The 57,671-nt window shown below is 55.0% G+C and carries 47 protein-coding genes and 1 riboswitch (2 of these 48 running past the window's edge); of the genes, 31 read left to right on the top strand and 16 right to left on the bottom strand.

Going from position 1 to position 57,671, the window contains the following annotated elements:
* The 11 genes from KJS28_RS07260 to KJS28_RS07210 form a co-directional block, all read right to left on the bottom strand.
* Nucleotides 1-174, bottom strand: partial view of a hypothetical protein gene (locus KJS28_RS07260; protein ID WP_022177423.1) — the 5' portion only. Its footprint begins 60 nt before the window's first position; the window shows 174 of its 234 coding nt (coding positions 1-174); its start codon is at nt 172-174; its stop codon lies off the left edge, out of view.
* Nucleotides 175-211: 37 nt separating this feature from the next.
* A complete protein-coding gene (locus KJS28_RS07255) occupies nt 212-1,216 on the bottom strand; it encodes a zinc-binding metallopeptidase family protein (protein ID WP_212819513.1) in 1,005 nt (334 codons plus the stop codon).
* Nucleotides 1,213-2,523 carry a hypothetical protein gene (locus KJS28_RS07250; RefSeq protein WP_213540419.1) on the bottom strand — a complete coding sequence of 437 codons (1,311 nt, stop codon included), beginning with the start codon at nt 2,521-2,523 and terminating at the stop codon, nt 1,213-1,215. The genes KJS28_RS07255 and KJS28_RS07250 overlap by 4 nt, the downstream gene beginning before the upstream one ends.
* Before the next feature lie 49 nt (nt 2,524-2,572).
* Entirely contained in the window at nt 2,573-2,746 is a 174-nt protein-coding gene (locus tag KJS28_RS07245; RefSeq protein WP_212819509.1) for a DpnD/PcfM family protein, read from the bottom strand.
* Nucleotides 2,747-2,815: 69 nt separating this feature from the next.
* Nucleotides 2,816-4,831 (bottom strand): NAD-dependent DNA ligase LigA, encoded by a 2,016-nt coding sequence (ligA, locus tag KJS28_RS07240; RefSeq protein WP_213540418.1) that lies wholly within the window; start codon nt 4,829-4,831, stop codon nt 2,816-2,818.
* 19 nt (nt 4,832-4,850) lie between these two features.
* Complete coding sequence (locus tag KJS28_RS07235; RefSeq protein WP_212819505.1) at nt 4,851-6,863, bottom strand: PcfJ domain-containing protein; 2,013 nt, start codon at nt 6,861-6,863, stop codon at nt 4,851-4,853.
* Nucleotides 6,860-7,615, bottom strand: coding sequence for a PcfK-like family protein (locus KJS28_RS07230; protein ID WP_212819503.1), 756 nt, complete (start codon nt 7,613-7,615; stop codon nt 6,860-6,862). Before KJS28_RS07230 ends, KJS28_RS07235 begins: the two co-directional genes overlap by 4 nt.
* Before the next feature lie 88 nt (nt 7,616-7,703).
* Entirely contained in the window at nt 7,704-9,380 is a 1,677-nt protein-coding gene (locus KJS28_RS07225) for a YodL domain-containing protein (protein WP_213540417.1), read from the bottom strand.
* A 36-nt stretch (nt 9,381-9,416) separates the two neighbouring features.
* Nucleotides 9,417-10,322 (bottom strand): hypothetical protein, encoded by a 906-nt coding sequence (locus KJS28_RS07220; protein WP_212819499.1) that lies wholly within the window; start codon nt 10,320-10,322, stop codon nt 9,417-9,419.
* Between the two features lie 65 nt (nt 10,323-10,387).
* Nucleotides 10,388-12,634, bottom strand: coding sequence for an SF1B family DNA helicase RecD2 (gene recD2, locus KJS28_RS07215; RefSeq protein ID WP_212819497.1), 2,247 nt, complete (start codon nt 12,632-12,634; stop codon nt 10,388-10,390).
* 67 nt (nt 12,635-12,701) lie between these two features.
* A complete protein-coding gene (locus KJS28_RS07210) occupies nt 12,702-13,757 on the bottom strand; it encodes a YqaJ viral recombinase family nuclease (protein ID WP_212819495.1) in 1,056 nt (351 codons plus the stop codon).
* Between the two features lie 922 nt (nt 13,758-14,679).
* Here KJS28_RS07210 and KJS28_RS07205 point away from each other — a divergent pair.
* Together KJS28_RS07205 and KJS28_RS07200 are read left to right on the top strand one after the other, a co-directional pair.
* Nucleotides 14,680-14,880, top strand: a complete 201-nt coding sequence (locus KJS28_RS07205) for a helix-turn-helix transcriptional regulator (protein ID WP_021858306.1) — start codon at nt 14,680-14,682, stop codon at nt 14,878-14,880.
* A gap of 57 nt (nt 14,881-14,937) precedes the next feature.
* On the top strand, nt 14,938-15,996 hold the full coding sequence (locus tag KJS28_RS07200; protein ID WP_212819493.1) for a site-specific integrase: 1,059 nt from the start codon (nt 14,938-14,940) through the stop codon (nt 15,994-15,996).
* A gap of 95 nt (nt 15,997-16,091) precedes the next feature.
* On the opposite strand, the gene guaA is transcribed toward KJS28_RS07200, so the two are convergent.
* From guaA to KJS28_RS07185, 3 genes are all read right to left on the bottom strand, one after another.
* On the bottom strand, nt 16,092-17,624 hold the full coding sequence (gene guaA / locus KJS28_RS07195) for a glutamine-hydrolyzing GMP synthase (RefSeq protein ID WP_213540416.1): 1,533 nt from the start codon (nt 17,622-17,624) through the stop codon (nt 16,092-16,094).
* Nucleotides 17,621-18,205, bottom strand: coding sequence for a xanthine phosphoribosyltransferase (locus KJS28_RS07190; RefSeq protein WP_213540415.1), 585 nt, complete (start codon nt 18,203-18,205; stop codon nt 17,621-17,623). The genes guaA and KJS28_RS07190 overlap by 4 nt, the downstream gene beginning before the upstream one ends.
* A gap of 124 nt (nt 18,206-18,329) precedes the next feature.
* Nucleotides 18,330-19,253, bottom strand: a complete 924-nt coding sequence (locus KJS28_RS07185; protein ID WP_213540414.1) for a LysR family transcriptional regulator — start codon at nt 19,251-19,253, stop codon at nt 18,330-18,332.
* Nucleotides 19,254-19,418: 165 nt separating this feature from the next.
* Here KJS28_RS07185 and KJS28_RS07180 point away from each other — a divergent pair, with 165 nt between their 5' ends.
* Both KJS28_RS07180 and KJS28_RS07175 read left to right on the top strand, forming a co-directional pair.
* Nucleotides 19,419-19,685 (top strand): hypothetical protein, encoded by a 267-nt coding sequence (locus KJS28_RS07180; protein WP_228298352.1) that lies wholly within the window; start codon nt 19,419-19,421, stop codon nt 19,683-19,685.
* A gap of 75 nt (nt 19,686-19,760) precedes the next feature.
* The gene (locus KJS28_RS07175; RefSeq protein WP_021858312.1) at nt 19,761-20,324 is read left to right on the top strand and encodes a phosphate propanoyltransferase; all 564 of its coding nucleotides are present in this window, start codon (nt 19,761-19,763) and stop codon (nt 20,322-20,324) included.
* Nucleotides 20,325-20,393: 69 nt separating this feature from the next.
* Here KJS28_RS07175 and KJS28_RS07170 read toward each other — a convergent pair whose 3' ends face one another.
* On the bottom strand, nt 20,394-20,816 hold the full coding sequence (locus tag KJS28_RS07170; protein ID WP_213540412.1) for a MarR family winged helix-turn-helix transcriptional regulator: 423 nt from the start codon (nt 20,814-20,816) through the stop codon (nt 20,394-20,396).
* 12 nt (nt 20,817-20,828) lie between these two features.
* Nucleotides 20,829-22,160 carry an MATE family efflux transporter gene (locus KJS28_RS07165; RefSeq protein WP_213540411.1) on the bottom strand — a complete coding sequence of 444 codons (1,332 nt, stop codon included), beginning with the start codon at nt 22,158-22,160 and terminating at the stop codon, nt 20,829-20,831.
* A 156-nt stretch (nt 22,161-22,316) separates the two neighbouring features.
* Nucleotides 22,317-22,523, top strand: a riboswitch (cobalamin riboswitch).
* A gap of 105 nt (nt 22,524-22,628) precedes the next feature.
* On the opposite strand from KJS28_RS07165, the gene KJS28_RS07160 reads away from it, so the two are divergent.
* The 27 genes from KJS28_RS07160 to KJS28_RS07030 form a co-directional block, all read left to right on the top strand.
* Entirely contained in the window at nt 22,629-24,518 is a 1,890-nt protein-coding gene (locus tag KJS28_RS07160) for a hypothetical protein (protein ID WP_213540410.1), read from the top strand.
* Entirely contained in the window at nt 24,508-25,884 is a 1,377-nt protein-coding gene (locus KJS28_RS07155) for a prenyltransferase/squalene oxidase repeat-containing protein (protein WP_213540409.1), read from the top strand. Before KJS28_RS07160 ends, KJS28_RS07155 begins: the two co-directional genes overlap by 11 nt.
* On the top strand, nt 25,872-26,810 hold the full coding sequence (locus KJS28_RS07150) for an AAA family ATPase (RefSeq protein WP_213540408.1): 939 nt from the start codon (nt 25,872-25,874) through the stop codon (nt 26,808-26,810). The genes KJS28_RS07155 and KJS28_RS07150 overlap by 13 nt, the downstream gene beginning before the upstream one ends.
* A complete protein-coding gene (locus tag KJS28_RS07145) occupies nt 26,807-27,871 on the top strand; it encodes a DUF58 domain-containing protein (RefSeq protein ID WP_213540407.1) in 1,065 nt (354 codons plus the stop codon). The genes KJS28_RS07150 and KJS28_RS07145 overlap by 4 nt, the downstream gene beginning before the upstream one ends.
* A 9-nt stretch (nt 27,872-27,880) precedes the next feature.
* Nucleotides 27,881-30,121, top strand: a complete 2,241-nt coding sequence (locus KJS28_RS07140) for a transglutaminase-like domain-containing protein (protein WP_213540406.1) — start codon at nt 27,881-27,883, stop codon at nt 30,119-30,121.
* Between the two features lie 30 nt (nt 30,122-30,151).
* Complete coding sequence (locus KJS28_RS07135) at nt 30,152-37,318, top strand: cadherin-like beta sandwich domain-containing protein (RefSeq protein WP_213540405.1); 7,167 nt, start codon at nt 30,152-30,154, stop codon at nt 37,316-37,318.
* A gap of 153 nt (nt 37,319-37,471) precedes the next feature.
* Nucleotides 37,472-38,305, top strand: coding sequence for a pyridoxamine kinase (locus KJS28_RS07130; protein WP_213540404.1), 834 nt, complete (start codon nt 37,472-37,474; stop codon nt 38,303-38,305).
* 18 nt (nt 38,306-38,323) lie between these two features.
* Nucleotides 38,324-38,800 (top strand): pyridoxamine 5'-phosphate oxidase family protein, encoded by a 477-nt coding sequence (locus KJS28_RS07125; protein ID WP_213540403.1) that lies wholly within the window; start codon nt 38,324-38,326, stop codon nt 38,798-38,800.
* A gap of 433 nt (nt 38,801-39,233) precedes the next feature.
* A complete protein-coding gene (locus tag KJS28_RS07120; RefSeq protein ID WP_015523942.1) occupies nt 39,234-39,476 on the top strand; it encodes a hypothetical protein in 243 nt (80 codons plus the stop codon).
* Between the two features lie 102 nt (nt 39,477-39,578).
* Nucleotides 39,579-40,403, top strand: coding sequence for a ParA family protein (locus KJS28_RS07115; protein ID WP_213540402.1), 825 nt, complete (start codon nt 39,579-39,581; stop codon nt 40,401-40,403).
* Entirely contained in the window at nt 40,360-41,301 is a 942-nt protein-coding gene (locus tag KJS28_RS07110; protein WP_430472445.1) for a ParB/RepB/Spo0J family partition protein, read from the top strand. Before KJS28_RS07115 ends, KJS28_RS07110 begins: the two co-directional genes overlap by 44 nt.
* 201 nt (nt 41,302-41,502) lie before the next feature.
* Nucleotides 41,503-42,135: a hypothetical protein gene (locus KJS28_RS07105; protein WP_213540401.1), complete on the top strand. Its 633-nt coding sequence runs from the start codon at nt 41,503-41,505 to the stop codon at nt 42,133-42,135.
* Nucleotides 42,136-42,202: 67 nt separating this feature from the next.
* Complete coding sequence (locus KJS28_RS07100) at nt 42,203-46,444, top strand: SpaA isopeptide-forming pilin-related protein (protein WP_213540400.1); 4,242 nt, start codon at nt 42,203-42,205, stop codon at nt 46,442-46,444.
* A 154-nt stretch (nt 46,445-46,598) separates the two neighbouring features.
* On the top strand, nt 46,599-46,934 hold the full coding sequence (locus KJS28_RS07095) for a hypothetical protein (protein WP_213540399.1): 336 nt from the start codon (nt 46,599-46,601) through the stop codon (nt 46,932-46,934).
* Nucleotides 46,931-47,476 carry a hypothetical protein gene (locus tag KJS28_RS07090; protein ID WP_213540398.1) on the top strand — a complete coding sequence of 182 codons (546 nt, stop codon included), beginning with the start codon at nt 46,931-46,933 and terminating at the stop codon, nt 47,474-47,476. The genes KJS28_RS07095 and KJS28_RS07090 overlap by 4 nt, the downstream gene beginning before the upstream one ends.
* Before the next feature lie 15 nt (nt 47,477-47,491).
* A complete protein-coding gene (locus KJS28_RS07085; protein ID WP_228298351.1) occupies nt 47,492-48,175 on the top strand; it encodes an antirestriction protein ArdA in 684 nt (227 codons plus the stop codon).
* Between the two features lie 69 nt (nt 48,176-48,244).
* The gene (locus tag KJS28_RS07080; protein WP_213540397.1) at nt 48,245-48,568 is read left to right on the top strand and encodes a DUF6664 family protein; all 324 of its coding nucleotides are present in this window, start codon (nt 48,245-48,247) and stop codon (nt 48,566-48,568) included.
* 160 nt (nt 48,569-48,728) lie between these two features.
* Nucleotides 48,729-49,775: a Fic family protein gene (locus KJS28_RS07075; RefSeq protein WP_213540396.1), complete on the top strand. Its 1,047-nt coding sequence runs from the start codon at nt 48,729-48,731 to the stop codon at nt 49,773-49,775.
* 15 nt (nt 49,776-49,790) lie between these two features.
* Entirely contained in the window at nt 49,791-50,927 is a 1,137-nt protein-coding gene (locus tag KJS28_RS07070) for an AlbA family DNA-binding domain-containing protein (protein WP_213540395.1), read from the top strand.
* Between the two features lie 14 nt (nt 50,928-50,941).
* On the top strand, nt 50,942-52,360 hold the full coding sequence (locus KJS28_RS07065) for an adenylate/guanylate cyclase domain-containing protein (protein ID WP_213540394.1): 1,419 nt from the start codon (nt 50,942-50,944) through the stop codon (nt 52,358-52,360).
* 10 nt (nt 52,361-52,370) lie between these two features.
* The gene (locus KJS28_RS07060; protein ID WP_213540393.1) at nt 52,371-52,925 is read left to right on the top strand and encodes a Pycsar system effector family protein; all 555 of its coding nucleotides are present in this window, start codon (nt 52,371-52,373) and stop codon (nt 52,923-52,925) included.
* A gap of 29 nt (nt 52,926-52,954) precedes the next feature.
* Nucleotides 52,955-53,800 carry a hypothetical protein gene (locus KJS28_RS07055; protein WP_213540392.1) on the top strand — a complete coding sequence of 282 codons (846 nt, stop codon included), beginning with the start codon at nt 52,955-52,957 and terminating at the stop codon, nt 53,798-53,800.
* Between the two features lie 92 nt (nt 53,801-53,892).
* Nucleotides 53,893-54,861, top strand: coding sequence for a DUF3991 and TOPRIM domain-containing protein (locus KJS28_RS07050; protein ID WP_213540391.1), 969 nt, complete (start codon nt 53,893-53,895; stop codon nt 54,859-54,861).
* A 38-nt stretch (nt 54,862-54,899) separates the two neighbouring features.
* Nucleotides 54,900-55,295, top strand: a complete 396-nt coding sequence (locus KJS28_RS07045) for a DUF3846 domain-containing protein (protein ID WP_213540390.1) — start codon at nt 54,900-54,902, stop codon at nt 55,293-55,295.
* Nucleotides 55,296-55,468: 173 nt separating this feature from the next.
* Nucleotides 55,469-56,857: a DNA (cytosine-5-)-methyltransferase gene (gene dcm / locus KJS28_RS07040; RefSeq protein ID WP_228298350.1), complete on the top strand. Its 1,389-nt coding sequence runs from the start codon at nt 55,469-55,471 to the stop codon at nt 56,855-56,857.
* Nucleotides 56,854-57,183 (top strand): MobC family plasmid mobilization relaxosome protein, encoded by a 330-nt coding sequence (locus KJS28_RS07035; RefSeq protein ID WP_015523958.1) that lies wholly within the window; start codon nt 56,854-56,856, stop codon nt 57,181-57,183. The genes dcm and KJS28_RS07035 overlap by 4 nt, the downstream gene beginning before the upstream one ends.
* A gap of 4 nt (nt 57,184-57,187) precedes the next feature.
* A protein-coding gene (locus tag KJS28_RS07030) for a relaxase/mobilization nuclease domain-containing protein (RefSeq protein WP_213540389.1) crosses the window boundary here: on the top strand, nt 57,188-57,671 show its start. 938 nt of this gene lie beyond the right edge of the window; only the first 484 of its 1,422 coding nucleotides appear in the window; it begins with the start codon at nt 57,188-57,190; the stop codon falls past the right edge of the window.

The raw sequence follows: 57,671 nt of genomic DNA, 5'->3' as shown, positions 1-57,671 counted from the left end.
CGAGGTTACAGATTGCACCTTAGCCTCCAGCAAGTCGGGCATAGCCTGTGCCGTCAGTTTATATAAACTGCGGTAGCGACCTACTATATTGATCCCGGCCTTTACAACGACTGGTATCTCATCGCTGGCAATTCCGATCCGACTGCAAAAGTCGAGAACGGTGATCTTTCTCATGGCAACTCCTTTCTAATGCTTGGGTGAGCAGAGGAGCCTACCACCCAATATCCATTCCTAACTGTTCCATTGCCGACTCCATAGAGAGAACTTTCATCCGCTTGGCGTCAAACACCGAAAAGGAGAGAAGCTCCCCATTCTCGTCGCAGGCAATGGAATTTTCCGATAAAACTGCAGCGTCAAGCTCCTGAATGCCGGCGTACACATTGCCTTCGTTATCCATAAGATACGGAAAAGAAGGTGTGACCTCGCACCCGTTCATCATAAGCCGCGTTCCTTCCGGCAGCTCCATCAGCAGCTTTTCCTTATCTCTGCCGGCAGGCTCTATGTCGAACAGCGTCTGCTGCCCGAAATAGGAGCCGGCATATAGCTTTCGCTTTCTGTAAGGATACTTGCCGGTTTCCGTCTGCACCATCTGCTTGATGCGCTCGACATTGTTCTGCATGGCAGACCAGTCGATCACTTCGTGCAATCGGTGCTCATTGTAGTAACCGGCACTAATATTTACCGCTGCTGTTTTGAGATATGGCGCAACAACGGAAATGTCGCTGAAGGAGCCCATTGCCTCACGGAAACCGAAGGAGCAGACAAACTCAGAAAACTTCGGGTTGTCGCAGTTGTAAAACACAGCGTCGTTGTTCCCACGGCGGTCCACCTCTACAATGTAATTCACATCGATCTGGATCCCGCTCCGTTCAAACGCTTTGGCGCCCTGTCCGCCGGTTTCCTCATCCTCGCAGAACAGCACATGGCAGCGTACTTCGCTAATGATCTGTAAGATCATATATACGCCGCACCGGTCGTCGCCGCCGATCCCTTGCGGGGACATGATATAGCGCCCGTCTTCGGATCGGCAGATGATATGCGGCAGCTCATTATGTACGGTGTCCAAATGGGCGACCAACAGCACCGGCACTGTGCCCTCGGCATAGAGGAAGCCTTTCTTTTTGACTGTCTCATAGCCAAGTTTCTTCAGGTGACCGGCCAGATAATGCTTCAGTTCCTTTTGCCGCATACGGAGAATATCATCAAATCGAATCATCTCGCACCGCCTTCCGCAGCTGTGACCGAAGTCCTGTGGCAGAACGCATTGCCGATGATGCGGCAGATGCTGCAAACGCTGCAGGCCGCACACGGCTCAAGCGATGCCCGGTAGCAGGCTTCGCATATCTCTACCAACCGGCCTCTGCGGTCGTATGCCGGATACATTGTTCCGTGGATCATCTCACCGCACGAGCCGCAGATATGCAGGCACGCATGGCAGTGATAGACTCCTTCAATATATCTTGCATTTTGCTTGGGAACAGTATTGCCGCAATCCTTGCAGACAACGGTATCCTCGCATCGGCATTTCAAGTGACCCGAATGGTACGCTTGGCCGCAGCAAACACAGAGTGATGGGCCTCCAATGACGAAATGACTGGGTGCGGCAGCGGTTTTTAGCATCGACAGATTCCCGTAGTAATTATAGTCGGGATATTGACGGCTGCCTTCGCCGCTGGTGCAGCACTCGTTCACATCCTCACGCTTCTTTTTCAGCACCCAACGATTTGGCACACCGAGGCAGGTCGCAATCGCTTTCTGTACGATACTGCGGTACAGATCCATTTGCTCCGACAAATCGCTCGGATAGAGCCTTGATTGAAACAGCGTTTGATCCTTGTAGAAAAACATCTGCCGTGACCGTCTCGGCGCACGGTAATAATGGTCTTTCACTTCCGGGTCAACCGTGAAGAAGATCATGCTCACATCGTCAGTCATATAGGACAGCGTACCGGCCTGATAGCTGCCGCTTTCGAGATTGTGGCAGGAAGTCCAGGTGTTGTCCTTGTTAGACATTTCGAGAAAATCACACGGGTGCAGAGATAACAGCGCCGTTTTGAGCATTTGCAGAGGATTCAGAGAATCGGAAAGCTGGGCAAATACCGCATTATAACGCTCATGCCCGTCCACACCGAAACTGCGGCACAGCTTGCCGATGATCCGGCTGGTTTTCTGTCCCTCGGCGCATTTTATACCGCCACGGGTACGGATGATCTCCAGCGTTTGCTCGGACAGCGTGCTGCTGTACTCGTTGACAGCGGCACGCAGAGCAATGCGGAAATCCTCCAAACGCTGTTCTTCATTGATCTGCTCGGCGGCAAGATCCTCCATAGTAAAAGCAATCTCGTCCACGACATCACGCTGAATACCGCGTCCCTCGTCAAAGGAAAACACGATTGCCTTTGCGTCCTCATCCCAATTCGGATGGCGGCGCAGCAATTCGAGCAATCCTGCTTTTTCTTGTGCCCATAAGTTCAGATTTGTCATAACGCCGGTTTCGCCAAAGGATTTTTCATACTTATACATGACCTCGTAAAAGGCCTTTTTTAATTCTTCCATTCGTTTCAGTCCTTTCCTAAATAGTATTTGCTTCAAATTCAACGCCGATAAAATCATCGGCAGTCAGAATATGCTTGCCGCTGTACCATTCGTCGCCGACGATCTGCTCAGCGGCCTCTTTGCTTTCTGCCGTCACATCGACCGTTCGTTTCAGCGTTTCGGTTATGGTGACCCTATATTTCTTTGCCATAGCATTTCCTCCGATCCGACAAGGGCGGAGAAGAAAAACTTCCTCTCCGCCCGTCATTCTATTGATTATTTACTCTCCGATCATACGGAAAAACTCTGCCGGAGACAGTACGGCAACGCCGAGCGCTTGCGCCTTGGCGAGCTTACTGCCGGCATTTTCGCCGCAGATCAGGTAGTCGGTATTCTTGGATACGGAGCTTCCGGCTTTCGCACCCAAAGAATATATCTTCGCATTGATGCCGTCACGGGTGTACGGCTCGACCTTGCCCGTAACCACAAGCGTTTTCCCCACAAAGGGGTTGTCCTGTACGACGGACATAGCGGTTTCTTTCTTTTCAATGTTTACCATAGGCTTTAATTCCTCCCATAAAATGCGGTTTTCTTCAACTGAAAACCATTCGTGAATGTTGTTATGCAGCGTTTCTCCGAAATCGGGAAGCTGCGTAAAATCATAGCCGGAATCGACCGCTACCTCAAAGGCACGGAGACTCTGATCGAAGCATCGACCGAGCGCAGCGCTGGCTGTGTTGCCGATCATCGGAATATCCATTGCGATAAGATAGCGTTCAAATGTGGTATTGCGGCTTTTTTGAATCGCATCCCACAACCGCTGCCAGGACCTTTCTCCGAAACCGTCCATACGGATGATCTCGTCCCGGTGATTATCCAGCCGGTAAATATCCGTAAAATCCTGAAGCCAGCCACGGGCAATGAATTGCTCCAGCGTCGCCTCTGACAGCCCATCAATGTCCATCGCTTTCTTTCCGACGAAGTGAACGAATTTCCTCAGATTCTGCGATGCACAATTCGGATTGTGGCAGAATAGTGTTTTCGTCAGCTTCTGCTCACCGTCGGTCCGCTTCTGTGTAGTATGGATCATCGTCTGATACCCACAGCAGGGGCAGAGAGACGGAACCAGCACTTCCATTGAAAAATCTCCACGGTCAAGGTTTTCTTCGACCTGAGGGATGATCATGTTCCGCTTACTCACCAGAATGCGGTTGCCCGGCATCAACTCAAGCCCCTCAATAAAAGAGAGGTTGTGCAGCGTTGCACGGGACACCTCGCATCCGTCGATCTCTGCCGTGTCAAAAACAGCTACCGGAGAGATCTCACCGGAACGGGTCGGCGTCCACTCAATGTGGTCGAGCCTTGTTTCAAAGAGCTCGTCTTCAAACTTAAAGGCAAGACCATCCTTGAAATGGTGCCCTGTCCGTCCGCAGGTGCGGGAGTAGGAAATGGAGTCATAGGTCATGACCAGTCCGTCGATCGGCAGATCTTCCTCGGCCGCTTTGTCCCGCAGTACCTTAATGTGCAGATCCATCATATCGTTATTTGCCGTTGCAAACTGAATAGAGCGCACTCTGCCGAAGCCGAATTCAGTGAGCTTTGCCAGCTTCATGCGTTTGCTGTCCGTCTCGGCCTCGATCTCCGGCAGTCCCTCTATGACCGCAAAGGGCAAAAAGTGGACGCACCGCTTGGCGCATACCGCAGAATTGTAAGCACGGACGGAGCCAGCGGCAAGATTGCGGCTGTTTCGGTACGGCTTTCCCGTACTGTCAACCAGCTTTTGGCGCAGCCGTTCAAAGTCGTTACAGTGAATAAAACTCTCACCGGCAACGACCAGTCTTTCCTTGTACGGGATCTGCACCGGTATTCCTTCGATGGCTTCGGCGTTGTGGGTAATATCCTCACCGATGTCGCCGTCGCCCCGGGTAGAGAGCCGTTGCAGAAGGCCGCCCTCATAAATGATCTCGGTCGTCAGTCCGTCCAGCTTCAGTGAGAAATCCACTGTGCGGCCGTCCTGAAATGCAAGCAGCTCGCTTATCAGCTTTGTCTTATCCAGCGATAACAGCGGAATATCGTGCTTTGCCTGCGGCAGCCTCGACACAACGGGGTAGCCCACGGTCTGCGTCGGTGAATTGGACATCACCACGCCGGTTTCTTCCTCCAGTTCAGTCAGCTCATCAAAGAGCCGGTCATATACAGCGTCCGATACTGACGGAGCATTTTGGTTGTAATACTCGTCCCGATATGTATTGAGCCGGGCGGTCAGTTCACGCTGCCGTATCAATCTTTCTTTCATTCTATATCATCCTTTCTCGTTATGCTGCCCGTTCAAGAGCAGGTGCGTATAGCACATTTTCTTTCCAGCTTTCGATAAATCTCTTCACCTTGGGCGGCGGGACAACGTTGTTCTGGATCCTTGCCTGAATGACATCCCCATGCTTCACCTCTACCGTACAATACGGCTTTTTCGGTGCGGACGCTTTTCGGATGAAAAGGATCGTGGTATTATTTTTTACCACATCTTTCACATAGCGTCCGACACAGTGGTGCAGTTTATCGCCCTCCTGTGTGATCTCTTTTGCGGAATGCGGAGGAATAACAACAAACCCCATTTGGGTGTATCCGTAACGGTGCTGCAATCCCTCAAACATTTTGGCAATTCTCCGATCATACGCCTGCGACACATCATTTCGGGACATATCATTTACCCGGTCATGCTCCGCCTTCAAATCATTCGGAAACAGGACAAAGCTGCTTTTCATATCGTGCTCCAATAGTTCGCACATACAAAGGTAATCCTTATAGTCGGACATCATCTCACGCATGGAATAATAACCGGGGGCGTAATAAGAGGTCTTTCGGTGTGTGGCAAACTGTTCCGTAGCATACCGCATCAGCTTATGGGGCGTCATATAGCGCAAGGGAACCGTAATATACGCTTCCTCTCCGATGTCGTTTTTGCTGCACCATTTCATCAGTTCCAGATCCGGTCGGATATTATCCCGCAGAAATGCTTTGATCATCGTAAGCTGGTTCGGCCCGGGGTCGATTGTCTGCAAAAGCGGTATATATTTTTTACCGACACCCAAAACCTCTGTTACGGTTTTGCCCTTGCTGTTGAGCACGCTGTCGTCATAGTAACGAGCCCCGCCTATATCGCCGTAAGCAACATAGGTTGCGAGACGATAGAGCTTCAGCTTTACCAAATACTCCAGCATAGGATAGCGTAAATACTTCTGCAGATACTGCCCGGCATACAAAGGCGTGGGATCTCCTGCATAATATTCCTTCAGTGCGGAATACTGCCACGGCGTTCCTTTCAGTTCACTGTCCAGATTCCGATGATAGAGATAACCGCAGCAGTCTGCCTCAAAATTGTAGTACCACCGGCTGAATACCGGCCTGTCGCCCGGATGCCACGGTGTAATGCGATCCCGGGAATAACCGTAATAGTAGCTTTCACTGGCTATGATCTTGCTGCCGTCCCATTGAAGAAACAACCGTGCGTTTTCATAAACATGAAACTCCGACGTGTCGCTTTTCGGATAACGGCGATAGGCTTTTACGAAACGAATGATCATTTCGTTGCTACCCAGCCGCTGAATAACCTGTGCAGTAGAACGGTCAACTATATATCCGCGGCGCCCACGGCTCTTAAAGGTGATTTTCCTCTTGCAGTGTGGGCAAACGCCTTCGCCGTTGTGCTTGGCTTCAGCGACCGATACATTATGCTTGCAGGCAGTACAGTATGCGTTTTTCGGCGCTTTTCCCTTGGCATAATCATAGAAGATATAATGCGGCAGGGTCTCTCTGTGCATAAAGCCTTTGATGTCCCTGGGTAATGCGCCTACCGGTTTCATCCGCTCGATAATCCTGCGCTGCTTTTTCAGTTCATTTTCCCGTTGCTTTTTCCGCAGCAGATCCAACTGAAACAGGCAGAGGCTTTCAAATCCTTTTTGCTTTTCGGACTGACAATATCTCGTGACCCGTCTCTCGTCGGCCTGGGAATAGAAAGAGCATTTGTCCCTGAAAAAGTAATCCTTTCCGAGGTTCTCAAACATAGACTGCTGCCAGCGTGTGCCTTTATCATCGGTGCATAAGGTGATATAGCCGCCTTTCTGCTGAAACATTGTCCAACGAGGGGTATGATTTCCGGCCAGCACACTTTCCTTTGCGTAGATATACAGTACCAGCGTGCGCTGATGGTCGATGTTTTTGATCGCCGTGCGCACCACATACTTCACCTGATCGGCACAGAAAATGCCGTTTTTCGGGTTAGGACTGTTGCTCGGTATTGCAAATTTGCGCAAGACTCTTTTATTCATCATGCGCCCACCTCAAACAAATTCATCTGCGTGCTATCGTTCGGGTGATCCTCTGCCGGCGGCTCCTTTAGGGGAGCCGACTTTTTCTTGTCGGCTTTCTTATTGGATCTCGGAGCCGGCTTTCCGGGATAGGGCTTCGGAACGAATTTTTCCTCCTTTTCCTTGTCTTCCTCTGCGTCCATATCCATAAAGTATTCTTCGGCCCAGAGATAGCACATATCATCTGGCACATCACAGCCATAACCGCCTGCGATCGGCTTTTCGTCGTTGTCCTTCATTTCCTGCTCGGCAAACTCCTTGGCTTTGCGGGTAATGTAACGGAAACAACGGATCATATTCTTGCGGGGGTGCATGACCTGCCGGGCAAACTCCGGTTCGCTGAGGCACTTAGTCTGAATATGCTCGGTCACGCATTGCTTCATATTGCGGCGGGTCAGTCGCTCGGCGTCATCACCGACACGCTTCATCGAAGCTATCATGACCTCATCATCACCCATAGCTACGGCGTTTTCCCAGGCAGCCTGTTCAGCTTCGGCTTTTTTGCGCTGTTTTTGCTCCCATTCGGCTTTGCGCTTGGCTTCGGCCTCCTCGTGAGCACGGCGCTTTTCGTCCTCGGCTGCAGTATCCTGCATTCGCTGAAGCACTTCCTGTGCAGCTTCGGCTTCCGCCTGCTGCCGCTGATCATCTCTTTGTTCCGCGATAGTCGCCAGATCGGCGCCTTTTTTCAATTCCGTATTGTTGGTATCAACACTCATAAAATGTTCCTCCTATAAAAATAGGGATACAGCGCAGTTTTACCCACGCTGTATCCCATTCTTGACCTATAGCCGTTTCCGGCTGTTCCTATTTCTTTGCGAGCATCGGAGAAAACTTCACCGGACAAAAACCGTCTGTGTCACGGTAGAAATAACGCCGTCCCGTGTCGTCATACAGTTCTATCACATCGGATGGGGCGACACTCCTGCCACGGTAATCCTTCGGCAGAACATCTCCGAAAAGCTCGGCAATGCGTGTGAGCCGCCCTGTATCACTCTCCGTTTCCTCACAATGCAGCATACCGTCATGTATCAGACTATATTGCGCCGCCGGCGGGTATTCGTGACCTGCTTTTTGCAGTTCTTTTATTCCGCCGAAGGCAAAGGGAATGACCTTGTAAAGACTGACCTCCAACTGGTATATCCGAAACCGTTGCTCCTGCCTTTGCGACAGCAACCGACCTTCAAACTCGTCGGAGCTTCTGACGAATAAAGAATACTCTTCCTCCGTCAGTCCGAGATATTCATGCAGTTCGCACGCACATTCCGTGCTTTCGTGCCACTGTGCAATATCATCGTCGATCGCATCAAAGTCACAAAGACCGTACATAAATCTTTGCCTGAAATTCTTCCTGCTATCCTCCTTTGTGTGGGCATTTCGCTTTAAGGCAAGCTGCCAGTCGTCAACGCCCTTATAATTCGGATTCCAGTTAAGTCCACGGCACACCATGCCGTATTTCCTTGCCAATTCGTGCAGCTTCAAGGCGCCCTTGCAGGCTGCTTCATTCCGATATTTGTCCATATCCTCCGATTCAATAATCGTATGCGTACCGTTCTCCGCCAGTTCTTTCAGCAGAAACTCCAGCTGCGCCATATTGTTGACGCCGGCCGTAGCGGCAAAGGAACGGTTCATCAGATAATGGGCAATGTCGGATTTCAAAAGTCCTTCCGTCACATAGACCACGCCTGCATTCGGATCACCGACAAAATGCGCAGGGCTTCCGGAGGAGGTGCCTTTCGGCTTACCGGCAGACGAAAACCAGATGTATTTGGCTCCGTCCTTTTCCGGTGGATCATCCTCATTCTTCAGCGGCACATCCAAACGGATCTGAAAGCCGCTGATAAGACCTTGCCTTGTCCGTGCTGGGATCATAATGCCGGCGGTATAGGTGGAGCTTGCAATCGTCCACTGACCGTCTTTTTGATAAAATCCCGGCACGCCATCCAGCTGATGCCCGTTTTGCAGAAGCCGGTTTGCCAATGAACGGCACATATAGAAGGGAGGCATACTCTTGTAGCCCAACCTCTCAATCTGTTCGTCCGGCAAGCCTCTGACCGTTTGCGGATGCGCACGGTGCTCCTTGGATAGCGTCAGCATAGCAAGAAGTGCGGTATAGGTTTTATGGCGCACGGCAATATCGGCAACAGGCGCAGCTTCGGCGGGCGTTTCCTTCGGCTTATCCGGGTACTTGACCGCATGATCCGAAAGGTTTACTCCGTTGAGCAGCGCATCGCTGATTTCCCGATAGGCAGCGCTCGTACTGATGCTATGCACCTTTGCGTATAAAGCCAGCATACCGCCGCTTTCATCGCAGTAATTGCACCGCCAGGTATCGGTCTGCGTGTTGATGTGCATTTTCCCTCGCTTGTCATTACAGATAGGACAATCCACATAAAACCCTTGCGGGCTCGGCCGCCGTATCCGCAAGTGAAGCAGTTCCGCCACATCCGTTATGTCGAACGGAAAATCATGCGGCTGGCTCATGAACAAGCCTCCTTTCTAAAGAAATATCGGTGAAGGTCAGCTTGCTCTCTGCATTTCATCCAAAGATGCCTGCATAATCGTTGCTGCCGCACGAAGAATGTTATCATTGCCGGAATAGCCGTTGATGTACCATTTCAGGCTCGCAGGGCGGCGGTCAGCTACTTGCGACATTGCCCAGCCCTTGCAGGTGCCAAGCGGCACGATCACATTGCCGGCTTCTTCGTAGGTCATCATGGAGCAGATCGCATCGACCGGCATATCCGCAGAATAAGTCGGCGCTGCCGTATCGGTATCGGCGGTTTCTTCCTCAATTTCTTCACCCTCGGCTTCTTCCGTGACCGGAGCCAAAGGTTCCATGACCTCTGCGGTCGGAACTTCTGCAACGGTTTCCTGAACAGCCAGGGCTTCCTGCGCAGGCTCGTTGTTCACTTCTGTAGCTACCTCAGCAACCGTAACCGGTGCTGCTGGGGTGACTTGCTCCGTCGTAGCGGTTTCCGCTACTGTCGTCTGCTCTTTGACGGTTTCGGCTGCTTTCTCTGCGTTCACTGCAGGTGCGGCAGCAGAAAACTGCACGCCAAATCCAGCGTCCGATAATGCCTGGTCGATGGCAGCGTGCTGCGCCGACTCAATATACAGACCGCCCAGAGTGGCTTTCGCCTCTCTTTGGGCAATGAAGCTGGATCTCGGCTGTGCGTCGTTCTTGTCGAAATACACACGGGCCTCGATGATCGCCAGCTGATCCGTAATCTTGAGGGAGGACAGCTTGATCCTGCCGTTCGGATATTTCAGGCGGAACCAGAGCTTTTTGTATTTGAGGTCAAGAACCTTTTCGCCCTTGGTCGTTCTGCGCAGAAATTTGAGCGGGTCAAAGCCCTGCACCTTGTTCAGTTCGGAAACCACAGGGACAGATTCATACATCGTTGCACTTTGATTTGTATTCATACGGGAAATCTCCTTTCATAAATAAACACGAAGCACTCCTGCACTTTTCTGCAAGCCGCTTCGTATCAACTGACCTTTTTCAATTCATTTTGGCGGGTAAAGGCTTTCAGATATTTGCCGATACGCTCGCCAAGCTGCGTATTTCGTTTTCCGGTGGCCTTTTTGAGAATCGCCATGATCAGCGTTTTCTTCTGACCGACCGGGATGACCTGCTCCTTCGCACGGGTGATCGCCGTGTAGACGATGTTCCGATTCAGCATAATGTAATGGCTGCGAAGAATAGGCATGATTACAATATCAAATTCCGAGCCCATCGCCTTATGCACGGTAGTCGCATAAGCCAATTCCATATGGCTCATTTCTTCCATACCGTATTCGGCAATGCGGTCGCCGGAAAATTCAATCGTCACGTCCATTTCATTCTTTGCATTGCGCCCCATTTTGCGAATATAGCCGATGTCACCGTTGGACGCCTTCGCATTGTTTTTCGTCTGCATCACCTTGTCGCCCACACGGAAGTAGTGGCTGCCGACCTTCAGATCGGCAAACTCATCTCTCGCCGGATTGACAAGCTCACGGATGGCGGCGTTAAGCTGCTCGACCGAAGCCGGCCCTTCCGAACGGAACGGGGAGAGTATCTGCACCTTTTCAATTCCGTGCAAAGCGACCTGTTCACAGAAGATCCTGCAAATAAGGTCAGCGGCTTCCTCCTGCGTCTGGCACTTTACAAACTGAAAATCTTCGCCGTACTGAAGGTCGATATTTGCCTCATTGATGCGCTTTGCGTTATAGGCAATGAGACTTCCTTTTTTCTGACGGAAGATCTCGTTGAGCACCGTAACGGGGATAAGTCCGCTGTCAATCAGCTCACGGAAGACATCACCGGCACCCACGCTTTGCAGCTGGTCCACATCACCGACCAGGATAACTCTCGTACCCATACGGACACGGCTGAAGAACTGCCTTGCCAGCCACATATCGATCATGGAGCTTTCGTCCACGATGATGAGGTCGGCGTCAAGCGGTTCTTTTTGCTTATCCTTTTGGATCGGTCCACTGTCGCCCAGAAGCCCTAAAAGGCTGTGCAGCGTTTTGGCGTCGTTTCTACCCGTGCTTTCTGCCATTCTTCGGCTGGCTCGTCCGGTCGGAGCGGCAAGCAAGATCTTCCCTTTGGGGTAGAGCATCTGAAAGACCTCTATGATCGCCCGCAAGACTGTGGTTTTACCGGTACCGGGAGAGCCTGTGATGATAGACAGATTACTGCGAAAAGCCATATACACCGCCTCGCTTTGCCTTTGTGAAAGGGCAAGACCGAGGTTTTTGCGGACATATTCGAGTGATTCGGATATATCCAGCGTGACCGGCGGTACAGCCAGCATTTCCGCAATTTTCCGGGCGGTTTCATCCTCCTGCACGAAAACATTGCTCTGATAGATGTTGCCGTTGCTTGAAACGATCTCACCCTTGAGGATCATATCCTGAACAACGGCGTCCACTTCCTCGGGCGTGACCTTGACCTGTCCATCGGTAATATTCTCATTGAGCAGCTTCACACCCGTTTTCGCAAGCGCATCTTCTTCCAGAAAAAGATGGCCTTTTTCGTTGCGCCCCGTATCCAATGCCGCAAATACGGCGCCGTGGATCCGCATAGGAGAATTCAGCGGCAGATCGCCCTTGCGGACGATGGCATCGACTCTCTTAAATCCGAATCCGGATACCTGGCACAATTCATAGGGGTTCTTTTGCAGAATGTCTACGCTGCGGGAGCCGAAATGCTCATAAATCTTCATGGCCGTTACCGGCGTGACATTAAATGGGGTCAGCAGGATCATCAGATCCCGCACGCACCGGCTTTCCGCATAGGAGGCTTTGATGTCCTCCAGCTTATCCGGGGTGATTCCTCGAATCTCCAGCAGTCGCTCCGGCTCGTTTTCCAGCACACGCAATGCGTCGGCACCGAAGCGGTTTACGATCAATGCGGCAGTCTTTTCACCGACGCCTTTGATCAGCCGGGAGGAAAGATAACCGTATACGCCCTCTTTGGTCTGCGGCACGATCTCCTCGCACTTATCGACCTGCAGCTGAACACCGTGTTTTCCGTTCTCCCATTCGCCGTCCAGGATCATGCTCACCTTATCGGTTTGAGGCAATTCATACCCGACGGCGATAAACCGGATCATATTGTCCCGGTGATGGTAAGCACTTCGTGCCTGCTGCGGTACGCTTTGGTCGGAGGTTTTCACGCTGATAATGCAATACTTATTGCTCGGATTATAGAAGATCGTCCGGTCATAAGTCCCGACATACCCCACGGTTCACCACTCCTTTCTCGTTTTCTTTCTGTGCATCGTTTTTCATCTGCACCATCCTTTCTTCCGTTTATGCCGCCTCGTCAAATTTGCGCTTTACATAGAAGCGGCGGCTTTCCGATACCGTCACATAATCCTCATAAATATCGGGATGCTGTGCTTTCAGCCGTATCAGATTTTCCTTGCCGATGTCGGGCTTTCTCGTAGGCTTGTAGCTGATGGAATAGGAAACGCCGCCGCTGTTTGCCGTAGCCGTGCAGCTTCGTCCCATTTCCGCCACAATGCGCCCTTGCAGCCGTTTCATCTCGTTTTCGACCCGCTTGACCTCACGGTTCAATTCCGACTTTTCCGCCTGCAGCTCGGTATAGCGCACCAGACTGCTTGCCAGCGGCACACTCAGCTCGATCTCAGGGGCGTTTTCGTCGGCAGGGCCGAAGTGACGCCGAACGCTTTCAAGCGTCAGCTCACCGTCCTCTGTGTACGGCGGCGGTGTCTGTGTCAGAACATGGTAGTTCCAGAAGTTGCCCTCCAGAGCGATCATTTCCGCCTCGTAATCCGGGTCACGCTCAATGTGCCGGATGATGACTTCATTTTCGTTATTGCCGTAAAGGCAGCAGAAGTACACCTCATCCATATTCATCACGCACATATAATGGCGGCCCTGGATCTCGTAGTTGACGGGAACGATCTCCTGTCCGTCGCACCACCAATGATCCTTGGCGTTGTAGTTTGTGGTCTTGATCTCAAGGATCGCCGTTTTGCCGTTTGGCAATCGGATGAAGTAATCAATGTCTGCCAGCATATAGGTGTAGACCGGGTGATAAAACATCTTCTTCACCTGATAGATCTCAAAACCTGTTTTCACATGGAAAATCTCAGCGACCAGATCCTCAAGCAAATGCCCGACCTTCTTTTGCACCCAGTTGCTTTCGCCGTCCTCATACGATACGACTTTGAGTTTGTCGTAGTAGAGGTCGCGGGCGGTCGCAAATGGGGACACACCTAAAATGGCAGCGGCGTCACTTCCGCCGATTCCTCTGCGGCGATATTCCAGCCATTCCTCCTCCGGCAGATCTGCCGTGTCAACCAAAACCAGCGGTTCGTAGGTACTCGTTGTGTTCGGCATATTATGCACCTCGATTCTGAGGCTGATAAAGCCTTGTGCGAGAGACATATACCGTTTTCAGCGGGTACTTTGCAAGCTTTCTTGCCTCCTTTCTTTTTACCTGCTGCTTGAACACAGCAGGTCTGGACACTCTTCTGTGCGAGTGCCGATGGGTTCGTCTTTTCATTCGATTTCCGCCTTTCTAAAAATGTATTCCAAAAGCACGAAGGCTTTTTGGGCATAAAAAAAGCGAGAACAACAGCCGATGCCTTTTCAGGCATTCATGTCCGTAATGAATTACGAACAGGTGTCATTCTCGCAGAGGATATAAATATCCTTAAAAAATAAAAAATGCCAGTACATAACCGGCCTCACGGCACAGTTATACTACTGACATACTGCAAACTTAACGATATGTGCAATGCAGAAGCGTACTGCTGGTCCTTACGGACAACGCACAAAAATCAATTACAGAAGAAGTATAGCACAATATATCGTGTTTGTCAAGAATTTAGAAACTATATATAGTTATGCGGGTGGCAATACGGAAAAGGAAATTTCGCTTTTTTGAATTTTGATTGCAGAAAAGGCGGGTATACCCCCGTGTTTATTAGTGAACGGATAGAGGAAGAAGCTCTATCCGCTTATGCACCTTGAAAACCGAATATCCTTCCGGCGGGAGTTATACAGGATCTGCGGACAGTATGCCACGATGATCGATTCGGAGCGTGCCCACAGAAGAATTGCCGTATAGCGGCAGCCTGCCAATACGCGGCTGAAATGGGCGCAGGAAATGGCCCGGCGGACAGGCGTTTTTAATTTGAACACAAACTAAATATAAATATATGCGGACAGCCCCACACGGGATCTTTTGCGAAAAGTAGTATAATGACAATATCGCAAGGATACTCCATTGCTGCAGGCTGTCAGAAAGGAGGAAAACATGGCGGAATACAAACCGACAGCATTACAGACGAGCAAAAGATACTTGACAGCAACGGATGTTGCCGAATTACTCGGTGTTTCCCGCAGTACGGCATACCGCATTATCAAGCGGCTTAACAGTGAACTGGAAAAAGCCGGAAAGCTGACTGTGGCGGGCAAGGTATCTGCCAAATATTTTTACGAGAATACCTACCTGTAAGTGACGAGGGAAACCGTATCCGGGCGATGAAACTTTTACAGATCGGAGGTGAAATCATTGCCGACCTACAAAGACGAAAAGACAGGGTTATGGTACTGTAAATTTGTTTACACAGATTGGACAGGCACCAAAAAGCAGAAAAAGAAGAAAGGTTTTCGCCTGCAAAAAGAGGCCAAGCAGTATGAACTGGATTTTCTGAGCAAGACATCAAATTCCTGCGATATGCTTTTTAGTGATATGGTAGAGATCTATATGGATGACTGCAAAGCCAGAATCAGACCGACTACCTACAAAGGGAAAGAGGACATCATTGCGGTACATATTATGCCGTATTTCAAGAATTTGAAAGTCAATGAGATCCAGCCGATGAATGTGCGTCGCTGGCAAACCGAGCTGATGAACAATCAGAAGAATTATAAGCCAACCTATCTGAGAACTCTGAACAGCCAGTTGTCTGCGATTTTCAATTTTGCAGTCAAGTATTACGGCCTCGGCAGCAATCCGGTACAAAAAAGCGGAACTATCGGTAAAAAGAATTCTGGCTTGGAACAGATCTGGACAGCGGACGAATTCAAGATTTTTATTGATGCTGTCAGTGATAAGCTGCAGTCCAAGGTCATCTTTAATCTGCTTTACTGGACAGGAATGCGATCCGGAGAAATGCTAGCTTTGACCCTGAACGATTTCGACTTTGAGGAACGGACGGTTTCCATTACAAAAAACTATGCGCGTATAGACGGCGAGGACTTATTCCTTGACCCAAAGACGCCAAAAAGCAATCGCAAAATTACCTTGCCGCAATTCGTTTGCGATTTGGTAAAGGATTATGCCGACAGATTGTACGGCTACGATCCGTCAGATAGACTGTTTGAAGTAACAAAGCATTATTTGAAGCACGAAATGGAAAGGGGCTGCAAGAAGACCGGACTCCGGGAGATACGGGTGCACGATCTTCGTCACAGCCACGCCAGCTTGCTGATTGAACTCGGTTTTGCACCGCTGCTGATCAGCGAACGCCTCGGGCATGAGAGCGTAACGACAACTTTGGAGATTTATTCCCACCTGTACCCGACAAAACACGGGGAAGTTGCAGACCGCTTGGAGGCTTTCGCATAAATTTTTCGTGTACCCGCCGTGTACCTTTCATGTACCCGGAGCAAAAAAGAAACCCGAAAACCCTTGAAAATAAAGGGTTTTCGGGTAAGTGGCGATTACTCCCACTCCACGGTTGCGGGGGGCTTAGAGGTGATATCGTAGACGATGCGGTTGATATGCTTCACCTCACCCACGATGCGGCCGCTGACCTTATCCAGCAGCTCATAGGGCAGGCGGGACCACGTAGCGGTCATGAAGTCCTGAGACTGCACCGCCCGCAGGGCCAGCGTATAGTCGTAGGTGCGCTCGTCGCCCATGACGCCCACGCTGCGGACGCTGGTCAGCACGGCAAAGTACTGACTGGTGGTACGGTCCAATCCCGCCAGAGCCATCTCCTCCCGGAAGATGGCATCGGCATCCCGCAGAATCTCCAGCTTTTCCTCGGTGATCTCACCGATGACACGGATGGCCAGACCGGGGCCGGGGAAGGGCTGGCGCCACACCAGCTGCTCCGGCAGGCCCAGCTCGATGCCCAGCTGCCGCACCTCGTCCTTGAACAGCCGCCGTAAGGGCTCCACGATGTCCTTGAAGTCCACGCAGTCTGGCAAGCCGCCCACATTATGGTGGCTCTTGATGACCACGGACTCGCCGCCCAGACCGGACTCCACCACGTCAGGATAGATGGTACCCTGTGCCAGGAAATCTACGGCGCCGATCTTCTTGGCCTCGGCCTCAAAGACCCGGATGAACTCCTCGCCGATGATCTTGCGCTTGGCCTCCGGATCGGTGACACCGGCCAGCCTGGAGAGGAAGCGGTCCTTGGCGTTGACCCGGCGCACGTCCACATGGAACTGGTGGGTCATGACCTCCTCCACCTGATCGCCCTCGTCCTTCCGCAGCAGACCGTGATCCACGAAGATACAGGTCAACTGATCGCCCACGGCACGCTGCAGCAGGGCGGCAGCCACAGAGCTGTCCACGCCGCCGGAGAGAGCCAGCAGCACACGGCCACTGCCGATCTTGGCCCGGCACTCCGCCACGGCCTCCTCCAGATAGGACGCCATGGTCCACTCGGCGGTGAAGCCGCAGATGCCGTATAGGAAATTCTGCAGCAGCTCCTTGCCGTACTGGGTGTGGAGCACCTCCGGGTGGAACTGCACGCCGTAAAGCTGCTTCTCGGCGCACTGGATGGCAGCGCAGCGGCAGCCGTCGGTGGAGGCCACCACCTCGAAGCCGGGGGCCAGCGTCTCCACCTCCACGCCGTGGCTCATCCAGTACACGGCGGTGGCGGGGATATCCTTAAACAGAGGGCTCTTGCCGTTATGGGTCAGCTCTACCTTGCCGTACTCACGGGTCTCGGCCCGGCGGCACTGGCCGCCCAGCAGATGGATCATCAGCTGCTGGCCGTAGCAGATGCCCAGCACGGGAATACCCATAGAGAACAGGGCGGGATCCACCATGGGAGCATTGGGTTCGAATACCGTGGCGGGGCCACCGGTGAAAATGAGAGCGTCAGGCTGGAAGGCCCGGATATGCTCCATAGACTCCCGCCAAGAGCGGATCTCGCAGTATACGCCGCATTCACGGACACGGCGAGCCACCAGCAGATTATACTGGCCGCCGAAGTCCAGCACTAAAACCTTTTTCATACCGGATCATCCTCCCGGAAGGTGATGTGGTCGGGCGTAGCCTCCTCGATAACGGCCAGAGAGTGGATGTTGTAGCCCTGCTCACGGAAGGAGTCGCCGCCGTGCTGGAAGCCCTTTTCCACCGCCACGCCGATGCCCACCAGCTCGGCGCCGGCGGCATTGACGATGTCGATGAGACCCTGCATGGCGTAGCCCTTAGCCATGAAGTCGTCGATGATAAGGACCTTGTCCTCCGGCCCCAGCCACTCCTGCGCCACGATGAGGGTGGCCTTCTTCTTGTAAGTATAAGAGAAGATCTCGCTCTGGTACAGGCCACCCTCGATGTTGTCGCTCTTGGCCTTCTTGGCAAACACCATGGGCACGCCGTACTTATTGGCGCAGATGGTAGCCAGAGCGATGCCGCTGGCCTCGGCAGTCAGCACCATGGTGATCTTGCTGACGTCAAAATAGCGAGCGAACTCGTCCGCCAGTTCCTCCATGAAGGCGGTGTCCACCCGATGGTTCAAAAACCCGTCTACCTTGATGATGTTGCCGGGCAGGACACGGCCCTCCCGGCGGATACGCTCTTTCAATGCTTCCACGATCCACACTCCTTTATTATAAGTCGCTGGTACTCCACCATATTGACCCTATTCTGCCCAATTTCCGGGGGAAAAACAATAGGGAGAAAAACCAAGCTTTTCTTGGTTTTTCTCCCGGTATTTGTCAGTTCTCCCAGTTCAGAGGCGCGCCTGAACGCTGGGATAAGCTGTCCTTTACGAAGTCGGCAAACCGCTGGGCCGCCGGGGTCAGAGGCACGTCCCGCAGGACGCATAGATCCACGCTGCGGGGCGGGATCTCGAAGTCCGTAGCCAGCTTCCGCAGTCGACCCTTCGACAGCTCTTCGTGGACAAACTCCTCCGTGACGCCCGCCACCCCGAAGCCAATCGCCGCCAGATCTACCAGCAGGCTCCGTGCGCCCAGCTCGATCTCCGGATGCAGCCGCTGGCCATTTTGCAGGAAGTACTTCTCCAGATACAGCCGGGAGGAGGCCTTGCGCTCCAAAAGGATCAGGGGGAAGGCGGCGATCTCCGCCAGAGAATAGACATGGCCGAAGTCGCAGGGGTAGTCCGCCGACGCTACGAACACGGAGTGGGTGGCGAAGCAGGGGTGCGTCTCCAGCGAGGCGGACTCCTGGGGGGTGCTGGCAAAGGCGATATCCACCTTGCCGGACTGCAGCAGCCCCAGCACCTTGTGGCTGCGGCCGGAGACGATCTGGATGTGGATGGCGGGATACTGCCGGTGGAATCGATCCAGATACGGCAGCAGGAACTGGCTGGTGACGGTGTCGCTGGCGCCGATGGTCAGGTGTCCCATCTGCAGCTCCCGGCTCTGGGACAGCTTCTCCTCGCCGGTCTCCAGCAGGCCGATGGCGCTGCGGACGTACTCGTACAGCATCCGGCCGTCCGGCGTCAGGGCCACGCCACGGGAGTTGCGGGCAAACAGACGGGTCTGCAGCTCGCCCTCCAGCTGCTTGATGGACTGGCTGACGGCGGACTGGGAGATATACAGGGCCTGAGCGGCGGCGGTGATGTTGCCGGCTTCGGCCACCTCCTTGAATACACGATAAAGCTCCAATTTCACAGACATGATGCAGGACCTCATAAATAGGGATAATATATATCACTGATGCAATATGCTGTCATTATAGCAGATTTTTACGGGATTGCAAGGGAATTTATAGCGCCCTGTCTCTTGAAACACCGGGGAGAATGTGCTACAATGCCATATAGCATATGGAAAAGGATGACTTCTATGGATAAGCGCACCACAGATATCGTCTGCTACTGCACATGGGTCGGTCTGCTCATCGCCGTGCTGGCGGGGAACCGGGAGGCCAGCCGCTTCCACCTGAACCAGTCGCTGGTGCTGGGTATTTTCGGCCTGCTGGGGGTCATCCCCTGCGTGGGCTGGGTGTGGGCCGTCTTTGTGGCGGTGTGGTGGTGCATGGGCCTTACCGGGGCCATCCGGGGCGTGGAGCGGCCGGTGCCGGTGCTGGGTGGCATCCGTATCCTGCTTTGACGCACTGTTGTATGGAGCGTGCTGCGGCACGATTTTCATAGTGGACCAATGTTCAACAATTAGGAGGAAAAAACCATGTCTTTTATGATCGAAACGTCTGCCCGTCACATTCACCTGACCCAGGAGACGCTGGAGAAGCTGTTCGGCGAGGGCTATGAGCTCACCGTCCGCAAGCCCCTGTCCTATCCCGGCCAGTTCGCCAGCAACGAGCGTCTGACTGTGGTGGGCCCCAAGAAGGAGATGGCCAACGTGTCCATCCTGGGTCCCGTGCGTAAGATGGATCAGATCGAGCTGTCCGCCACCGACGCCCGCACGCTGGGCATCGATGCCCCCGTCCGTGAGAGCGGCGACGTGAAGGGCTCCGGCGCATGTAAGCTGGTAGGCCCCAAGGGCGAGGTGGAGCTGACCGAGGGCGTCATTATCGCTAAGCGTCACCTGCACATCACCGAGGCCGACGCCGCCGAGATGGGCGTGAAGAACGGCGAGATCATCAAGGTGGCCTGCGGCGGCGAGGGCCGTAAGCTGATTTTTGACGATGTGGTGGTTCGTGTCAACAAGGACGCCGTCACCACCATGCACATCGACACCGACGAGTCTCAGGCTGCCGGCAACCCCAAGGTCGGCGAGATCGTGCGGTAAGCAAGCACAAAAAAGGACACGACAGGCTGCGCCTGCCGTGTCCTTTTTTACTTCTTGGGGGATGCCCCATTACAAAGACGCCACGATGGCCTCCAGCTTTTCGGTGAAGTCCCGGTTCAGCCGCAGCAGCAGAGCCTGCTCCTCTGCCGTCCAGCCGGCGTAAATACGGTCCTCCAGACGGATCAGGCGGCACACGGTCCTCTCTGCCAGACGATGCCCCTGTGCCGTCAGGGAGACACAGGTGTGCCGTCCACTGCCGGGGGACAGGGTCAGTATGCCCTCCCGCTCCAGCTTCTTCAAAGCGGAATTGACGGTGGAGCGGCCCATGCCCGTGGCCTCCCGCAGGGCGGACTGGAGATAGCCCGGCGCATTGACGGCCAGCGTGTACAGGATGCGGAACTCGCTGTCCGATAGTCCCATTTTCAGCGCTGCTGCATGATACAGACTGCTGATACGGCCGTCGATCTGATTGAACTCCTGAATGGTGGTCATATCCTCACCCCCTTATGCATAGCCATACTTCTTCCGCTTGCCCACGAGGCACGCCGCCGACAGGAGCAGCGCCAGTGTCTCGGCGGCCACCACGGCGGCCCATACGCCGTCGATATCCCATAGCACGGGCAGCACGGTGACGGCGGCTACCTGAAACACCAGCGTCCGGGCAAAGGAAATCAGGGCAGAGATGAAGCCGTCGTTGAGGGCGGTAAAAAAGGAGGAGGCATAGATGTTGTACCCTACCATCAGGAAGGACAGGGAGTAGATGGAGAAGGCACGGATGGTCACCGGCAGCAGGGTCGGCTCCTTGGACATGAAGATCAGGGACAGGGGCCGGGCCAGCAGCAGGGCCGCCGCCGTCAGCATCACGCTCATGACGGTAATGATGCACAGGCTCTTCCGCAGCAGCCCCCGCAGTTCCGCCCGGTTCCCGGCACCGTAGTGATAGCCCACGATGGGGGCGCTGCCCATGGAATAGCCCAGAAAGATGGCGATGAAGATGAAGTTGACATACATGATGACACCGTACACCGCCACGCCGCCGGAGCCCATGAGCCGCATCAGCTGCCAGTTGTAGAGCATATTCACCACCGACATGGAGATGTTGGTCATGAACTCCGAGGAGCCGTTGGCGCAGGCCTTCAGCAGCGCCCGCCCATGGAAGGCGGTGCGGCCCAGCCGCAGCTTGCTGCTGTTGGGCCGGAGGAAGTACACCAGCGGAATGACGCCGCCTACGAACTGGCTGAGAATGGTGGCCAGAGCGGCGCCCTCGGCGCCCCATTGCAGCACCGCCACGAACAGAGCATCCAGTGCGATGTTGGTGACGCCGGCGGCGATGGTGACGTACAGGCCCAGCTGAGGCCGTTCCGCCGTCACCAGAAAGCTCTGGAAGGTGTTTTGCAGCATATAGGGAATCAGGCCCAGCAGGACGATGCGTCCATAGCTGACGCACACCGGCAGCATGGTATCGTCGGCACCCAGCAGCCGGGACATAGGCGTGAGAAAGGCAATGCCGCCGATGGTGAACACGGCACCCAGACCGATCAGCACATAGATCAGCAGGGAGAAAATCTCGTTGGCCCGTTTTTCATTGTCGGCTCCCAGGGTGTACGCCACCAGCGCACTGCCACCGGTACCCAGCATGAAGCCTACGGCACCCAACACCATGAGAAACGGCATAATGAGGTTCACGGCAGCAAAGGCATCGGAGCCCACAAAGTTGGACACGAAAACACCGTCCACCACGCCGTAGATGGAGGTACAAACCATCATGATGACAGACGGCAGGGTAAAGCGCAGCAGTTTTCGATAGGTGAAGTGCTCGGATAGTTGGATACGCATGAAGAGAAAGTCCTCCGTAAAATAATGTCCGAAACCGGACAAATGTATTTTAGTACGATTTCGGACATAGGTCAAGAAAATCTTTCGACGGCCCTCTGCATTTTCCTTGCATTTCCACATGGGATAGGATATAATATTTCCTGATAGATACGGACAGAGGCGATGCGCTGCAAAAGCCCCGTGGGGTCAGGCGCAAAGCTGAACAAGGGAACGGGGACGAGCCCCACGTTGACCAACACCGTGTGCATCGAGGTGTCTATCCCGCCGACGAAAGTCAGCCATTGGAAGCGTGCTTCTGAGAAGGCAGGGGAGACCGCCGCTTGAGATGCGAGCCGGGAGACCTACTGTTGCCGTTAGAATGATCCCAGGAATGGTTATGGTGTTATTCTGCCACGCAGGATGACACCATATTTTTTGCGCCTGCTCCCGTGCACTGCGGGAGTCGGCGGCACGGAGAATGAGGAGTATATGAAGAAGATTCGACCCTATCTATGGCGGGGCGGAGCGCTGGTGCTGGCGGCGGCCTTGGTGGTGCTGCTGGTGCTGTCCGGGATGGGCCTTTCCACGCAGGAGCCGGAGCCGCTGCCCCAGTCCCCGGCCCAGACTATCCGCACCGAGGGACAGGGAGGCGCCTCCCAGCAGGAGAAGCCCAATGCCCCGGAGCAGCCGGAGGACCCGGAGGACGAGGACACGCCGGAAGAGCCGGAGACTCCGGAGCAGCCGGACGAGGAGCCCCCTCAGGAGGAACCCGATGCCCCGGAGCAGCCGGAGAATCCCACAGACAATCCGGAGCAGCCGGAGCAGCCCGGCGATAATCCGCAGCCCGGCGATAATCCCGGCAAGGGCGATAACGACGGCCCCGGCCCGGTAAAACCGGAGCCAGGCCCTTCTGACGATACCAGCACCCGCATCATCACGGATCTCAGCAACTGTGAGATCACCTATAATCAGCTGACAGATGACACGCTGCCCTTTTACGCCTATCTCATCAATCCCAACGGCGAGACGCTGAAGGTGAAGCTGCAAAACAGCGATACCCCCATGAATGGCCGGTATCTCACCAGCGCCGACGGCAAGAACTACACCGCTCGGATGGTGCGCAATGAGACCAACCACATTACCCTCTACCGCAAGAAGGGGAACACCACGGTGGAGGAGGTCCGCTTCTCCATCCGGTATGTAGCACAGAAGGCTGATGAGGATCATCCCACCATCGGTGAGCATCCCCCCACCATCGTCACCAATCTGGACGGCGTGACGGAGACCAGCAACCGCAACTTCACCCTGACGGTGAAGGCCACGGCCTACACAGGCTCTCCCCTCTACGCCAGCCAGATCGAGGTGCAGATGGACGGAAAGCGCATCACAGGCCCCACCGGCGGCCCGGTGTACGAGTATCAGCTCTACTTCCCGGATCCCATCGTGGGCGATACGGTGGAGCATACCATTACCATCCGGGCCTGGGACGGGGAGGGCAACTCCGCCTTCGTGTCCTATCGCATTCTCTACCGCTTCGTGGATACCGGCGACGTCATCGGCACGGCCTATATCGTCATCGACGCCACCACCGTGGGACTGGATGTGATGGAGGAGCCGTATACCTACAAAATTCGCCAGAATACCCCGGCCTCCTATGCCGTTATCGAGGCGCTGGAGGAGTGGGGCTACGAGTACGAATACTCCGGCTCCATGGACGTGGGCTTCTATCTGCGGCGCATCAGCCGGGGCGGCATGATGGACTATCCCGCCATCCCGGAGAACCTGTGGAGCAAGATCCTGCAGGACGGCCTGACCCTGACGGGCCAGACGGATAACAACAGTCTGGGCGAGTTCGACTATACTCAGGGCTCCGGCTGGATGTACTCTGTGGGCGGCAATACCTATGCCGGTAAGGGCCTGTCCGGCTATTACCTCACCGACGGCGATACCCTGTATCTGCGCTTCACGCTGGCCTACGGCAAGGACATCGGCGGATACAGCTCCACCGGCGGCAGCTACGGTCTGCTGCCCAGCTATTGTGGTAAGTGGCTCAACGGCACCTACATTGAGGAGCACGTCTGGGGTGAGCCGACACAGACAGTGGCGCCGGACTGCACCCATCCCGGCGAGATCAGCGCCGTCTGCACCGTCTGTGGCGATCGGAAGGATCAGCAGGAGGTGCCGCCTCTGGGGCATGATTTCGTGGAGACGGGACGCACGGAGCCGGGAGAGGACGGAACACCGGGCTACATCGAATACACCTGCTCCCGCTGCGGGGAGCAGAAGCAGGAGCCGATCCCGGCGGTCAATGCCGGGTGGCTCCCCCGGCGGCGCAGACTGCCGGACTATGCTATGACAGGAGCAAGATATGAACGATAGAATGAGAAAGGGCTGCTGCCGCCTGCTGGCGCTGCTGCTGACGCTGGTGCTGGTGATCCCCGCCTATGGGCAGGAGACGCTGGATGCGCTGGCGGCGGCGCAGGGCTGCACGGCGGAGACACTGCTGCAAAGCGACAAGCTGACGGCGGGAGACTCCGTCAGCGACTGGGTGGCCATCGCCGTGAGCCGGGCCGGTACGGAGGGGGATACCTCCGCTTACCGCAAGGCACTGGAGCGCTATGTGACCCGGATGTACCGGGAGCAGGGGGGCTTGGACCGCTTGCGAGCCACGGAGTGGCAGCGCACCGCCCTGACGGCGCTGGCGCTGGGAGCGGACCCCACCGCCTTCGGCCGGGACAAGAACGGTCGGTCGGTGAACCTGCTGGCCGACGGCGTATATCAATTCACCGCCGCCAAATCTCTGGGAACACAGGGACTCAACGGCTGGATCTTCGGCCTGATCGCTCTGGACAGCGCCCGCTTCGCCGTGCCGGAGGATGCCGTCTACACCAGAGCCACTATTTTGCAGGCGCTGGTGGCAGCGCAGGAGCCGGAGGGCGGCTTCGGCCTGACGGTAGGGAACTCGGACGTGGATCTGACAGCCATGACCCTGCAGGCGCTGGCGCCCTATCAGAACAGCACAGTGACGTATACCGGCGCTGCCGGGGAGTCTGTGACCATCCGGGAGGTGGTGCGCCGGGCGCTGGCGTGGCTGTCTGACCAGCAGACGGCGGAGGGCGATTTCATCAGCTGGGACGCCGCCAATCTGGAGAGCACGGCGCAGGTCATCATCGCCCTGTGCAGCTTGGGAGTGGACCCGGCCACGGACGCCCGGTTCGTGAAAAACGGCATCAGCGCCGTGGACGGGCTGATGCGCTACCGGCTGGATGACGGCACCTTCCGCCATATTCTGACGGACGGCTCCGATGTCATGGCCACAGAGCAGGCTCTTCTGGCGCAGGAGGCCATGGAGCGGCTGTCCGCCGCCCGCCGGAGCCTGTATGACTTCCGGGAGGAGATGCCGGAGGATGTAAAGACGCAGGTGACGGCCCTGAACGAGGCACTGACGGATGTGGCGGTGGCCACGCCGGAGGAGGTGCAGGCCCTGTATACCCGGTATCTGGCCATCCCCGCCGCCGAGCGCAGCTATGCGTTCGCTGCCGGGGCGCTGCTGGATCGGATGCAGGAACTTTCCCTGGAGATCACGCCGGAGGACCCGGCACAGGCATATGAGCTGCGGGTTGCGGCGGAGGTGACCACCTCCGGTTCCGGCGCCGTAGTATGGATCGCCGCAGGCGCCGCCGTGGTAGTGGTGGCCGCAGGCATGGTGATTTGGAGCAAGCGGAGGAAAATATGTACGAAGTAACGGAGAAAATTCTGCGGGAAGTGCGGAAGGTCATCGTCGGCAAGGACGATGTGGTGGAGAAGGTTTGGATCTCCATTCTGGCCCAGGGCCATGTGCTGCTGGAGGACGTGCCGGGGGTGGGTAAGACCACCATGGCGCTGGCCTTTTCCAGGGCGCTGGGGCTGGAGACCAAGCGTGTGCAGTTCACACCGGACACCATGCCCTCGGATATTATCGGCTTTTCCCTGCCGGAGCAGGGGCGGATGGTGTATCAGCCCGGTGCGGTGATGACCAATCTGCTGCTGGCAGACGAGATCAACCGTACCTCCAGCAAAACTCAGTCGGCACTGTTGGAGGCCATGGAGGAGGGTCATGTCACCGTAGACGGCGTGACCCACGATCTGCCGGCCCCCTTTGTGGTGCTGGCCACTCAGAACCCCATCGGCTCTGCCGGTACACAGAATTTGCCCAACTCCCAGCTGGATCGCTTCCTCATGAAGCTGAGCATGGGCTATCCCGATGTGGGCAGTCAGGTGCGTATCCTGAGGGAGCGCAGCCAGCAGGAGCCTCTGGAGCAGGTGGAGACGGTGATGCGCCGGGAGGAGCTGCTCACCGCCATCGCCAGGGTGCGTCAGGTCCATGTGGACGACCAGATCTATGATTATATCGCCCGGCTGGCGGAGGTGACACGCACCCATCCGCTGCTGAAGCTGGGTATCAGCCCCCGTGGCGCTTTGGCCCTGTGCCGCACGGCTAAGGCCAGAGCCTTCGCAGAGGGCCGGGATTTCGTGGTGCCGGAGGATGTGACGCAGATGGCGGAGTATGTGTTTGCCCACCGTCTGATGCTTTCCTCCAAGGCCCGCCTCAACGAGTACACACCGGAGGCCATCGTGGCGGAGGTGCTGGCGCAGACCCAGCCGCCGGTGCTGTCGGAGCGGCGGGCATGAGCACGCTGCTGTGGCTTTTGACGGAGGCCGGACTGGTGCTGTGCTGGCTGGTGACGCCTTGGGCACCTGCCCCGTGGCTGGCCCTGTGCTGGCTGATGGCGCCGCTGGCGGGCTGGCTTGCACTGCTGCTGACAAGGAAGCGGTCGCAGGTGCGGCTCAGCTGCCCCGTGACGGCGGAGAAGGGTAAGCCCTTTTCCGTGACGGCGGAGGTGCGGCAGGGCGTTCCCTTCGGCCGGGGCAGGCTCACGGTATCGGTGGAGAACACCGTTACCGGAGAGACGCACCGGGAGAAACTGACCCTGCATCAGGGCCGGGGAGCGTGGCAGGTGCAGAGTACCTGCTGCGGCTGTCTGGTGATGCAGGCGGCGGAGCTGGTGCTGTGGGATCTGCTGGGCGTGCTGCCGGTGAGGATCCCCTGCACGGTGCAGGGACGCACCTGCGTCATGCCGGATACCTTCCCCATCGAGGCAGACCCGGTGTCAGCCGTGAGCCGCCAGACGGACTGCGAGGAGTACGCCCCGGATGTCCGGGGCAGCGATCCTACGGAGATCTTTCAGATCCGGGAATATGTCCCCGGCGACAGTCTGCGTCAGATCCACTGGAAGCTCTCCGCCAAGGCAGGACGATACATGGTGCGGGATGCGGCCAAGCCGGTGGATCACCGATTGACCATCTATGTGGAGCGCCGCACGGCCACGCCTCGTCTGGCGGACGGCCTGATGGAGGCGGCGGTGTCGCTGTGTCAGGCCTATGTGGATCAGCCCTTTCGACTCATGTGGAGCGGGGAGACCGCCTCTGTCCGGGAGATCACCGGGGAGGAGCAGCTGCCCGAAGCGGTGACGGCGCTGCTGAAAAGCAAGGCACAGGAGGAGCCGCAGCCGCCGGAGCTGCGGCCGGAGGGAAAGCTGCTGTACTGCTGTACCCAGCTTCCGGCGGACGGACAGCTGCCGGAGGATGCCGTCGTGCTGCTGTGCAGCGATGAGCCCTGCGCCGGGGAGGGCGTGTGCCGCTTCACCCCGGAGGATATGCAGGAAATACTGGGAAAATGGATGTGGAATTAGGAGCTTTTGGTGAAAAAACAGACTGTTTCATTCCAATTTGATACGGTACCGGCCCACTCCCGGCCTTTGCGCCCCACGGATGCGGCGGCGGGCGTGCTGCTGCTGGCAGGCATATGGGGCCTGCTGTGGCAATGCCTGCGCCCGGAGCCGATGCTGGGCCTGCTGGGGCTGGGCGCTCTGGCGGCGCTGGGCCTTGCGGCGGGCCTGCTGCTGCGGTGGGACCGGAAATGGCAGCGGGCCGCTATCTGCGGAGCGCTGCTGGTGCTGTTGGCGGCGGGCATACTGCTGCGGAGCCACATCAGCGCTGCTCTGGCGGGGCTGGGAGACTTGTGGGGTCAGTGGCGCTTTCAGCAGACCGGACGGTACACGCCGCCCTATGTGGGGGCGGGCAGCGTCTGGTGGCTGCTGCTGCCTATGGGGGCCGTAACGGGCCTTGCCGCGGGCCTTGTGCTGCGGCAGCGCTGGCGGATATGGCCGGCGGCTGCCTGTGCCGCAGGACTGCTGGCGCTGCGTTTGGCGGGCCTTGTGCCGGGGGGCTGGTGGTTTACCTGCTTCCTGCTGGGGGTGCTGCTGTGCTTTGTGCAGGGCAGTGCCATAGGCCGCAGGGCCAAGGCCATCACAGCGGGAGCGCTGGTGCTGGTGCTGCTGATCGGACTGCTGCCGGAGGGCCTCTCCGGCGGCGCATCCCCCACGGCGCTGGGGCGGCGGCTGGGCAAGGCCCTGCACCACTGGCACTATGAGGATGCCGCCGATCCCCTGCCGGAGGGAGACATCTCCGGTTCCGGGGCCTTTTCCCCCGGACAGGAGCCGGCGCTGCGGCTGACCATGGAACACTGGACGCCCCTGTATCTGCGGGGCTATGTGGCGGGGGAGTACACCGGCACCGGTTGGCAGCAGCTGGCGGCCCGCCGCTTGACGGAGGAGGCTCCGATGCTGTATAGCCTGCAAAGCGGCTATTTCTTCCCGGCCCAGCAGCTGGCGCAGGCCAACGGTGAGGCCGAGAGCGAGAACCATGTGACCATTCAGGTGCTGGGCGCCTGCCGCTCCGTGGCCTATACCCCCTATGGCGGGGGCGACGGGCTGGAGAGCGCACTGGATGCCCGTGACCTCACCGGCGAGGGCATGACCGACCCCACCCAGCGCAGCTATGAGGCGGCGCTGTACCCGGTGGAGGAGAGCTACCTGCTCCAGCAGCAGCTGGCGCAGGCGGAGACGGACAGCGACTACCGGACGGGGGAGAGCGTCTATCGCCAGTGGGTCTATGACCACTATCTCACGGTGCCGCAGGACACCTACGACGCCCTGACGGCGCAGTTCAGCCCCGGTCAGGGCTGGAACACCACTCAGGCCAAGACGGAGATCAGCCGCTTTCTGGCGGCCAACCTGACCCTCCGGGAGGGGACGGTCACCCCGGCCACCGGCGACGTGGCGGCGTGGCTGCTGACCGGCGCCCGACAGGGGTACAGTGTCCACTATGCCACGCTGACGACGCTGCTGCTGCGCTGCTGCGGCATCCCGGCCCGGTATGTGGAGGGCTATGTGGTGACCCGGCAGCAGGCGGAGGCCCTGTCGGACGGGGCGCAGCTGACCCTGACCCAGCGGGCCGCCCATGCCTGGGCGGAGTACTATCTGGACGGCGTGGGCTGGATCCCCTTCGACACCGTCCCCGGCTACGAGGAGAACATCGTCTACCAGCTGCCGGAGGACGGCGACCCGGCGGAAAATGAAAACGGAACGACCTACACGGGGCAGGATCAAACGCCCCAACAGAACCAGACCGACATCTCTCAGGAGCCCCAGGACGACCACAGCCAGCGGATCTTTATCCAGAGCGTGCTGCTGACCTTGGCGGCACTGGTGCTGGTGTGCTTGGCAGCCATGGCGCTGCGGACGGTGCTGCTGCGGCGAAGGCTGAAGCAGCAGCGCAGGCGCTTTGAGGACCCCGACGGACGGGTGGCCTGTCAGGCCATGCTCAGCGCCCTGCACCGGCAGCTGACGGCCTTGCAGCCGGGAGCGTGGAGCGAGGCATCCCCCCAGCGGCAGGCGGCCCTGACGGCTCTGCTGGGCGACGAGACGGCCCGGCAGCTGACGGCGCTGGAGCAGGAGGTCTGGTTCAGCGACCACCCCATCGAGGAGCCCCAACGCCAACAGGCGCAGAAGCTGCTGGAGGGGACGGAGCGTCTGTGGCGGGAGCGTGTCCCGGCGGCCAGACGCTGGAAACAGAGATTCCTCACCTGTCAGGTGATTTGAATCATAAAAGAACAGAAAGGAGTATGAAAGATGAAAGAGAAGACACATCTCGGAAACCGCCTTCTGTCGGTTCTGCTGACGTTCCTGATGCTGCTGTCGCTGCTGCCTTCGGCGGCGCTGGCGGCGGACACCCAGCAGATCGCCCTGATGGCGGTGACGCAGAACGGATTCCTCATCGAACCGGAGTATGTCACCTATCACTCCGGCGACACGGTGAAGGATGTGCTGAAAAAAAGCAGCCACACCTTCAGCGGCATCGACAGCGGATACATTACCGCTGTCGATGGCACCACCGACAACTTCAGCATCCATTACGACGAGGATGGATACAAGCTGGATCAGTCGGCAGATGGCCTGACGGCAATCTGGTTCACCACCAACTCGAGCCAGAGCCATGGAGCAAACCTCCAGAAGCTGGCGGCCAACATGGCGGTCTACAACACCGCTACCAACGGCCTGAGGGATTACAAGGCCGCTCAGGAGGCCTATGATGCCGCCGTGAAGGGCTTCTATGCCGCCACGGACACCACGGCCAAGACCCTGAACGATGCGCTGTTCAGCGCCATCGACAAGCACGCCAAGTTCCTGGAGGGCAAGACCACACCGCTGACCATCAGCGCCACCATGGGCGGCGAGGCCATCACCCCCGGCGAAGCCGTGTTCACCAGTGAGTTCGGCACCGTTGTCACGGTGAAGAACACCAACACCGTGGACCTGATCCCCGCCACCTATACCTTCGACCTGTCCGACGGCGAGTTCCGCCATGTCCGTGGCACGCTGGAGGTGAAGGAGGGTACCACCCTCACCGCCCAGCTGCCTGCCGGCCAGTGGATCAAGTCCGTAGGCATTGGTATCGACAATTACTGGAAAACCTACGGCGAGATGCCCAAGCAGGACGTTACCGCCGCCGAGGGAACCTACCTGATCCCGGACCATGCGTACAACTCGCTCTATCCCTATTTTGAGCCGGGTGACGGCGTGGATACCACCAACATCCGTGTCTACAAGGCGGGCGACCCCAACGGCAACAAGGCCAGCAGCTGGAAGAGCAAGGTAACTGCCCTGACGGATAGTGTCGAGTCCAACAGCCTGAAAAATGCGGACGTGGTGTGCGAGGCCCGTCTGAAGGGCGGTACCTATGAGCAGTATCAGACCTACACGCTCCACCTGATCCGCACTCCCAGCCTCAGCGGTCTGGCGGCTGCGGACTCCGTGTCCGGCCTGACCCTGAGTCCTGCCTACGCCAACACCACGGATACCTACAACGTGGCCACGTCGCAGGATCAGGTGAAGATCACCCCCACGGCTCTGTGCAGCGGCGCTGCCATCACCGTGGCCGGGAAGTCCACCCAGAGTGGTTCCCCCGTGACGGTGAACCTGGCGGACTGCAAGCAGGATTCCGGCAAGAAATACCTGATCCCCGTGGTGCTGACGGCCAACGGCCAGAGCGTCACCTATACGGTGAAGGTGCAGAAGCGGGCCTCCACCCCGGTGATCCTGAACCACGAGGAGGGGCTGGACGTGAAGGTGTATAGCCAGACCGGCGACTACATCGCCCCCACCTCCTCCACCGGCACGGCGGACACCTATATGCTGACGCTGGGCTGCGGGTATACCTATCTGGCCACCAAGGATGTGTATTACCACGCCGAGCATGCTTTCCCGGCGCAGCCCGGTATGACGCTGACGGTACCCACCCCTGTCACCGATGATTGGCTGACGGGTCTGAGCGCCAGAACCGGCAACAATGCACCGTTGTGTGATATGTCCCCGACGTTTACGGAGGGTACCCATGAGTACACCTTTACGGTGGAATCCAACTCTTCCAGCTTCCAGCTCCAGCGTGTCAGAGCGGATAGTTCTTACAAAACTACGCTCTATGCAGCGTATCACCGCAATACTGCTTGGCCCGACCGGACGATGGAGAAAACACTGACCGCCTCCGATACCAGCTATACACCCATCCCCAGCTTCATGGCCGTGGGCGGCTATGGCAACACTGCCCGCCTGAAGGTAGCCCAGTCCAAAACGGTCAACGGCGCTACCCTGTATCAGGACTACTTCATCAACGTCAACCGCACCATGACGCTGGAGTCCCTGTCCGCCAAGGACCAGAACGACGTTGTGGTTCCCCTGAATCAGGGCGGCGACACCACCAAGGCCACCTTTACCAAGCTGGTGTATGACTACACCGCCGATGTCAGCGAAAAAGCCTCTGAGCTGCGCCTGACCCTGCGGCCCCTGTCCTCCTACCGGATGGATGCAGATATGACCGTAACGGTGGCCTGCGGCGACTGGAGCCGGAGCATCACCTATGATAAGGACCAGAAGCCTTCTGACCGCCAGACCGTGGCGGTCCCCCTGAAGGCGGGTTCTGCGGCGGCGGAGACCATCACGGTTACCGTCTCCCACAAGGAGACCGGCAGCATCGCCGGGACCTATACCATCAAGGTCAATAAGCAGGCCCCCATCGAGACCACCATCACCACGACCCCCGGTGATGCCACGGTGTTCCTCACCAGCGACGTCACCGGCGACCGCATCCTGCCGGGTGACAAGGGCATCTATACCCTCGACAGCGGCAGCAGCTACACCGTAGTGGTGACCCGCTACGGCTATGTGGGCCAGAAAAAGACCTTCACCGCCGGCGAGGCCAACAAGACCGTCCAGATCAAGCTGGAGAAGGCCCCCGACAGCACCCTGAAGGATATCGAACTGCCCACCGACTGGCCCCTGTTCCGCAAGAACGATGAAAACAACGGCGTGGTGGATGTGCGCACCCCCATCACCGCTGAGGACACCGTTCTGATGTGGGCCAACAAGCTGGGCGAGGGCTACAGCGGCGGCGCTGTGGGCAGCCCCATCATCGTGGGCGGCTACCTCTATACCTATTCCGGTACCACCATCATGAAGGTGGATAAGGAGACCGGCCTGGTCCTCAAGACCGGCACCATGGTAGGCGGCTCCGCCTTCGCCATCAACTGCGCCACCTATGCCGAGGGCATGATCTTTATCGGTCTTGCCAATGGCCGGGTGCAGGCCTTCAACGCCGAGACGCTGGAGTCCCTTTGGGTCTATCGGGATGCGCTGGGCGGCCAGCCCAACTGCCCCATCGCCTATGCAGACGGCTATATCTACACGGGCTTCTGGAACCAAGAGACCAAGCAGGCCAACTTCGCCTGCCTCTCTGTCACCGATGAGGATGCCACCAAGACCAACGAGGCCAAGCTCCCCACCTGGACCTATACCCACAACGGCTTCTATTGGGCCGGTGCTTACGTCAACAGCGACTTCGTGCTGGTGACCACCGATGACGGTGCGGAAGGGTATGTCACGGGCCGTGGTTCTATCCTGTCCCTGAACCCCAAGACCGGCAAGCTCATTGACAGCCTGCAGGCCACCAACGTGGGCGACCTCCGCAGCAGCGTCTGCTACGATGAGGAGACCGAGGCCTACTACTTCACCTCCAAGGGCGGCGACCTGTATCAGGTGAAGGTCAACGCCGACGGCACTTTTACCAAGGGCTCTCTGCGTCGCCTGCATCTGGATAATGGCGCCGACAGTGCCTCTGCGCCTCCCATGAGTACCTCCACCCCCGTGATCGCCAACGGCCGTGCTTACATCGGCGTGTCCGGTACCAGCCAGTTCACTGCCTATTCCGGCCACAACATCACGGTGGTGGACCTGTCCACCTTCTCCATCGCCTACTCCGTGCCCACCATGGGCTATCCTCAGACCAGCGGTCTGCTGACCACGGCCTATCAGAACGAGGACGGCTATAACTACATCTACTTCATCGACAACTTCACCCCCGGTAAGCTGCGGGTCATCCGGGATATGCCCGGCATGACGGAGGTGGATCCCGACTACACCACCATGGAGACCTACAGTAAAAACGGCGAGGAGCACACCATCGAGATGGCCTATGTGCTCTTTACCCCCGACGGTGCGCAGGCGCAGTACGCCATCTGCAGCCCCATTGTGGACGAAGAGGGCAACATCTACTTCAAGAACGACTCCGCCCAGCTGATGCGGCTGAGCAGCCGTATCACGGAGCTGGAGGTCACCCAGCAGCCGGACCGCACCACCTACAGCAAGGACGATACCTTTGATGCCACGGGCCTGAAGGTCACCGCCCATTATGCCAACGGTGCCACCAAGGACGTGTCCGACTACCTCAAATACACCACCGATCCCCTGAGGCTGGATGATACCGAGATCACCATCGGCATCAACCTGGAGCAGCTGGTGAAGGACAAGCTGGAGAACCTGCCCGAAAATCTGAAGAATCAGACCGCCAAGTGGCAGCAGTATCAGGATAAGGACGGCAAGGCCGGCGTGGAGTGGGAGATCCCCACCACCAGCGTGACCATCACCGTGGAGGAGAGCCATAACTATGGCGAGCCCACCTGGAGCTGGAACAATGACTTCACCGCCTCCGCCGTCTTTACCTGCACGGATGACGACGGCCATACCCAGACGGTGCCTGCCACCGTCAACGACGAAGTGACCACCGAGCCCACCTGTGATAAGGAGGGCCTGCGTACCTATACCGCTAAGGTCACCTTTGAGGGCAAGGACTACATCGACACCAAGACGGTGCCTATCCCCGCCAAGGGCCACACCCTGACCGCCGTGGCAGAGGTGCCTGCCACCTGCGAGACCGCCGGTGTGAAGGCCCACTGGAAGTGCGACGTCTGCGGCAAGCTGTTCAGCGATGCCGAGGGCAAGACCGAGACGACGCTGGAGAAGCTGACCATCCCCGCCACCGGTCATGCCTATGGCACCCCGGTGTGGAAGTGGAACGATGATTTCAAGGCCACTGCCACCTTCACCTGCACCAACGATACCACCCATGTGAAAAACGTCACGGCAGAGGTGACCAGCGCTGTCACCACGCCCGCCGCTTGCGAGACCACCGGCGTCCGCACCTATACCGCTAAGGTCACCTTCGAGGGCAAGGAGTATACCGATACCAAGACGGAGGTCATCCCCGCCACCGGCCACGCCTACGGTGAGCCTGTGTGGAAGTGGACGGATGGTTTTGAGGCCACTGCCACCTTCACCTGCGCCAACAACGCCGCTCATGTGAAGAACGTGACGGCTACCGTCACCAACGCCGTGACCACCGAGGCCACCTGCGAGTCGACCGGCACCCGCACCTATACCGCTAAGGTCACCTTCGAGGGCAAGGAGTATACCTCCAGCAAGACCGAGACCATTGCGGCCACCGGCCATGCCTATGGCGCCCCGGTGTGGAAGTGGAACGATGATTTCAAGGCCACTGCCACCTTCACCTGCACCAACGACGCCACCCATGTGGAAAACGTCACGGCAGAGGTGACCAGCGCTGTCACCACACCCGCCGCTTGCGAGACCACCGGCGTCCGCACCTATACCGCTAAGGTCACCTTCGAGGATAAGGAGTATACCTCCACCAAGACCGAGGTCATTCCCGCCACCGGTCATACCCTGACCGCCGTGGCAGAGGTGCCTGCCACCTGCGAGACCGCCGGCACCTCCGCTCACTGGAAGTGCGACGTCTGCGGCAAGCTGTTCAGCGATGCCGAGGGCAAGACCGAGACAACGCTGGAGAAGCTGACCATCCCCGCTACCGGTCATGCCTATGGCGCCCCGGTGTGGAAGTGGAACGATGATTTCACCGCTTCTGCCACTTTTACTTGCGGCAATGATGATTCCCATGTGAAGAAGGTCGATGCCACTGTGACCAGCGAGGTTACGGAGGGCAGCTGCGAGGTTGGCGGCACCCGCACCTACACCGCCAAGGTCACCTTCGAGGGCAAGGAGTACACCGACACCAAGACGGAGCCTGTCCCCGCCAAGGGTCACACCCTGACTGCCGTGGAGGCAGTGCCTGCCACCTGCGAGACCGCCGGTGTGAAGGCCCACTGGAAGTGTGAGGTCTGCGGCAAGCTGTTCAGCGATGCTGAGGGCAAGACCGAGACGACGCTGGAGAAGCTGGCCATCCCTGCTACCGGTCATACCTATGGCGCCCCGGTGTGGAAGTGGAACGATGATTTCAAGGCCACTGCCACCTTCACCTGCGCCAACGATACCACCCATGTGAAAAACGTCACAGCAGAGGTGACCAGCGCTGTCACCACGCCCGCCGCTTGCGAGACGACCGGCGTTCGCACCTACACCGCCAAGGTCACCTTCGAGGGTGAGGAGTATACCGATACCAAGACCGAGGTCATCCCCGCTACCGGCCACGCCTACGGTGAGCCGGTGTGGAAGTGGAACGATGATTTCACCGCTTCTGCCACCTTTACTTGCGGCAATGATGCTTCCCATGTGAAGACGGTGAACGCTGCTGTTACCAACGAGGTGACCACTGCGGCCACCTGCGAGGCCGACGGCGTTCGCACCTACACCGCCAAGGTCACCTTTGAGGGCAAGGAGTACACCGATACCAAGACGGAGCCTGTCCCCGCCAAGGGTCACCAGCTGACCGCCGTGGAGGCAGTGCCTGCCACCTGCGAGACCGCCGGCACCTCCGCTCACTGGAAGTGTGAGGTCTGCGGCAAGCTGTTCAGCGATGCCGATGGCAAGACCGAGACAACGCTGGAGAAGCTGGCTATCCCCGCCACGGGTCATACCTATGGCGCCCCGGTGTGGAAGTGGAACGATGATTTCACCGCTTCTGCCACCTTTACTTGCGGCAATGATGATTCCCATGTGGAGACGGTGAACGCTGCTGTTACCAACGAGGTGACCACCGAGGCCACCTGCGAGGCCGACGGCGTGCGGACCTACACCGCCAAGGTCACCTTTGAGGGCAAGGAGTACACCGATACCAAGACGGAGGTCATCCCCGCCACCAGTCACGACACGGAGCTGGTGGGTGCCAAGGATGCCACCTGCACCGAGGACGGCTACACCGGCGACGAGGTCTGCAAGGTCTGCGGCGTCACGGTGAAGCAGGGCGAGGTGATTCCCGCTCTGGGCCACGACTACAAGGATGGCAAGTGCAGCCGCTGCGGCGCTGAGGAGCCTACCACTCCTGTGGAGCCCGGCAAGCCCCAGCAGCCGGAGAAGCCCACCACGCCGGATACCCCCGCCACCGGCGACAGCAGCAACATGACCGCCCTGTGGGTGGTGCTGGCTGTGGCTGGTCTGGGTATCATCGCCCTGGTGGTGCTGCTTGTCACCAAGCGCAAGAACAAAAAGGACTAAATCGGCCTGTTCCAACGAAAAAAGGCGCTCCGACAGTTGCCGGAGCGCCTTTTTCTCTGAACTTTCCGCAGCATCTTTTTACGGCCGGGGCTTTTCACCACCTGCTGGATGTGCTATACTGAATCCATTAACCTGTGCATCAAGGAGCCGCTTATGAAACGTGTCGCCAGTATTCAGGATATTTCGTGTCTGGGCCGCTGCTCGCTGACGGTGGCGCTGCCTGTGATCTCCGCCATGGAGGTGGAGTGCGCCATTCTGCCCACCGCCGTACTCAGCGCCCACACCATGTTCCCGGACATCCTCTGCCGGGACCTGACGGCGGATATCCTGCCCATCGCCCGATACTGGCAGAGCCAGCAGGTGCGGCTGGACGCCGTCTACACCGGCTATCTGGCCTCTCCCCGACAGGTGGAGGATGTCTGCCAGGCGTTGGAGGTGCTGGCGGGGCCGGATACCCTACGCTTCGTGGACCCGGCCATGGCCGATGGGGGAGCGCTCTACACGGGCTTTGACGAGGATTTTCCCCGCCACATGGCCCGCTTGGTGGCGCAGGCGGACGTGGTGACACCCAATCTCACAGAGGCCTGCCTGCTGACGGGGACCCCCTACCGGGAGGACTACGACTTGCCTCAACTGCGGGATATCCTGCGGAAGCTGGCGGAGCTGGGTCCCCGTCACGTGGTGCTGACCGGCGTCCCCTATGGCCCGGATAAGTTGGGCGTGCTGGCCTATACCCCGGCGGAGGATCGCTTCTTTGAATACGGCAGCCGCCGCATTGACGCCCATTTCCCCGGCACGGGGGATCTCTTCTCCTCCGCCTGCGTAGGTGCTCTGATGCGGGGCAAGCCGCTGGAGGAGGCCCTGCGTTTGGCGGTGGATTTCACGCTGCTGTGCATCCAAGTCACCTGCCGGGATGAAAGCGCCCCGTGGTACGGGGTGGAGTTTGAAAAAGCACTGCGGTATCTCCCAGAGCTGCTGGAGCGATAAAAACAGGAGGGAAAAGCCATGTTTCGAGACATCCGGAAGAAGAAAAATCAGATCAGCACGGAGGCAGCGGAGCAGCTTCTGATTCAGGCCCGCCGGGGCGTTCTGGCCGTAAACGGCCGGGAGGGCTACCCCTACGCCATCCCCATCAACTACTATTACGACCGGGAGGCGCAGAAAATTTACTTCCACGGCGCCCGTGCCGGCCACAAGGCGGAGGCCATCCGGGCCTGCGATAAGGTGTGCTTCACCGTCTACGGCAGTGAGACGATCCGGGAGGAGGCGTGGGCGCCGTACCTCCGGAGCGTCGTGGTGTTCGGCCGGTGTCGCCTGCTGGAGCAGAGCCTGGAGACTATGGCGCTGCTAAAGCGCTTCGCCATGAAGTATTACCCGGAGGAGCAGTTGGCGGACGAGGAGATCCGGCAGGATGGCGCTGCCGCCCAGCTCTTCGAGATCGAGATCCACCACCTCAGCGGAAAAGAAGTGCAGGAGAAGTAAGCATATCCTCCCCGGTATGCAGCTGCCGGAACCGCAAAAGAAAAACAGCACCCGCAGGCCCAATGGGTCTGCGGGTGCTGTTGGTGCCGGTGACCGGACTCGAACCGGTACGCTGTCGCCAGCGGTGGATTTTGAGTTATTTGCTTCACAGGGAATACAAACGAACTCAACCCCTTATGGAGGTCGCTAACGGACACCAAAAGCGTTGCAAACACTACTACTTTTGAAACTGGTGTGTAAAAAAGCTCCGTTTCGTCTGCCATTTCCGTACTTTTCAATTTTGACGGAAATTTTGGATTTTGGAGGGACATCGGAGGGATGTAACCCCAAAAGGGAGCACAACAACACACGCAATAGATTCATAAATCACAAACGATATTATAGCGTATTCCTCTGCCATTGACAACACATTTTCCGAAAAAGAGGTACTGCTATGAAAACACGCGCACATTATGAAAAACTTTTCGCTTCATATCCCGATGTTGTTACTCTGCCCGAATTTCAAACAATGCTGGGTGGTATCGGTGACAGTACAGCCCGAAAAATCATGCGAGCAAATAAGGTCAAACACTTTTACATAAGATGTACCTATCTTATACCCAAAGCCTGTGTGATAGATTATGTATTGAGCGAAGATTATGCCAAATACAGTAAAACACTCAAAGCGAGGGTTTAACCATTAAGCCATTTGCAGAAATGCAGGTGGCTTTTTTCATACCCGTACATAGCCGCCTGCTTCGCCGCAGGCGGCTAAATCTATGTAAAGGAGGAACCCCATATGGCGAATTGCAAAGTGATCGCGGTGACGAACCAAAAGGGAGGCGTGGGTAAAACCACGACCACCGCCAATCTCGGCATCGGACTGGCACAGGAGAACAAGCGGGTCTTGCTGATCGACGCCGATGCGCAAGGCTCCCTGACGCTTTCCCTCGGCTACCCGAAGCCGGATGAGCTGCCCGTGACGCTGGCGGATGTGATGCAGAATGTGATCGACGACACGCCCATGCCGGACAGCTACGGTATTTTGCACCATGGCGAAGGCGTAGACCTGCTCCCTGCGAACATCGACTTGTCGGGCATGGAAATTCGGCTCATCAACGCTATGAGCCGAGAGAGCGTACTGCGGACATATATCAATTCGGTCAAACCCCATTACGACTATATCCTCATTGACTGTATGCCCTCGCTCGGTATGATGCCGATCAACTCACTGGCCGCAGCGGACAGCGTGATCATTCCGTCGCAGCCGTCGTTTCTGTCGGCAAAGGGGCTGGATCTGCTGATGCAGTCCATCGCAAAGGTCAAACGGCAGATCAATCCCAAGCTGAAAATTGACGGCATCCTTTTTACGATGGTGGACAGCCGTACCAACGAGGCGAAGGAGATCATCGCTTCTCTGCGCGCCCACTACGGCGAGAAGATCCGTGTGTTTGGAACGGAAATACCCTTTTCCGTCCGAGCCGCAGAAACCAGCGGCCGGGGCAAGAGCATCTTTGCCCACGACAAGAACGGCAAGGTCGCCGCCGCATACCGTGCGCTGACAAAGGAGGTGTTGGAGATTGAGCGTAAAAACGAGAGATTTAGGGATGACGCCGCTCGATGACCTGTTCTCCACCGATGAAAGCCGTGCGGAATCGCAGCTTGAAAAGGTCGTGACGCTGAATCCTGCCGAGATCTCCGACTTCCCGAATCACCCGTTCAAGGTCAAACAGGACGAGGCAATGGCAGAGATGGTCGAGAGCGTCCGAAAATACGGTGTGTTAGTTCCGGCTCTTGTCCGCCCGAAAGCGGACGGCGGCTATGAAATGGTGGCAGGTCACAGGCGCAAGTTTGCGGCAACCTTGGCAGAGCTGCCGGAGATTCCCTGTATCGTCCGTGATCTCACCGATGATGAAGCGACCATTATCATGGTGGACAGCAACCTGCAACGGGAAACGATCCTGCCGTCCGAAAAGGCATTTGCCTATAAAATGAAGCTGGATGCGATGAAACGGCAAGTAGGCAGACCAAGCAAGGAAAATTCTGTCCCAGTGGGACAGAATTTCGATGGTAAAACATCAAGGGAGCTGCTGGCGGCTAAATCGCCGGATAGCAATACCCAAATCCAACGCTATATCCGTCTGACCGAGCTGATCCCCTCCATCCTGCAAATGGTGGACGACGGGAAAATCGCTTTCCGCCCTGCCGTGGAGCTTTCCTACCTTTCTTCAAAGCAGCAGGAAGCCCTGTACAGCACCATGGAATGTGAGGACTGCACGCCGTCTTTGGCGCAGGCCATCAAAATGAAGGAGTTTAGCAAGGACGGCAAGCTGACCGAGGAAGTCATCCTCTCCATCATGCAGGAGGAAAAGCCGAATCAGAAAGAGCAGTTCAAAATGTCGAAAGAGCGTATCAGCAAATATTTTGCGCCGGGGACGCCCGCACAGAAAATCGAAGATACCATTATTAAGGCTTTGGAGCTATACCGCAAACGGCAGCGTGATCGTGAAGCCGAAAGGTAGAATTTCACTACCAAGGGACAGCCATACCCATTTCCGATGAGTGTACGGCGGTGTTTGCTTGTTCCCCCTCTCCACACCTCTCCCCCTCAAAAACTACCTGTACTTCCCGAAAAAGAGAAATTACAAGAGGCGGCAGTTCTTGCAGCTTTGCCATTTTCGGCGGCAGACCGTACAATGAAACGGCAAAGGAGGTTTGCGAACATGAGAAAAACGTGGATGATTGCCGCTTTCGCGATGCTGGCTCTTTCTGTTTCGGGCTGTGCAAATGCAGAGCATTCCGAGGGGACGCCATCTTCGGAGAAAACGGTCATGACCGAGCCTGTGCAAAGCATTGTGCCGCAGGCGCGCACAACCGTTTCTGTTTCGGAAAGTACAGAAATTTCCGCAGAGAGCACCGCAGAACCCGAAACGGCGGAAATGCCGTCGGTGGCTTCAACATCTGCCGCAGACAGAACACCGCTGCCGATAGAGAGCAGCACCATAGAGCCTGCGCCGCCGAAAGCATCCGAGCCGCCACCGGCAGCACCCACCGATCCGCCGATGCAGGAAACCGAACCGCCTGCCGCAGAAGAACCTGCCGAGCCGAAGTTTGATATTCAGACTTGGATCGACTACACCAAAGCCTATGCCGAAAGCGTGGGACTGCGGCCGGAAAGCACGGCGGTCGATTGCTGGGATACACCTATTGATGCAGATGCGGACTGTATCTATCTTGAACGGGATATTTGTTCCCGTCTGAATCGCTATGCCGCAGATGAAACCATCACGGATATTTGGGTATGGTGCGAAGCAGTCAGCACCAACAGCCATCTGCTCTATATCGGGTACGCGTAATTTCACACACAGAAGGAAGCATCGCAGTAATGCGGTGCTTTTTTCATGTCAACAAGGAGGTAAACAAATGAAAAAGTTTTATCGCAGGAGCATTTCGGGGCTTTTGGCTCTATTGATCTGCTTCACTACTATTCTTGGAAGCAGTGTGACTGCCCTTGCCACATCGGTTCCGGCGGAAACGGCAAAGTCCTATTCTGTGGCATTTCCCAGAAACGGAGATGCAAATCTGGATACCAGCGGCACATGGGGACATGATGAACTTCATTATATGAACGGCTGGACATCCGGCGAAAAAACATGGATGACAACACTGCACACTATTGGGGACTTTAACGGCCCGGCCTGTTATTGCATTGAACCGGGCGTACCCCGTCTGCTGGAAAGAACTTACACCCGCTATGGCGAAGATTATTGGAAGGACTACCCATCCGAGTGCAACAGTACCATTGATGCCGATACGATCAAGACGCTGCTGGGACGGATCATGCAGTACGGTTATCAGGGCAATCTGTCTCTCGGCTGGCGTTCACAGAATAATGCAGATGCCGACAAGTTGGCGCACATGATGGCAACACAGGTTTTGGTATGGGAAACCGTTGTCGGTGAGCGTGATGCAAACTTTAACCATGTTGACCCCGGCAGAGCTGATGCCGTGAAATCCGTTTATCGGACAAGCCATCCGCTGTACAGCCGTTTTTCTGCTTATTATGACAGTATGGAAGCCAGTGTGAAAAAACACACCATCCTTCCAAGCTTTATGGCCCGAAGCACAGGCAAGGCTCAGACCGTTGAGATGAATTGGGACGGTAGCCGTTATACGACCACTCTGACCGACACCAACGGTGTGCTGAGTGATTATACCTTTTCCTCAGAGCAGACCGGAATCGATTTTACGACCCGTGGTAATACACTGACGATCACCGCCGAAGCGGCACCTACAAAGCCCTTGATAATCTCGGCTACCAAAACCAATATTCGCAAAGGCGTTGTGGTGTGGAGTGACGGCCATTACGGCCCCGACGGAACAATGCAGGATGTGGTCACTTACAGCGCCACGATCAGCGATCCCGTCAAAGCCTATCTTAACCTGAAAGTGTCCTACGGCAGCACCAAGATCATCAAGACAAGTGAGGACGGCAAGGTCGAGGGCATTTCCTTTACAATCACCGGCAATGGCGTGAACAAGACCGTTACGACGGGTGCGGGCGGTGTCATTCAGATCGACAACCTTGCCCCCGGCGTTTACACCGTCACCGAGCAGAGCTGCGACAAATACGAGCCGCAGGAGGTGCGCCGTGTCACTGTCGTCAGCGGTCAGGTGGCAACGGTCAATTTCAATAATACCTTGAAGCGCGGAACCCTCATTGTGACCAAGACCTCCGAGGACGGCTTGAACGAGGGCGTGAAATTCCACCTCTACGGCACTTCACTTTCGGGGCTTGCGGTGGATGAATACGCCGTGACCGACAGCACGGGCAAAGCCGTATTTTCCGATGTGCTGATCGGCACGGGCTATACGCTGGAGGAAGTCGATACGGCGATCCGCTATGTCGTCCCCGCAAATCAGACGGCGGCGGTGGAATGGAACACCGTCACAAACAAGAGCTTTACGAACATTCTGAAAAAGTGGAATGTGACCGTCACCAAGAGCGACGCCGAAACGGGTCTGCCGCAGGGCGATGCCACCCTTGCCGGTGCCGTCTACGGCATCTATAAGGGCGACCAGCTTGTGGACGCCTACACTACGGATGCCAACGGGCAGTTCACCACGAAATACTATGTCTGCGGCGACGACTGGACCATCCGTGAGATCACGCCCTCCGAGGGCTATCTGCTGGACAGCGCCGTTTATCCCATCGGCGCAGAGGCAAAGAACTACACCATGGAATACAACACCACGGCAAACGATGTGACCGAGCAGATCATCAAGGGCAGAATCGCCATCATCAAGCACACCGACGACGGCGAAACCCAGCTTGAAACGCCGGAGGCCGGAGCGGAGTTTGCGGTTTTCCTGAAAACCGCAGGCTCTTATGACAGCGCTAAGGCATCCGAGCGTGACTATCTGATCTGCGATGAAAACGGCTATGCGGTCACAAAAGATCTGCCCTACGGCATCTATACGGTGCATCAGACCAAGGGCTGGGACGGCCGTGAGCTGCTTGCCGATTTCGATGTGTATATCGCCAAGGACGGGCAGACCTATCGCTACCTTGCCAACAACCGCAATTTTGAGAGTTACATCAAGATCGTCAAGGTGGATGCCGAAACGGGCAAGGTCATTCCGCTGGCAGGCGCAGGCTTCCGGCTCTACCGCCCGGACAGGTCGCTCATTACGCAGACTTTCACCTATCCCGAAGTCACCACCATTGACACCTTTTATACGAACAGCGACGGCTATCTCATTACACCCGAAAAGCTGGAATATGGCACGGGCTATTCGCTGGTGGAGGTTTCCGCCCCCTGCGGCTACACGCTGAACAGTGAGCCAATCTATTTTGATGTGACCGCCGACAACGCCACGGAGGAAAACACCGTTACGGTGGTCGAGGTCACGAAGCCAAACACGGCGCAAAAAGGCGTGATCCGAATCAACAAGAGCGGAGAGGCCTTTTCTTCCGTCACCGAGGCGGACGGCATCTATCAGCCGGTGTTTGCGGTCAAGGGGCTTGAGGGTGCAGTCTATGAGATCACCGCTGCCGAGGACATCATCACGCCGGACGGCACGCTCCGCTATGCGGCCGGAGCGGTCGTCGATACCGTGACCACCGACGAAACGGGGCTTGCCGAAAGTAAGCCGCTGTATCTCGGCAAATACGAGGTCAAGGAAATCACTGCACCCACCGGCTATGTGCTGAACACCGAAATCCACACGGCAGAGCTTGTCTACGCCGGGCAGGAGGTCGAGATCACCGAAACCGCTGCCGACTTCTGCAACGAGCGCCAGAAAGCCGCCGTTTCTCTGGATAAGGTCTTGGAGCAGGACGAGCGCTTCGGCATCGGCAAAAACGGTGAGCTTTCCGCCGTGACCTTTGGGCTGTTCGCCGCCGAGGAGCTGACCGCCGCTGACGGCAGCATCATTCCTGCCGACGGTCTGCTGGAGATCGTGTCGATGGACGAAAACGGTCACGCTGTCTGCAAGACCGATCTGCCGTTTGGCAGCTATTATCTCAAAGAGTTGTCCACGGACGGACACTATATCCTCTCCGATGAAAAGTACCCCATCGTGTTTGAGTACGCCGGGCAGGACACGGCACTGGTGGAAATCAAGGCAAACGGCGGCGCACCCATCGAAAACAAACTGCTCTACGGCGAGATCCGCGGGCTGAAAAAGAACGAGGGCGGCAGCGGCCTTGCCGGTGCGCTGATCGGGCTGTTCCGTGCGGACTGCACCGAGTTTACGACGGAAAACGCCATTTTGACTGCCACCTCTGCCGAGGACGGCAGTTTTTCTTTTACCCGTGTACCTTATGGCAACTGGATCGTGCGGGAGATCGAAGCCCCGACCGGCTTTGTGCTGTCGGAGAAAGCCTATCCCGTGACCGTCGATGCGGACTGTGCGGTGATCGAGGTGGAGATTGAAAACACCTGCATCCGTGGCACGGTACAGCTCACTAAAACCGACCGGGACTATCCCGACAACAAGCTGACGGGTGCGGAGTTCACCGTTTACCGTGACAGCAATGACAATAAGGAGCTGGATGCCGACGATGAACGGCTTGGCACACTCACCGAAACCGGCATCGGCGTTTATGAAATGTCCGATCTGCTCTACGGTGGCTATTTCGTCAAGGAAACGAAAGCGCCGGCGGGCTTCTATCTGGACGATAACGCCTACTATTTTGAGATCGTCGAGGACGGAAAGACCGTGACGGTGGAGAACGAGGCCGGAAAGGGCTTTGTCAATGCGCCGCAGGTCGGCTCTCTGAAAATCATCAAAACTTCCTCAGACGGCAAAATTGAGGGCTTCTCGTTCCGAGTCACCGGACCGAACGGCTATGTCGGCGTATTCACCACCGACAAAAACGGCGAGATCATCATTGAAAATCTCCGCATCGGTGAATATGTGGTGTCCGAGGTGTCGGACGGCGCATCTTCCGCCTATGTGCTGCCCGCTGACAAGACGGCATCCGTATTTGAAGGTGCGGTGACGCAAGTGGAGATGCACAATGAACTTCGTGACACGCCGAAAACCGGGGATGACAGCAACCCCGCCCTGTGGCTTGCCCTGCTCGGCATTTCCGCTGCGGGCGCTGCTGTGCTGGGCGTAGTCGGATTCAGAAAACGCAGAAAGGAGGGTGCAGAGTAATGGAACTGAAAACCATTCTGGCGATCGGGCTGGTCGTATTCATCGTCGGCGCTTTGATCTTCCTGAAGATCAGAGCCAAGAAGAAGTGAGCCTTGGGGCAGCGGCTTTCGCTGCCCCTTTTACATATCCCGAAAACAAAAAAGGAGGCAAAATTATGGTTCATTTCTTTGATTCGGACATAGCAAAAAAATACGGAGTCAATGCGGCGGTGCTGGCCTGCTTCCTTTGGGATTGTATCGAGCAGAAAAGCACCGAGTCGCCGCAGCTCCACGAGGGTAAGGCCTGGGTGCGGTGTTCGGTGCAGATGATGACGGGATTCTTTCCGTTTCTGTCCTATGACGAGATCCACTACGCCCTGAAACGGCTGGTCAAAGGGCGGGTTCTCACCAAAGGACGGTTCAACGAAAGCCGTTTTGACCGCACGAACTGGTACGCCTTTACCGAGTTCGGACAATTTCTGATGACGGAAAGCGAGGGACGGACGCAATGAAGGACGGCAGACACATCATTTGGAGCAACGACATTGACTACGACGACTGGCGGGAGGACTTGGAGGAGCAGTACCCCGACCTCACCGAAGCCGAGCGCATGGAGCTAATGTATGAGTTGAACGGCGACTATCTGGATGACGAGCGCTCCAATCTGGACATTCAGCTCTCCCGTCCCATTCTCGTTGTCGGTGATCTGGGGCTTTGGAACGGCCGTCGCATGGGGTATAAGGAGATTCCGAGCGGCAATATCCGGGACTGCCTTTACAACGAACGGGACATAGATTACAGCACTTGGTATGTGGATAAAAACGGCGACTTCCGCTGTGACGCCATCCATCACGACGGCACGAACCATTACCTCTACCGTGCCTATAAGGATGGCGTGAGCGACACGCAGATCGAGAATCTGAAAGAAAAAATCTACCGGGGCATTGCCACCCGTGCGGACATTACAAGAGTGACCCGCAGGCTGGGCGACGAGATCGCCCATGTTTACGGCTTTCTCATTCCCCGCAGGCAGGCGCCGGTACAGGAGCGATAACGGAGGCAAACGATCATGATGAATATAGCAGATACAAGGGACTGTGCCTTTGAAGCCTTTGTTACCAACCTCGGCAAATACAACGAGGGCTGTTTGGTGGGCGAATGGGTCAAGTTCCCCGTGACAAATGAAGAAATGCAGGTGGTTTTCCGGCGCATCGGCATCGGCCGCCGCTATGAAGAATGGTTCATCACCGATTACGACTGCCCGGACACGGCCATCGGCAAGGTGCTGGGCGAATACGAAAGCCTGAGCGAGCTGAATTATCTTGCCGGGCAGATCATGGAGATGCGGGAGAGCAGCGAGTTCTGGCAGGCGGTTTTGGACTTGGGCGAGAACACCGGCAGTGTGCAGGAGCTGATCAACCTGACCGAGAACCTGGACTGCTTTGATTACCTGTCCGGCGTGCGGAATGACTACGATCTCGGCTATTACTGGATCGAGGAAAGCGGCTGCTATGACACAAGCAGCCTCGGCGCACTGGCAAACTATATCGACTATGAGAGCTTCGGACGGGATATTCGGTATGAAGAAGGCGGCGTGTTCGGAGATAACGGATATGTGCGGTCAAACGGCGGCCGCTTCGTGGACATCTACGACGGCGACATCGAAAACATCCCAGACGAATACCGGGTCAGTTCACCCGCTCTTCCTGTCCGCTCCGCAGTCACACGGCAGACGGAACAGCCCGAACGATAAAATTTGCACCTTTGATATTGCCTTACGGTTTGGGTATAGTATAATAAAAACGATAAGGAAGTGAGCACCATGAGCGACAGCTATTTTGACCTGCCATCCCGCATCGAGGATGCCTTTGCGGAGATCGACAGTGATATTGTGATGGATTTGCTGAATACCGACGAGGACTACGCCGCGCTTTCCGACCGTATGGACAAGCTGAAAACACAGTACCCCGTCATCGACAAAATGAATGAGGACAGCGGCGAGATCCGCATGACCGCAGAGGAGCATCGGGCGTATGTGGACTATCTGAACCTTGCCCGCCAAATGGAGGACATGGAGCGGCAGCACATTTACTTCTGCGGACATACCGATGCCGTGGCCTACCTCAAAAAAATCAAAGCGATCTGACGCAGACGGCACGGAAACCCCGTGCCGTTTTCTCATATTACTGCCTATTCAGATGTTCTATGTACATATGTTTCCAAGAAGTATATGCAGATAATTCGGATGGCGGCTTGTTTTTCTGCACATAATATGCTATAATTATGTGCAGAAAGGCTGGTGCTGTATGAGAAAATTCGATTACTCCTTTTTGAATAACGGTTTGCTGCCTGCAAACCTTGTGAACCTCACTTCCAATATTGCGGCGCTCAAAACCATGGCAGGCGTGCGCAAGGACGAATACACGCAGATTTTTACGGAGCTGGAAGCTGTCGCAAAGGTGCAGTCCATCAAAAGTTCTAACGCCATTGAGGGCATTGTGACCAGCGACGAGCGTATCGCCGCCATTGTCAATCAGAACAGCGCCCCGCTGAACCACAACGAGGCGGAGATTGCCGGATACAGAGATGCACTGAACGAGATCCACTTGGGATACGAACATATTGACTTCCGGCAGAGCGATATTCTGCGGCTGCACGAAATGATGATGAGCTTTGCAGGCTATGAGTACGGCGGACAGTACAAAATGGACGATAATGTGATTCTGGAAATTGACGCAGACGGAAACCGCCGTGTCCGCTTCCGCCCTACGCCTGCAAGCGAAACCCCGAAAGCAATGGAGCAGTTGGAGCTTGCCTATCTGGACGCCCGAAGCGATGCGAATATCAACCAACTTCTTTTGATCCCCTGTGTGATACTGGACTTTCTCTGCATCCACCCGTTCCGGGACGGCAACGGCAGAATGTCTCGCCTGCTTTCCCTGCTGCTGTTATACAAAAATGGATTTGACGCCGGTAAATATGTGTCCTTTGAGGAGCAGATCAACAATTACAAGGCGTATTATTACGAAGCCCTGCGGCAGTCCTCGGCAGGATGGGAAACGAATGAGAACTCCTATTTCCCCTTTATCGAGAATTTCCTGTCCACCCTTTATATGTGTTATAAGGAGTTGGACAAGCGGTTTGCGGTGGTACACGGCAAGAAGATCACGAAGAAGGCCCGTGTGGAGGCAACAGTCCTGAATAGCCTGACGCCGCTATCCAAAGCCGAGATTTGCAAAATCCTACCCGATGTCAGCCCCACAACCGTCGAAGCCGTCCTCGGCGCAATGGTCAAGACCGGCTCCGTAAAGCGGATCGGTGCAGGACGAACGACACGGTATATTAAGGCATAATACAGGGTGAATATAATGGATGTATTATCTTTTGAGACCGAGGTAAGACAACTGATAGGATTGCAGCAAGAAGGGGAATATTGGGATTTCAAAAAAGAGTGGCATCAAAATAAGGCAGATTTACTACACGATATTATATGTATGGCGAATAATGTTTCTAATCAAGACGGGCTTATTATTATTGGCGTTGATGAAGAAAATGATTATTCTATTTGTGATGTCATAAACGACCCAAACAGAAGAAAAACACAAGATATTGTTTCATTTTTGCGAGAGAAAAAATTTGCTGGAGGTATCCGTCCAACAGCATATGTCCAACCAGTCACTTTGTGGAAAAAGACAATTGATATTATTGTTATTCGTAATGATCGCAATACCCCTTACTATTTAACAGAACAATACCAAGGTGTATTTGCTAATAATATTTACGCTCGGATAATGGATACAAATACTCCGAAAAATGCATCAGCAGATATAAATATCATAGAGAAACTATGGAAAAAACGGTTCGGAATTGATGCGACAGCTCTGGATCGCGCCTTGCTTTTTTTGCAAAAGCCTTACGATTGGGTGGATTCTAATGACGGCAAAAAGTTTTATAAGTATGCTCCTGAATTTACACTCGAAGATATTCAAGCTGAGGATGGTAGAGATGGTTATGAATTTTATCTGTTCAATCAGTGTGATTCTCGTCCTCGGTGGTATGACATAAATATTTACCATCATCAGACTTTATTATATTCTTTGGGTGGCGTGGCTTTGGACGGCGGTAGATGTTTCACTTCGACCCCTCGGACAGACGGACTTTCCCTATATAAGGACAGTTATCATCACTGGGATGTTTCATACAAGTATTTTATAAAAGATTCTATAGAATACACTATTCACCAGTTTTATATTACAGATAATATGGACGAGGAATTAACTGCTCGGCAAAGATTTTTGGAATGCGTACTTATTTTTGAAACTGAATTTGAAAGGACAAAATTCAATGCTTTTGTCATAGGCAATTATGAAAGATACAATATTGACGCATTTAGTGATCGCCTACCCCATTTCCCTGATTTAGAGGGTTATAATATGGACGCATTCAAAAAAGACTACTTACAATCTCAGCTTTTGCAGCAAATGTTAAAGGATTTCAGAAGCTAAAGGAGGCTATGTTTATGAGCGAATCATTTATTCCTGCATCGGAATTTGAAACAGCAAGTAACGCCGTCAGTAATATTTTAGGACAGCCTGTTGAGGAAATAAAAATTACTGACATATTGCCACCGCTTAATGATATAGCTGATTCGAACAAAGTATTTAAGGGAAAACTTTCGGTTCTGTTTGTAGATATGAGGAAATCCACCGATTTGACAGATGAATTGAAATCTAAAAAAATGGTGAAAGTTTATCGCTCATTTATTCGTATCGTTATCCAAGCAATTCGGTATTCGGGCGGATATACACGACAATTTGCCGGTGACGGAATTATGGGCATCTTTCAGAATAGCAATGTGGACGGCCAAAATATTTCTTCATCTTGTAAAGCAATAAAAGCGGCACGATATATCCATACTCTGATTGATTTCTGCTTAAACCCCGCTCTAAAAAAATCTATGGATATTTGTATTGGCTGTGGAGTTGGTATTTGTACAGGGACAATTATGATTACAAAGGTCGGAATGCGCGGAAAAGAGAGTAATAAAACGGCCGAAAATGAAACGGGTATCGTTTGGGTCGGCTCAACAACAAATTACGCCAATCGGTATTGTAGTTTGGCTCACCCTTGCGAAATATTCATAGATGAAAACACATATTCAGAAATTGAAGATTCAGAAATATGGACTAAAACAAGCCGAACAAAGGGTAATAAAGTTTTTGAAGGATATGCAGTCAGCGAACATTACCTGTCACTGCCAGAAGAAATCACAGCAGAAGCAGTTAAGGCAGATACAGAGAATGATTCTGAGGCTTCGTTCATACAAAACATTTTCGCTGAAACGCAGGAAAAGGCTCTTTTGCTTGTTGATGAAATCAGCAAAAAATCCGCAGAGTTAGCGATTGCATTAGAGGAAGCCAAAAAACGAGAAGGTCAAGCAATCGCTCGTGATAATGAGTCGCGTAAGGAAAATATTAGGCTTCAACAATGGCAAAACAAATTAAATTCCAAACAAGCAGATGTTGACCGTCAGGAACAAAAGAATAAAGAGCAGGCTTATTCTATACATAAAAGCATTTTTTCAGAAACATTTTGCAAAAGTGACCTTATAAAGGAATTCGGAAAAGATCATTGGCTTGAATTTATCGGCAAAATGTATGAATTAGGAAAAGAAATTGGCAAGTCACAGCTTGAAGTTAAAATCGATTTAGATTGTTATCTTATAGGAATATATCGTTGCTTCGGCATGTATGAAGAAGCATATGAAATTTTATGTGTTCAAGCTGAACACTCAAGTTGGTTAAACCAATATATCCTTGAGGATGTTGTAAAACAGTCTGGACACTGGTTTAAATTAAAAGGTATTCTTGAAAAACGAGTTTACGAGGGTAAAGATTACCGAGAATGTTTAGATAAATTAAAATCAATGGGATATTAGGAGGGGTATCGTGGAGAGCAAAAGGACGCACGATGAGTTGAAAGAAATTCTTGATAGGAATACGGCATGGATAGAAAACTGTGATTCTAAAACATCTATCATTTTGGGGAGCTTTGGTGTTATAGCGGGAATTTTTCTTGCCACCGACTATGTTTCAAAATTTAAGAGCATATTATGCCATATGGCAAGCCGTGTCAGTTTTTGGACGGTCGTATATATCATTTTCTGCATTTTGTCAATAAGTCTTATACTTACTGGTTGTGTATGTTGGCTTACTGTGTTATTCGCAAGAGTAAATCCTGATAAGTTCTATAATAGAGGCATTAAATCAGATTCACTTATCTTCTTTTCATCAATTGCAAAACACAAATCATTATCATCATATAAGCGGGATTTAGAGAAATGCGGAACAAAACAGATGGACGAAGATTTAATATCTCAAATATATATCTGCTCGATAATTTGCGATAAAAAATTCAAATACTACAAGTTGGGATTGTTTCTTGCTTCAATAGGTTCGATCTTATTTGCAGTATTAATTTTAATTGGTTTATTGATTATATGAAATATACTTTTGGTCGGAGATGGTTGGTTTTGAATTGGAACAATATTTGGGAAAGTACAATTAGTGGCATTTTTGTGGTCATATTTGGTGGCATATCAGCGTGGTTGGCATACATACTCGGTATTCGAGGAAAGGAAAAATCACAAATTGCATCGCGCAGGAAGCAAGAAATATATATTCCTCTTAAATATGAAATGAAGACACTAATGGAAATGAATGATATTTGGAGAGATATTAATATTCCTGAAACCGATAATATACTTGCAAAAAATGATGAACTTGTAGTCAGCGAAGAGCTATATAAAAAATGTCAAAAACTTTCCGATGTTATTGCTCGTTATAAAAGTATAAATATGTACAATGTAGTTGCCGACATTCTATCTGATAGATTCAAGGAAAAATATGCTCAGCTATATGGCTCAATAACGCATATTGAGCACATATGCCAACCTGATTATGAGGATGATTTTGAAGTCGAAGACCCAGAGATAATTGCATTTTATGAAACAATAAGAATAAAAAGCAATATTGACAACCTTATGAAAAACGATGTTGGTTATGAAGAATATTGCCGTCAAGAAAATTATGTAAGTCCATTAGAAGAATATTTCGCAAGAATATGTGCCTCAGTGTTGCCGCACGGAGAAAAAACATATCAAGGCATCCAGCTAATTGATGAGGCTCTTGCACAAAAGAAGAAAACGCCTGCAGAGTACATTGCTTATGATTTCGATTTCTTCACCATCTATAATAAAAATGTTAAAGTACAAGAAAAGGAAATGCTTTTGGATGAAATCAAGGAACTTGCTTTGGATCTATATGAGAATTTAATGATAAAAATCAGAAATATCGGAAATAGGTACGAAAAAGAATAAGCCAATTTTGCATTCACATCTCATACATAGCCGAGAGGTTTTCATGTTGAAAGCCCCTCGGCTATTTTTATGTCAGAACGGAGGTGAAACATATGCCATATATCCCGCCGGAGGTGGTGGCGCAGGCCCGTGAGATGGATCTGCTGACCTATCTGCGGACTTATGAGCCGCAGGAGTTGGTGCATTTCGGAGGCGGCACCTACTGCACCCGTGAGCACGACAGCTTAAAAATCTCTAACGGCAAATGGTGCTGGTTTTCCCGTGGAATCGGCGGCTATTCTGCGCTGGACTATCTCATTAAGGTTAAAGAGATGCCTTTTACGCAGGCAGTCGAAACCATTATGGGGAAACTGTCAGCGACGCCGCCCGCCTTTTCCCCGGCTCCGAAAGTACCGAAAGAAAAGGTGTTGCTTTTGCCGCAGGCCAACCGCAGCGCCACTCATGCCGTCGAATACCTGCACCACAGAGGGATCGACTATGAGTTGATCAATTTCTGCATTAAGACCGGCCGCCTTTATGAAAGCTACCCCTATCACAATGTAGTGTTCGTCGGTATGGATGCAGACGGAAAACCCCGCTATGCAAACCAGCGAGGGATCGGCTCGGACTTTATCGGGGATGCCAACGGCAGCGACAAGCACTATTCCTTTGGGATTCCTGCGGCGGCCACAAGCGATACGCTCCACCTTTTTGAGTCGGCGGTGGATCTACTGTCCTACGGGACGCTGCAAAAGCTGGACGACAAGGGCTGGCGCAGTGAAAACCTGCTCTCCCTCGCCGGGGTCTACAAGCCAAGGGCGAAAATCGAGGAAAGCAGTCTGCCCGCCGCATTGGTGCGGTATCTTGCCGAGCATCCCCATATCCGTCATGTGGTGCTGCGGCTTGACAACGACGCCACGGGACGAATCGCCGCAGAAACCATCAAGACCCTGCTGCCGAGGAAGTATGCGGTCACGGTGGACATCCAGCCGCCCCCGCAGGGCAAGGATTACAACGACTGCCTTTGTATGCGGCTGGGGTTGCCCATCACCAAGCGCAGAGAAAGGAGCAAAGAACGATAAACGATCTAATTTTTCAACGATGAAAGGAGTTTCTGATTATGAACGAGAAAATCAAAGTAATTCTGCTGGAACCGGGCAAGCTCGCCCGTGCTGCCGAGATCAATGCATCCCTTGCTGGGATGCAGAAAACGGTGGGTGGTCTGATCGAACCATATTATCCCTTTGAGGAACAGGTCTGTATCGTCTGCAATGAGGAAAGCAAGATCAACGGAATGCGACCGAACCGCAGTGTGAAGAACGACGACGGCGCGATGGTGGATTTCATCTTCGGCCCCGCCTTTATCTGCGATTGCCGCGGCGAAAATCTGGACAGCCTTTCCGACGAGCAGATCGACCGCTACGGCAAGATGTTTCGCTATCCCGAACACCTTGCAAGGGTGAACGGCACACTGCTCGGCATCCCGTACCGCCCGCAGCCGGAGCAAGAACGCTGATATATTTTCGGTTGGTGGCACGATGTTCGGCCTATGGGACGAACGCTATGCACTGTACCAGCAAGCATCGCCGTTGTGATACCACAACGGCACTTGTCAGGGAAATCCCTGAAACCCTTTTCGTCCCGCCCATGCGGAGGGCGATATTTTTATACCCGGAAGGAGGAAAGCCGGTGAACGAACCCATGACCTTTTTGGACTTTTTCAGCGGTGTCGGCGGTTTCCGTAAGGGCTTTGAGCTTTGCGGTATGGTCTGCAAAGGCCACTGCGAGATCGACAAATTCGCAGACCGCAGCTACCGCGCGATCCACGATGTAAAGGAGGATGAATGGTATGGCGAGGACATCACCAAAACCGAGCCCGCCGACTTGCCGAGAGTCAACCTCTGGGCAGGCGGATTCCCGTGTCAGGACATTTCTGTATCTGGCCGGCAACGAGGGCTTGCAGGCAAGCGAAGCTCTCTCTTTTTTGAAATCATTAGACTCCTCAAAGGCACGCCTGCCGAAGATCGACCCGAATGGCTTGTCCTTGAAAATGTTAAAAATTTGCTCTCCGTTAATCGAGGATGGGACTTTGCGACCGTTCTCCATTCGTTGGCCGAAATCGGCTATCATATCGAATACGGACTGCTTAATTCACGCTTCCACGGCGTTCCGCAAAACCGGGAACGCATCTACCTTGTCGCTTATCGACATTTTAGAGCCGAGGGTGGACGAAAAGTATTTCCTGTCACCGCAGGCGACGGCAAGGCTCTTATACAGTTGATCGGCGGCACGCAGGGCAAGCGTGTTTACGACCCCACGGGTATAAGCTGTACGCTGATGAGCGAAGGCGGCGGCTTTGCTGGCAGGACGGGAATGTATTTTATCGACCTGTGCAAAGGCAATCCGAAGCTGACGGAAAACGCCCGCTGTATCAAAGCAAGATATGACAGCGGAATCGGAAACCGCAGCGCCGATAATTCGGGCGTGCTCTGTATGGGCGCAGATTGTCCCGACCGTACCGAGGAAACGGCGCTGATTCAGCTAAAACGGGACGAGGCGAAAATTTGGGAACAGGATTACACCAAATGCCTGATTGCAGACTACAACAAAATCGGGGTAAGCAACCGGGGCGAAAGCTCCGGCGTTTTTTATGGCTGCCGCGCTGTGCTGACCCCCGGCCGTGAGAATAAGAGGCAGAACGGCCGCCGTTTCAAGGAGTGCGGAGAACCCGCCTTTTGCCTGAATACGCAGGACAAACACGGCGTTTATCTCTGTGCCTGCGATTCCTGCGAACACGCTTTACCCGTTAAACAGGCGGCGAACTTTAATAAAGACAAATCCGAAAACAGGACTGAAATTCCGCTTGGCTGCGGACGAATCCGCAAGCTGACGCCCCGTGAGTGCTGGAGGCTGCAAGGCTTTTCCGATGATATGTTTGATAAAGCGGCTGCCGTCAATTCCGACGCCCAGCTTTACAAGCAGGCAGGAAACGGCGTGACGATTCCCGTTGTGTATGCGGTAGGCAAGCGTATTGTTGAAATTCAAAACGAACTGAATAAGGAGGCGATGAAGATATGAGGAAACGCAATGTTCACATTCAATTCTGGCTCGATAAAAAGGAAGCCGAGGTGTTTCAAAAGAAAGTGAAGCGCAGCGGTCTTTCCCGTGAGGCGTATTTGCGGCACTTGGTAAATGGGCTTGAACCGCAGGACGCCCCGCCGCCCGATTACTACGCCATGATGAGGGAGCTCCACGGGATCGGCAACAACCTGAATCAGATTGCCGTCAAAGCGCACACCCTGAATGTTCTCGATGTGCAGAGGTACGACGAAGCCTGCCGCAAGATTGATACGGCTGTCAAGAAAATCACCGAGGCGGTCATTTTGCCCCGCCCGATGGAATAGCGGTATGGCGACAACTTCAATCTGGCGTGTGAAAGGCTGGCTCGGCAAGGTGGTGATCTATGCGGAGAACCCCGAAAAGACGGCAAACCCGAAATTCTACGCCGACCGGGGACTGACCGGACAGGGCGGGCAGCAGCTTACCGATGTGATCCGCTACGCCGTCAATTCGGAAAAAACGCAGGAAACAGGCAGTGAGGACGACGCACCGCTCCACCGCTTCGTGTCGGGCATCAACTGCTCTCCCGCCACCGCCCGTGACGAAATGCTGGCGGTGAAGAAACGGTTCGGCAAGGAGGACGGCACGGTGGCCTATCACGGCTATCAGTCCTTTGCCCCCGGAGAGGCCACGCCGGAGCTGGCGCATGAGATCGGCGTAAAGCTGGCGACCCGGCTTTGGGGCGACCGCTATCAGGTGATCATCGCCACCCACCTTGACAAAGAAAATCATCTGCACAATCACTTTGTCGTCAACACCGTATCCTTTGCGG

It is taken from the genome of Vescimonas coprocola (assembly GCF_018408575.1).
GTDB lineage: Bacteria > Bacillota > Clostridia > Oscillospirales > Oscillospiraceae > Vescimonas > Vescimonas coprocola.
The sequence above is the reverse complement of the archived record's forward strand: the minus strand, read 5'-3'. Positions and strand labels throughout refer to the sequence as shown.

Excerpts from the sequence above, each read along its gene's own strand:
- KJS28_RS07220 (WP_212819499.1), bottom strand. The coding sequence starts at position 10,322 with ATGAATACAAATCAAAGTGCAACGATGTATGAATCTGTCCCTGTGGTT.
- KJS28_RS07070 (WP_213540395.1), top strand. The coding sequence starts at position 49,791 with ATGGATGTATTATCTTTTGAGACCGAGGTAAGACAACTGATAGGATTG.
- ligA (WP_213540418.1), bottom strand. The coding sequence starts at position 4,831 with ATGAAAGAAAGATTGATACGGCAGCGTGAACTGACCGCCCGGCTCAAT.
- KJS28_RS07075 (WP_213540396.1), top strand. The coding sequence starts at position 48,729 with ATGAGAAAATTCGATTACTCCTTTTTGAATAACGGTTTGCTGCCTGCA.
- KJS28_RS07125 (WP_213540403.1), top strand. The coding sequence starts at position 38,324 with ATGTTTCGAGACATCCGGAAGAAGAAAAATCAGATCAGCACGGAGGCA.
- KJS28_RS07095 (WP_213540399.1), top strand. The coding sequence starts at position 46,599 with ATGGTTCATTTCTTTGATTCGGACATAGCAAAAAAATACGGAGTCAAT.
- KJS28_RS07155 (WP_213540409.1), top strand. The coding sequence starts at position 24,508 with ATGAACGATAGAATGAGAAAGGGCTGCTGCCGCCTGCTGGCGCTGCTG.
- KJS28_RS07150 (WP_213540408.1), top strand. The coding sequence starts at position 25,872 with ATGTACGAAGTAACGGAGAAAATTCTGCGGGAAGTGCGGAAGGTCATC.
- KJS28_RS07120 (WP_015523942.1), top strand. The coding sequence starts at position 39,234 with ATGAAAACACGCGCACATTATGAAAAACTTTTCGCTTCATATCCCGAT.
- KJS28_RS07205 (WP_021858306.1), top strand. The coding sequence starts at position 14,680 with ATGGCGGAATACAAACCGACAGCATTACAGACGAGCAAAAGATACTTG.
- KJS28_RS07100 (WP_213540400.1), top strand. The coding sequence starts at position 42,203 with ATGAAAAAGTTTTATCGCAGGAGCATTTCGGGGCTTTTGGCTCTATTG.
- KJS28_RS07245 (WP_212819509.1), bottom strand. The coding sequence starts at position 2,746 with ATGGCAAAGAAATATAGGGTCACCATAACCGAAACGCTGAAACGAACG.
- KJS28_RS07050 (WP_213540391.1), top strand. The coding sequence starts at position 53,893 with ATGCCATATATCCCGCCGGAGGTGGTGGCGCAGGCCCGTGAGATGGAT.
- KJS28_RS07180 (WP_228298352.1), top strand. The coding sequence starts at position 19,419 with ATGGATAAGCGCACCACAGATATCGTCTGCTACTGCACATGGGTCGGT.
- KJS28_RS07230 (WP_212819503.1), bottom strand. The coding sequence starts at position 7,615 with ATGAGTGTTGATACCAACAATACGGAATTGAAAAAAGGCGCCGATCTG.
- KJS28_RS07235 (WP_212819505.1), bottom strand. The coding sequence starts at position 6,863 with ATGATGAATAAAAGAGTCTTGCGCAAATTTGCAATACCGAGCAACAGT.
- KJS28_RS07225 (WP_213540417.1), bottom strand. The coding sequence starts at position 9,380 with ATGAGCCAGCCGCATGATTTTCCGTTCGACATAACGGATGTGGCGGAA.
- KJS28_RS07135 (WP_213540405.1), top strand. The coding sequence starts at position 30,152 with ATGAAAGAGAAGACACATCTCGGAAACCGCCTTCTGTCGGTTCTGCTG.
- KJS28_RS07145 (WP_213540407.1), top strand. The coding sequence starts at position 26,807 with ATGAGCACGCTGCTGTGGCTTTTGACGGAGGCCGGACTGGTGCTGTGC.
- KJS28_RS07090 (WP_213540398.1), top strand. The coding sequence starts at position 46,931 with ATGAAGGACGGCAGACACATCATTTGGAGCAACGACATTGACTACGAC.
- KJS28_RS07250 (WP_213540419.1), bottom strand. The coding sequence starts at position 2,523 with ATGTATAAGTATGAAAAATCCTTTGGCGAAACCGGCGTTATGACAAAT.
- KJS28_RS07185 (WP_213540414.1), bottom strand. The coding sequence starts at position 19,253 with ATGTCTGTGAAATTGGAGCTTTATCGTGTATTCAAGGAGGTGGCCGAA.
- KJS28_RS07065 (WP_213540394.1), top strand. The coding sequence starts at position 50,942 with ATGAGCGAATCATTTATTCCTGCATCGGAATTTGAAACAGCAAGTAAC.
- KJS28_RS07255 (WP_212819513.1), bottom strand. The coding sequence starts at position 1,216 with ATGATTCGATTTGATGATATTCTCCGTATGCGGCAAAAGGAACTGAAG.
- KJS28_RS07045 (WP_213540390.1), top strand. The coding sequence starts at position 54,900 with ATGAACGAGAAAATCAAAGTAATTCTGCTGGAACCGGGCAAGCTCGCC.
- KJS28_RS07170 (WP_213540412.1), bottom strand. The coding sequence starts at position 20,816 with ATGACCACCATTCAGGAGTTCAATCAGATCGACGGCCGTATCAGCAGT.
- KJS28_RS07105 (WP_213540401.1), top strand. The coding sequence starts at position 41,503 with ATGAGAAAAACGTGGATGATTGCCGCTTTCGCGATGCTGGCTCTTTCT.
- KJS28_RS07165 (WP_213540411.1), bottom strand. The coding sequence starts at position 22,160 with ATGCGTATCCAACTATCCGAGCACTTCACCTATCGAAAACTGCTGCGC.
- KJS28_RS07080 (WP_213540397.1), top strand. The coding sequence starts at position 48,245 with ATGAGCGACAGCTATTTTGACCTGCCATCCCGCATCGAGGATGCCTTT.
- KJS28_RS07085 (WP_228298351.1), top strand. The coding sequence starts at position 47,492 with ATGATGAATATAGCAGATACAAGGGACTGTGCCTTTGAAGCCTTTGTT.
- KJS28_RS07210 (WP_212819495.1), bottom strand. The coding sequence starts at position 13,757 with ATGCCGAACACAACGAGTACCTACGAACCGCTGGTTTTGGTTGACACG.
- KJS28_RS07115 (WP_213540402.1), top strand. The coding sequence starts at position 39,579 with ATGGCGAATTGCAAAGTGATCGCGGTGACGAACCAAAAGGGAGGCGTG.
- KJS28_RS07130 (WP_213540404.1), top strand. The coding sequence starts at position 37,472 with ATGAAACGTGTCGCCAGTATTCAGGATATTTCGTGTCTGGGCCGCTGC.
- KJS28_RS07035 (WP_015523958.1), top strand. The coding sequence starts at position 56,854 with ATGAGGAAACGCAATGTTCACATTCAATTCTGGCTCGATAAAAAGGAA.
- KJS28_RS07175 (WP_021858312.1), top strand. The coding sequence starts at position 19,761 with ATGTCTTTTATGATCGAAACGTCTGCCCGTCACATTCACCTGACCCAG.
- KJS28_RS07160 (WP_213540410.1), top strand. The coding sequence starts at position 22,629 with ATGAAGAAGATTCGACCCTATCTATGGCGGGGCGGAGCGCTGGTGCTG.
- guaA (WP_213540416.1), bottom strand. The coding sequence starts at position 17,624 with ATGAAAAAGGTTTTAGTGCTGGACTTCGGCGGCCAGTATAATCTGCTG.